At 35.5% G+C, this 57,671-nt stretch carries 58 protein-coding genes and 1 other annotated feature (1 of these 59 running past the window's edge); of the genes, 48 read left to right on the forward strand and 10 right to left on the reverse strand.

Features of this window, described 5'->3' with window-relative positions; genetic code table 11:
* Positions 1 to 569: 569 nt before the first annotated feature.
* On the forward strand, positions 570 to 863 hold the full coding sequence (locus tag IEV09_RS08080; protein WP_188367785.1) for a nucleotide pyrophosphohydrolase: 294 nt from the start codon (positions 570 to 572) through the stop codon (positions 861 to 863).
* A 125-nt stretch (positions 864 to 988) separates the two neighbouring features.
* Here the strand turns inward: IEV09_RS08080 and IEV09_RS08085 are convergent, their stop codons facing one another.
* Positions 989 to 1,138 carry a hypothetical protein gene (locus IEV09_RS08085; RefSeq protein ID WP_188367786.1) on the reverse strand — a complete coding sequence of 50 codons (150 nt, stop codon included), beginning with the start codon at positions 1,136 to 1,138 and terminating at the stop codon, positions 989 to 991.
* 343 nt (positions 1,139 to 1,481) lie between these two features.
* Here IEV09_RS08085 and IEV09_RS08090 point away from each other — a divergent pair, with 343 nt between their 5' ends.
* The 4 genes from IEV09_RS08090 to rpmG all read left to right on the forward strand — a co-directional run bounded on the left by IEV09_RS08090 (position 1,482) and on the right by rpmG (position 3,754).
* Complete coding sequence (locus IEV09_RS08090) at positions 1,482 to 2,087, forward strand: DUF5052 family protein (RefSeq protein WP_373281476.1); 606 nt, start codon at positions 1,482 to 1,484, stop codon at positions 2,085 to 2,087.
* Between the two features lie 404 nt (positions 2,088 to 2,491).
* On the forward strand, positions 2,492 to 3,286 hold the full coding sequence (locus IEV09_RS08095) for an SPFH domain-containing protein (protein ID WP_188367912.1): 795 nt from the start codon (positions 2,492 to 2,494) through the stop codon (positions 3,284 to 3,286).
* A 2-nt stretch (positions 3,287 to 3,288) separates the two neighbouring features.
* On the forward strand, positions 3,289 to 3,432 hold the full coding sequence (locus IEV09_RS08100) for a hypothetical protein (protein ID WP_188367787.1): 144 nt from the start codon (positions 3,289 to 3,291) through the stop codon (positions 3,430 to 3,432).
* Positions 3,433 to 3,589: 157 nt separating this feature from the next.
* The gene (gene rpmG, locus IEV09_RS08105; protein ID WP_373281477.1) at positions 3,590 to 3,754 is read left to right on the forward strand and encodes a 50S ribosomal protein L33; all 165 of its coding nucleotides are present in this window, start codon (positions 3,590 to 3,592) and stop codon (positions 3,752 to 3,754) included.
* A 388-nt stretch (positions 3,755 to 4,142) separates the two neighbouring features.
* Here the strand turns inward: rpmG and IEV09_RS08110 are convergent, their stop codons facing one another.
* Together IEV09_RS08110 and IEV09_RS08115 are read right to left on the reverse strand one after the other, a co-directional pair.
* Positions 4,143 to 4,772 (reverse strand): TM2 domain-containing protein, encoded by a 630-nt coding sequence (locus IEV09_RS08110; RefSeq protein ID WP_229731688.1) that lies wholly within the window; start codon positions 4,770 to 4,772, stop codon positions 4,143 to 4,145.
* 185 nt (positions 4,773 to 4,957) lie between these two features.
* On the reverse strand, positions 4,958 to 5,341 hold the full coding sequence (locus tag IEV09_RS08115; RefSeq protein WP_188367789.1) for a TIGR02328 family protein: 384 nt from the start codon (positions 5,339 to 5,341) through the stop codon (positions 4,958 to 4,960).
* A 202-nt stretch (positions 5,342 to 5,543) separates the two neighbouring features.
* On the opposite strand from IEV09_RS08115, the gene IEV09_RS08120 reads away from it, so the two are divergent.
* The 5 genes from IEV09_RS08120 to IEV09_RS08140 all read left to right on the forward strand — a co-directional run bounded on the left by IEV09_RS08120 (position 5,544) and on the right by IEV09_RS08140 (position 8,550).
* Entirely contained in the window at positions 5,544 to 6,110 is a 567-nt protein-coding gene (locus tag IEV09_RS08120) for a 5-formyltetrahydrofolate cyclo-ligase (RefSeq protein WP_188367790.1), read from the forward strand.
* Complete coding sequence (locus IEV09_RS08125; protein WP_188367791.1) at positions 6,107 to 6,787, forward strand: rhomboid family intramembrane serine protease; 681 nt, start codon at positions 6,107 to 6,109, stop codon at positions 6,785 to 6,787. Before IEV09_RS08120 ends, IEV09_RS08125 begins: the two co-directional genes overlap by 4 nt.
* A gap of 161 nt (positions 6,788 to 6,948) precedes the next feature.
* Entirely contained in the window at positions 6,949 to 7,155 is a 207-nt protein-coding gene (locus IEV09_RS08130; RefSeq protein WP_188367914.1) for a YqgQ family protein, read from the forward strand.
* Positions 7,155 to 8,123 (forward strand): ROK family glucokinase, encoded by a 969-nt coding sequence (locus tag IEV09_RS08135; RefSeq protein ID WP_188367792.1) that lies wholly within the window; start codon positions 7,155 to 7,157, stop codon positions 8,121 to 8,123. Before IEV09_RS08130 ends, IEV09_RS08135 begins: the two co-directional genes overlap by 1 nt.
* A gap of 16 nt (positions 8,124 to 8,139) precedes the next feature.
* On the forward strand, positions 8,140 to 8,550 hold the full coding sequence (locus IEV09_RS08140) for a rhodanese-like domain-containing protein (protein ID WP_188367793.1): 411 nt from the start codon (positions 8,140 to 8,142) through the stop codon (positions 8,548 to 8,550).
* Between the two features lie 52 nt (positions 8,551 to 8,602).
* On the opposite strand, the gene IEV09_RS08145 is transcribed toward IEV09_RS08140, so the two are convergent.
* Positions 8,603 to 8,770, reverse strand: a complete 168-nt coding sequence (locus tag IEV09_RS08145; protein WP_188367794.1) for a DUF3042 family protein — start codon at positions 8,768 to 8,770, stop codon at positions 8,603 to 8,605.
* Between the two features lie 158 nt (positions 8,771 to 8,928).
* On the opposite strand from IEV09_RS08145, the gene IEV09_RS08150 reads away from it, so the two are divergent.
* From IEV09_RS08150 to IEV09_RS08165, 4 genes are read left to right on the forward strand one after another with little or no spacing between them, the layout of a single operon-like run.
* On the forward strand, positions 8,929 to 10,089 hold the full coding sequence (locus tag IEV09_RS08150) for a galactokinase (RefSeq protein ID WP_188367795.1): 1,161 nt from the start codon (positions 8,929 to 8,931) through the stop codon (positions 10,087 to 10,089).
* Positions 10,090 to 10,116: 27 nt separating this feature from the next.
* Positions 10,117 to 11,106 carry a UDP-glucose 4-epimerase GalE gene (galE, locus tag IEV09_RS08155; protein WP_188367796.1) on the forward strand — a complete coding sequence of 330 codons (990 nt, stop codon included), beginning with the start codon at positions 10,117 to 10,119 and terminating at the stop codon, positions 11,104 to 11,106.
* A gap of 11 nt (positions 11,107 to 11,117) precedes the next feature.
* Entirely contained in the window at positions 11,118 to 12,599 is a 1,482-nt protein-coding gene (gene galT, locus IEV09_RS08160; protein WP_188367797.1) for a UDP-glucose--hexose-1-phosphate uridylyltransferase, read from the forward strand.
* Between the two features lie 20 nt (positions 12,600 to 12,619).
* Positions 12,620 to 13,612: a LacI family DNA-binding transcriptional regulator gene (locus IEV09_RS08165; RefSeq protein WP_188367798.1), complete on the forward strand. Its 993-nt coding sequence runs from the start codon at positions 12,620 to 12,622 to the stop codon at positions 13,610 to 13,612.
* 58 nt (positions 13,613 to 13,670) lie between these two features.
* Here the strand turns inward: IEV09_RS08165 and IEV09_RS08170 are convergent, their stop codons facing one another.
* The gene (locus IEV09_RS08170; RefSeq protein WP_188367799.1) at positions 13,671 to 13,919 is read right to left on the reverse strand and encodes a GlsB/YeaQ/YmgE family stress response membrane protein; all 249 of its coding nucleotides are present in this window, start codon (positions 13,917 to 13,919) and stop codon (positions 13,671 to 13,673) included.
* 462 nt (positions 13,920 to 14,381) lie between these two features.
* Here IEV09_RS08170 and tsaB point away from each other — a divergent pair, with 462 nt between their 5' ends.
* From tsaB to IEV09_RS08200, 6 genes are all read left to right on the forward strand, one after another.
* Positions 14,382 to 15,104 carry a tRNA (adenosine(37)-N6)-threonylcarbamoyltransferase complex dimerization subunit type 1 TsaB gene (gene tsaB / locus IEV09_RS08175; protein ID WP_188367800.1) on the forward strand — a complete coding sequence of 241 codons (723 nt, stop codon included), beginning with the start codon at positions 14,382 to 14,384 and terminating at the stop codon, positions 15,102 to 15,104.
* On the forward strand, positions 15,088 to 15,624 hold the full coding sequence (gene rimI / locus IEV09_RS08180; RefSeq protein ID WP_188367801.1) for a ribosomal protein S18-alanine N-acetyltransferase: 537 nt from the start codon (positions 15,088 to 15,090) through the stop codon (positions 15,622 to 15,624). Before tsaB ends, rimI (IEV09_RS08180) begins: the two co-directional genes overlap by 17 nt.
* Positions 15,621 to 16,073: a ribosomal protein S18-alanine N-acetyltransferase gene (gene rimI / locus IEV09_RS08185; protein WP_188367802.1), complete on the forward strand. Its 453-nt coding sequence runs from the start codon at positions 15,621 to 15,623 to the stop codon at positions 16,071 to 16,073. Before rimI (IEV09_RS08180) ends, rimI (IEV09_RS08185) begins: the two co-directional genes overlap by 4 nt.
* A 12-nt stretch (positions 16,074 to 16,085) precedes the next feature.
* Entirely contained in the window at positions 16,086 to 17,105 is a 1,020-nt protein-coding gene (gene tsaD, locus IEV09_RS08190; RefSeq protein ID WP_188367803.1) for a tRNA (adenosine(37)-N6)-threonylcarbamoyltransferase complex transferase subunit TsaD, read from the forward strand.
* A gap of 61 nt (positions 17,106 to 17,166) precedes the next feature.
* Positions 17,167 to 17,360, forward strand: a binding site (T-box leader).
* A 106-nt stretch (positions 17,361 to 17,466) separates the two neighbouring features.
* Positions 17,467 to 19,158, forward strand: a complete 1,692-nt coding sequence (gene argS, locus IEV09_RS08195; RefSeq protein ID WP_188367804.1) for an arginine--tRNA ligase — start codon at positions 17,467 to 17,469, stop codon at positions 19,156 to 19,158.
* A 156-nt stretch (positions 19,159 to 19,314) separates the two neighbouring features.
* Entirely contained in the window at positions 19,315 to 19,473 is a 159-nt protein-coding gene (locus IEV09_RS08200) for a hypothetical protein (protein ID WP_188367805.1), read from the forward strand.
* Between the two features lie 53 nt (positions 19,474 to 19,526).
* Here IEV09_RS08200 and IEV09_RS08205 read toward each other — a convergent pair whose 3' ends face one another.
* The gene (locus IEV09_RS08205; protein ID WP_188367806.1) at positions 19,527 to 19,985 is read right to left on the reverse strand and encodes an arginine repressor; all 459 of its coding nucleotides are present in this window, start codon (positions 19,983 to 19,985) and stop codon (positions 19,527 to 19,529) included.
* Positions 19,986 to 20,125: 140 nt separating this feature from the next.
* Between IEV09_RS08205 and IEV09_RS08210 the strand changes: the two genes are divergently transcribed.
* Together IEV09_RS08210 and IEV09_RS08215 are read left to right on the forward strand one after the other, a co-directional pair.
* On the forward strand, positions 20,126 to 21,067 hold the full coding sequence (locus IEV09_RS08210) for an AEC family transporter (RefSeq protein WP_188367807.1): 942 nt from the start codon (positions 20,126 to 20,128) through the stop codon (positions 21,065 to 21,067).
* A gap of 125 nt (positions 21,068 to 21,192) precedes the next feature.
* Entirely contained in the window at positions 21,193 to 21,417 is a 225-nt protein-coding gene (locus tag IEV09_RS08215) for a hexameric tyrosine-coordinated heme protein (protein WP_188367808.1), read from the forward strand.
* Between the two features lie 116 nt (positions 21,418 to 21,533).
* Here IEV09_RS08215 and IEV09_RS08220 read toward each other — a convergent pair whose 3' ends face one another.
* Positions 21,534 to 21,890, reverse strand: coding sequence for a hypothetical protein (locus IEV09_RS08220; protein ID WP_229731689.1), 357 nt, complete (start codon positions 21,888 to 21,890; stop codon positions 21,534 to 21,536).
* 390 nt (positions 21,891 to 22,280) lie between these two features.
* Here IEV09_RS08220 and IEV09_RS08225 point away from each other — a divergent pair, with 390 nt between their 5' ends.
* The 22 genes from IEV09_RS08225 to IEV09_RS08330 all read left to right on the forward strand — a co-directional run bounded on the left by IEV09_RS08225 (position 22,281) and on the right by IEV09_RS08330 (position 51,300).
* The gene (locus tag IEV09_RS08225) at positions 22,281 to 22,667 is read left to right on the forward strand and encodes a hypothetical protein (protein WP_188367810.1); all 387 of its coding nucleotides are present in this window, start codon (positions 22,281 to 22,283) and stop codon (positions 22,665 to 22,667) included.
* A 124-nt stretch (positions 22,668 to 22,791) separates the two neighbouring features.
* Positions 22,792 to 23,079, forward strand: a complete 288-nt coding sequence (locus IEV09_RS08230; RefSeq protein ID WP_188367811.1) for a hypothetical protein — start codon at positions 22,792 to 22,794, stop codon at positions 23,077 to 23,079.
* 298 nt (positions 23,080 to 23,377) lie between these two features.
* Positions 23,378 to 24,502: a tyrosine-type recombinase/integrase gene (locus IEV09_RS08235; RefSeq protein WP_188367812.1), complete on the forward strand. Its 1,125-nt coding sequence runs from the start codon at positions 23,378 to 23,380 to the stop codon at positions 24,500 to 24,502.
* Between the two features lie 240 nt (positions 24,503 to 24,742).
* Complete coding sequence (locus IEV09_RS08240; protein ID WP_188367813.1) at positions 24,743 to 25,069, forward strand: hypothetical protein; 327 nt, start codon at positions 24,743 to 24,745, stop codon at positions 25,067 to 25,069.
* 51 nt (positions 25,070 to 25,120) lie between these two features.
* A complete protein-coding gene (locus tag IEV09_RS08245) occupies positions 25,121 to 25,951 on the forward strand; it encodes a hypothetical protein (RefSeq protein ID WP_188367814.1) in 831 nt (276 codons plus the stop codon).
* A 740-nt stretch (positions 25,952 to 26,691) separates the two neighbouring features.
* Positions 26,692 to 28,191: a TOTE conflict system archaeo-eukaryotic primase domain-containing protein gene (locus IEV09_RS08250; protein WP_188367815.1), complete on the forward strand. Its 1,500-nt coding sequence runs from the start codon at positions 26,692 to 26,694 to the stop codon at positions 28,189 to 28,191.
* A gap of 502 nt (positions 28,192 to 28,693) precedes the next feature.
* The gene (locus IEV09_RS08255) at positions 28,694 to 29,176 is read left to right on the forward strand and encodes a hypothetical protein (protein ID WP_188367816.1); all 483 of its coding nucleotides are present in this window, start codon (positions 28,694 to 28,696) and stop codon (positions 29,174 to 29,176) included.
* Between the two features lie 196 nt (positions 29,177 to 29,372).
* The gene (locus IEV09_RS08260) at positions 29,373 to 29,996 is read left to right on the forward strand and encodes a recombinase family protein (RefSeq protein ID WP_188367817.1); all 624 of its coding nucleotides are present in this window, start codon (positions 29,373 to 29,375) and stop codon (positions 29,994 to 29,996) included.
* Positions 29,989 to 30,840, forward strand: a complete 852-nt coding sequence (locus IEV09_RS08265) for an HNH endonuclease (RefSeq protein ID WP_188367818.1) — start codon at positions 29,989 to 29,991, stop codon at positions 30,838 to 30,840. Before IEV09_RS08260 ends, IEV09_RS08265 begins: the two co-directional genes overlap by 8 nt.
* Positions 30,841 to 30,980: 140 nt before the next feature.
* A complete protein-coding gene (locus IEV09_RS08270) occupies positions 30,981 to 33,092 on the forward strand; it encodes a DEAD/DEAH box helicase (protein ID WP_188367819.1) in 2,112 nt (703 codons plus the stop codon).
* Positions 33,089 to 33,793 (forward strand): DUF2290 domain-containing protein, encoded by a 705-nt coding sequence (locus IEV09_RS08275; RefSeq protein ID WP_188367820.1) that lies wholly within the window; start codon positions 33,089 to 33,091, stop codon positions 33,791 to 33,793. Before IEV09_RS08270 ends, IEV09_RS08275 begins: the two co-directional genes overlap by 4 nt.
* 353 nt (positions 33,794 to 34,146) lie before the next feature.
* Complete coding sequence (locus tag IEV09_RS08280) at positions 34,147 to 35,520, forward strand: hypothetical protein (protein WP_188367821.1); 1,374 nt, start codon at positions 34,147 to 34,149, stop codon at positions 35,518 to 35,520.
* A gap of 587 nt (positions 35,521 to 36,107) precedes the next feature.
* Positions 36,108 to 36,890: a 30S ribosomal protein S2 gene (gene rpsB, locus IEV09_RS08285; protein ID WP_188367822.1), complete on the forward strand. Its 783-nt coding sequence runs from the start codon at positions 36,108 to 36,110 to the stop codon at positions 36,888 to 36,890.
* Positions 36,891 to 37,007: 117 nt separating this feature from the next.
* The gene (gene tsf, locus IEV09_RS08290; protein ID WP_188367823.1) at positions 37,008 to 37,889 is read left to right on the forward strand and encodes a translation elongation factor Ts; all 882 of its coding nucleotides are present in this window, start codon (positions 37,008 to 37,010) and stop codon (positions 37,887 to 37,889) included.
* A gap of 132 nt (positions 37,890 to 38,021) precedes the next feature.
* On the forward strand, positions 38,022 to 38,744 hold the full coding sequence (gene pyrH, locus IEV09_RS08295; RefSeq protein WP_188367824.1) for a UMP kinase: 723 nt from the start codon (positions 38,022 to 38,024) through the stop codon (positions 38,742 to 38,744).
* 2 nt (positions 38,745 to 38,746) lie between these two features.
* Positions 38,747 to 39,304 (forward strand): ribosome recycling factor, encoded by a 558-nt coding sequence (gene frr / locus IEV09_RS08300; RefSeq protein WP_188367825.1) that lies wholly within the window; start codon positions 38,747 to 38,749, stop codon positions 39,302 to 39,304.
* A 584-nt stretch (positions 39,305 to 39,888) separates the two neighbouring features.
* Positions 39,889 to 40,689, forward strand: a complete 801-nt coding sequence (gene uppS, locus IEV09_RS08305) for an undecaprenyl pyrophosphate synthase (RefSeq protein WP_188367826.1) — start codon at positions 39,889 to 39,891, stop codon at positions 40,687 to 40,689.
* The gene (locus tag IEV09_RS08310) at positions 40,686 to 41,492 is read left to right on the forward strand and encodes a phosphatidate cytidylyltransferase (RefSeq protein WP_188367827.1); all 807 of its coding nucleotides are present in this window, start codon (positions 40,686 to 40,688) and stop codon (positions 41,490 to 41,492) included. The genes uppS and IEV09_RS08310 overlap by 4 nt, the downstream gene beginning before the upstream one ends.
* Positions 41,493 to 41,828: 336 nt before the next feature.
* Positions 41,829 to 43,094 carry an RIP metalloprotease RseP gene (rseP, locus tag IEV09_RS08315; protein WP_188367828.1) on the forward strand — a complete coding sequence of 422 codons (1,266 nt, stop codon included), beginning with the start codon at positions 41,829 to 41,831 and terminating at the stop codon, positions 43,092 to 43,094.
* A 27-nt stretch (positions 43,095 to 43,121) separates the two neighbouring features.
* Positions 43,122 to 44,690 (forward strand): His/Gly/Thr/Pro-type tRNA ligase C-terminal domain-containing protein, encoded by a 1,569-nt coding sequence (locus tag IEV09_RS08320; protein WP_188367829.1) that lies wholly within the window; start codon positions 43,122 to 43,124, stop codon positions 44,688 to 44,690.
* Between the two features lie 97 nt (positions 44,691 to 44,787).
* A complete protein-coding gene (locus IEV09_RS08325) occupies positions 44,788 to 49,125 on the forward strand; it encodes a PolC-type DNA polymerase III (RefSeq protein WP_188367830.1) in 4,338 nt (1,445 codons plus the stop codon).
* 114 nt (positions 49,126 to 49,239) lie between these two features.
* A complete protein-coding gene (locus tag IEV09_RS08330) occupies positions 49,240 to 51,300 on the forward strand; it encodes a methyl-accepting chemotaxis protein (RefSeq protein ID WP_229731686.1) in 2,061 nt (686 codons plus the stop codon).
* 364 nt (positions 51,301 to 51,664) lie between these two features.
* On the opposite strand, the gene IEV09_RS08335 is transcribed toward IEV09_RS08330, so the two are convergent.
* The gene (locus tag IEV09_RS08335) at positions 51,665 to 52,036 is read right to left on the reverse strand and encodes a histidine phosphatase family protein (protein ID WP_209651430.1); all 372 of its coding nucleotides are present in this window, start codon (positions 52,034 to 52,036) and stop codon (positions 51,665 to 51,667) included.
* Between the two features lie 24 nt (positions 52,037 to 52,060).
* On the reverse strand, positions 52,061 to 53,437 hold the full coding sequence (gene rlmD / locus IEV09_RS08340; RefSeq protein ID WP_188367831.1) for a 23S rRNA (uracil(1939)-C(5))-methyltransferase RlmD: 1,377 nt from the start codon (positions 53,435 to 53,437) through the stop codon (positions 52,061 to 52,063).
* Between the two features lie 122 nt (positions 53,438 to 53,559).
* Here rlmD and recX point away from each other — a divergent pair, with 122 nt between their 5' ends.
* The 3 genes from recX to ntdP all read left to right on the forward strand — a co-directional run bounded on the left by recX (position 53,560) and on the right by ntdP (position 56,128).
* Positions 53,560 to 54,354: a recombination regulator RecX gene (recX, locus tag IEV09_RS08345; protein ID WP_188367832.1), complete on the forward strand. Its 795-nt coding sequence runs from the start codon at positions 53,560 to 53,562 to the stop codon at positions 54,352 to 54,354.
* Positions 54,347 to 55,504, forward strand: coding sequence for an A/G-specific adenine glycosylase (gene mutY / locus IEV09_RS08350; protein ID WP_188367833.1), 1,158 nt, complete (start codon positions 54,347 to 54,349; stop codon positions 55,502 to 55,504). The genes recX and mutY overlap by 8 nt, the downstream gene beginning before the upstream one ends.
* A gap of 90 nt (positions 55,505 to 55,594) precedes the next feature.
* On the forward strand, positions 55,595 to 56,128 hold the full coding sequence (gene ntdP, locus IEV09_RS08355) for a nucleoside tri-diphosphate phosphatase (RefSeq protein WP_188367834.1): 534 nt from the start codon (positions 55,595 to 55,597) through the stop codon (positions 56,126 to 56,128).
* Between the two features lie 31 nt (positions 56,129 to 56,159).
* Here ntdP and IEV09_RS08360 read toward each other — a convergent pair whose 3' ends face one another.
* The gene (locus IEV09_RS08360) at positions 56,160 to 56,597 is read right to left on the reverse strand and encodes a GNAT family N-acetyltransferase (RefSeq protein WP_188367835.1); all 438 of its coding nucleotides are present in this window, start codon (positions 56,595 to 56,597) and stop codon (positions 56,160 to 56,162) included.
* Between the two features lie 187 nt (positions 56,598 to 56,784).
* Between IEV09_RS08360 and IEV09_RS08365 the strand changes: the two genes are divergently transcribed.
* Positions 56,785 to 57,671 carry the 5' portion of a hemolysin family protein gene (locus IEV09_RS08365; protein ID WP_188367836.1) on the forward strand. It continues 496 nt past the right edge of the window, so only the first 887 of its 1,383 coding nucleotides appear in the window; the start codon lies at positions 56,785 to 56,787; its stop codon lies off the right edge, out of view.

Below are 57,671 nucleotides of genomic sequence, written 5' to 3' on the forward strand. Positions count from 1 at the left end.
TCGCTATATCCGCTACTACAATAACTATCGTTACGTCGAATCATTAAACAATTACTCTCCAAATGAATACTGAAAATTAACAGCATAAAAAACGCAATCTCACGATAAGAGATTGCGTAATCTAAAATATTAGTTTTTGTTTTTAACACTGTCTACTTGACAGGGAGCACTTCAACCACTCTTGTTTGGTTCTTTTTTTGTTAATATGTTTAAAATTATTATGTCATTGTGATACAATTATTATATTCAAGTTATATTTAGATATGATATAAGCAAGTGATATTTTATATGAAAGGACAGACGAAAGGAATTATAAAAGTGATGTGTTAAATCTTATTTATCAGTCAAAAAGCATGTTAATTATGCGTTAAAATTATTGAATCAGGAAGGTTACACGTTTCACTTTAGCGAAAGGATTCGTTGTTTTAAGAGCCATTTTATGCTGTTTGTGTGATGAATACAAATGGTAAGATAGACTGAAAGATGGTAAAAGGTCAATCATTGAATAATTTAGAGAAGGAACAACTAATTTAGCATGACAAAAATAACAAAACAAAGGAAGTTATCTAATGGAAAAAATTACTCAAGCAATTAATAAATTTCGTGATGATCGCAATTGGCGTCCCGCTCACAATGAAAAAGATTTAGCGCTATCCATTTCTTTAGAGGCAGCAGAGTTATTGGAACTCTTTCAATGGGTACAACCAGAAGAAGTGATTCATGCAAAACGTGAACGCATAGAAGAAGAATTAGCCGATGTTTTAATTTATTCGTTGATGATGGCAGATAATCTGGATTTCAATATTGAAGATATTATTAATAAAAAGTTAGCTAAAAATGCTGAGAAGTATCCAGTTGATTAGAATAAAAGGCAATTAATTATTGGAGTTTAAACTAAAAAAACATACAAAAATAGCACCTACTGTTTGATTTCAGTAGATGCTATTTTTTCGTACTCGAATGTTCGTCCATGGAAGACTCGCTCTCCTTATACTTGTTTTGATAATTCTTGTACTGCTTCTTCAATGGTTTTACCTGTGGCAAAGTGATTTTCGTCACGTTTGTCAAAAACAATGAATAAGTTTAATTCAGTGTTTAGTGTCACACGGTACTCCATTTGATTGTTATAGAATGTCATAATGCATTCTCCTTTCTGATAGTTGATGAAAGGCAACTTAACGTTAATAACGAAATTCCGTAATCTAAATATACCATACCTATTTTAAAACCGTCAATATTTTAGTTTAATTTAAGAGGTTTTTAGTTTTGATACCTTCGAAATGGCTTTAAAACAATGATTAAAGGGTTTTCAAATGATTAAGAAAACATTAAGGGGACTATTTTAAAGCGATAAAATTTATCACTAAAACTCTTTGTTATTTAACGATAAAAGCAAAATATCCGTCTTAAGTACGTGTTTTTTGTACAAAAAAACTGTTATGATTTTCTTAGTCAAACAAGCTTTGAAAGGAATGAGTAAAATGAAGAAACACATGAAAAAAATACTTTTTGGCGTAACATTAAGTATTTTTGCCGTCAGTTTAGCCGGTTGTCAAGATATTCGAATGTGGTTTAAGGGGTTCGAAGAAAGTTTTAAGGGCTTAGAAATGACAATCCAAACGTACGATGAAAGCAGCCAAGTAATTGATAAAATTACGGGGAAATCGATATTAATTGAACGCGATGCAACGTTTGATACAAACGAGGAAAGTAAAGATTCTTCCGTCATCAAAATTAGTGTTGGTAGTAAGGAGATGCACCACGTCGGTTCTTCAATGATTATTGCTGAGACGGGGTTAGAAAATATTTTTGATGACTACACGAAAACAGTCGATACAACAAACATGCAGCGAGGAATTCCAATATTGAATTCGATGATTAATGAGAAACGTAATGCTTTTGATGGAAAAAAGAAAGTTGTTCTGATCCGCAGTCAAAACGGTACACCACTCGCAACATATGCCGGTGATCATGTTTCGTTGTACAAAACCGATGTACCAAAAAGTACTGGATTGCTAATTGATGGCGAGTATTTGTTTATTTATCGCTGTGATTATACAATCTATGATTTAGCATTAATTGAATAGTCGATAAAATGAACGATAGCCCTCTCTTTTTGACAAAGAGAAGGCTATCTAACGCATAATATTAATGTTTTAAAGTTGGATCATGACTATTACGAATGTTTAATTCTTTCTCATTTAAACGATGTATTCCCTAACCACTAATACACCCTTGCAACCCTATAGTTGCGCCAGTTTTGAATAAATTTCCTTAAAAGATATTAAAAATGTTGCTTAAAAATATCTGTCGTATTGATTCAACTATAACACGTTTTCTGAAAATATACAGAATTCAGTCTGAAATTTTAAAGAAAATTAAGAAATACATTTGGAATCAAATCAAAAGAACCGTATAATAGAATGGTATGAACGCATACAAGAAAGTAGGATAAGTAATGAAAAGTACAGGAAAAAAGAACACAGGAACAATGATTAAATCAAGTATTATTGGCGTTTTAGTAATCGGACTGGTGATTGCAGGCGCATTTGTCTTTTTTGAAAAAATTGAAAACGGCTATGTCGGCGTACGTTATTCAATTAACGGCGGCGTTCGTGACGAAACCCTAGGACAAGGGATTAAATTTGTCGGATTAGATAAAGTGACACAGTACCCGATTCGTTTACAAACGATTCAAGCTGAAAATGTTTCAATTGCGACTGCAGATGGGAAGAAAACATCGGTTAATATTAAATATGACTATAAAATTGATCCAACAAAAACCGCTGCGATGTATAAAGAATTCGGTAATATTACTTCGGGTGATATCGAAGAAGGTTGGTTAAAATCAAAATTACAAAAAGAAGCACGTGATGTTTATTCACAATATACAATTCTAGATATCTTATCAGGTAAATCATCTGAAGCAGAAGGTCAATTACTTGCAAATTTCTTAAAAGCAGTTGAGATTAAAGGATTTGTTGTTGAAGATGTAACTGTTGGTGTACCTGAAATTGATGCAGAAACGCAAAAATCAATTGATGCCATTGTTTTATCTGGACAAGAAAATGAAAAAGCAAAACTAGATGCCGAAACGAAGAAAACACAAGCGGATGCCAAAGCGTATGAAACGACTAAACAAGCCGAAGCCGAAGCGGAAGCAAATAAAAAAATTGCGGATTCTGTTACAGAGAATTTGATCAAATATGAAGAAGCTCAAGCCCGTAAAGAACATGGATGGGTGACGGTCAACGGAGCAAATGCAATTGTTAAAGAAGGTGAATAATAATGGCCTTTTTTATCGTTAGAATTTTATTAATTATCGGGTTTGTTTATGGCGTCTATTATTTTTTAGCCGCTAAAAACAAAGAAAAAAAAGAGACGAAAAATGAAGAAACACCCCCGAAAAAAGATAGTTGGTCAGATTTTTAACAATAAAAACGAAAAAGGCGTCTTCATTGAAAGCGTGAAGAACACCTTTTTCGTCAAGTAAAAATACTTAACAAAAATCAGAAAAAGACTAGCAATTACTGTCGAAACATGATATTATAATCAAGTCTGAGAAATGACTTAGAGAATTCTGTAATGTATGGGAGGGAAAATCATGCGCGTAAACATCACTTTAGAATGTACTTCTTGTAAAGAACGTAACTACCTAACAAGCAAAAGTAAACGTAACACTCCGGATCGTTTAGAAAAACAAAAATTCTGCCCACGTGAAAGAAAAGTTACTTTACACCGTGAAACTAAATAATCAACATTTAGTCGTAGTCATAAACCTTGTATATCAAGGTTTATGGCTCTTTTTTTGTTTTGGGGGAAGTTTTTGACCCCGTAATTGACCCCGGGTTCAAAAACCAAAGTGTTCGATTAATGTTGAAATTGCCTTCTTTTATACGCTGTCAGTGATATGAGTATAGATGTCCATTGTTATGGGGATATCGCAATGTCCTATGCGGTGTTGTGGCGACATCCCATGTAACAGAGGTGATTAGCTGACAAGGTAGGTGAGCTTATTCGATGGAACAATTTTATTTGAAAGTATCTTTCTTGAAGCTTCACTAAAAAGTTTGAGTGATTTTTGAAACTCATCTTGAATAAGGTTGTTAGACTGATTCCTATCTTGAGTTTTGGACGTTTTTCTATACTTCGATCAAATAACTATTATCTGTTTTCATCAGTAAGGCCTTGATGCCTTGGTACCATCCTAGAAACATTGGCAATGTTGTCCAACATAGTAAGAGATACCACAATCCTTTGCTATATTGTTTTGCATAGAACCATTGCGCGCCAAAAGATCCGAAGAAAATGGCTAAAAAGCAGAAGATGAATTTGTTTACCTGTGTTTTATAATAATAGGGATTACGGTCTTTTTCTTCGAAGTTTTCATAATTGTGCTCTTCGAATAACTCTTCTTCTGTGTGATTAAACTCTTCATCAATAAAGTCAGAAACATCAACTTTTACTTCGATATTTTTGAAGCCTTCTTTGATAATTGCGTTGACTAATGTCCGCTCGATGATCGTGACACCGGCGTTTGGTGGTAAGAAGCCAATCAGACCACTTCTTTTAATTTTGGCACCTTTAGGCGTTGGGTATTCAGAGTAAACGGCAATCACATGTGGATTGTCTGGGTCTGGTATCAAAGCCACCTCGATATTGTGGTAATGATAGCCATTATTATTCCAATTCGCGGGACCATCTCGATCAACGACCGCATTTCTTAGGATATTGTATGCATTCGTTTGAGCCATTTCGACTACCTCGATCATATTTTCCACTTCTGTTGACCTCCATTCATTCGTATTCAATATTGTTCGTATCGAGTACTAGATTCTTCTTTGATTATACCAAAGAAGAAATATTTATCTAGAATTGATAGAAAATAATTTGAAAACTCTCTTATGGTATTCAGCTAGCCTTTTTTGTCGCATGAAAATCGTCTATCTAGCAAGAGCTATCCGTTGGCATCGGATGATGATAGATCAATTCCTTTTTCTCTCAAATTATCTAAACACTCTGCAAGGTACTGTGCGTTGTGTTCTGGATAGATTGGTTGCGTCAATGGTACGGTAGCGAGTGAATGATAATTTTGGCACTTTAGTCCACGGTATCGTGGCTCTTTCCATACATCTGAGGGTTTATAACCCCGAGAATGCATTTCTTCCATGATTAATTGATGGTATTGAAAGAGTTTGTAAGGTGAATAATTAAAGACATAGTTCACGGTTGAATGGTTTTTTTGCCAACCGTTTCCACGCAATGCGCAACATTCTCGATGTTGACCGAGTAATTGTTGTCGCGGTAAGGAAGGGATAATTTTTTCGTGCCAAAGCCTCATCGTTTTTCTCCTTTGAATTTTTTATCTAAATAAATCGTAGCGAAACTAGACGGATTTGTCTATTGATAACTTTACTAGGGTGTTTTTATTTTGTAGGAAATTTGAGTCGTTTCAACTAAATAGCTTCACACGTTCTTCACAATAATTCCGTTTGCTATTCTCTCGTTTTTTCGGTACTATTTCTTGTAGGAGTGTGAGTGCGATGAATAAAGAATTGATCCGTCAGACGGCAATTAAACGCTTAAAGAAATTGGCGAATCACCCAGAGAAAAAAGCGGAAAAAGAAGCAATCATATTGTCTTTATTTTTTGCATCAAAGGAATGGAAAGAAGCGCAAACGATTGCGATCATTAAGGCAACCGATTTTGAATTTGATACGAGTAAAATTGCTGAAAAAGCGTATCAAGAAGGTAAGAAAGTCGTTGTACCGAAATCATTGTCACACCGGAAATTGGCTTTTTATGAAGTCGATGCTGCCAGTCAATATGTTCTTACCAAATTTGGAGTAGAAGAGCCTGTTAGTGAGTTGCTCGTTGAAAAAACAGCGATTGATTTAATTGTCGTACCTGGTCTAGTCTTTTCGAAAAAAGGTTACCGTGTCGGATTTGGCGGTGGGTTCTACGATCGCTACCTTGCAGATTATCAAGGATCGACGTGTGCGATGGTTTTTTCGGAACAGATCAACAACGATTGGACAGTGGATAATTTTGATATTCCAGTCCAACGAATTTATACCGATTCGGTTAAAGAAGTGGAGGGAGCAGAATGAACTTAAGAAATTGGAAGACGCAGCCATTTATTACGATTGGCTTTTTATCGATTCAAACAGCTGTTTTTGCGCTAGCTTATTTACTTCCTGGTTTAATGATTGAATTTCGAGGATCAATGTTTGGGCCCGCAGTTGTCATGAATCATGAATATTGGCGTTTTATTACGCCATTGTTTATTCATTATGGTTTGATGCACTTTGCGGTGAACTCAGTAATTCTCTATTATATGGGGCAGCAAGTTGAAGCAGTTTATGGGCATTGGCGTTTCTTTGCCATTTATTTAATGAGTGGGGTCGCCGGGAATTTATTGAGTTTTGCTTTTAATGATTTACGTGTACAATCAGCAGGTGCGAGTACTGGATTATTCGGAATGTTTGGTGCTTTTATTGTACTTGGTTTTCATTTTAAAGATAATCCGATGATTCAAGCGATGGTACGACAATTTGCGTTATTTATTGGGTTGAATTTCCTATTTGGGATATTTGATCAAACAATTGATTTCTATGGGCATTTAGGTGGGTTAATCGGTGGTATTTTAATGGGAAATATCGTGGCCTTACCGTTGAAGTCTGTTAAAACGTACTCCATTCATCTTCGAATTATTTCAGGGATGATTTTAGTCTTTTTTATTGGTTTTTGTATCTTTTATGGGTTACAGAAATATAATTTTCTTTAAGCAATAGTGAATTTCAATCGATAAATGTTTAGAATACGCGATTTATATGACAGTTTGTGTACGAGTCTTAAAATTTTTGAACGATAATGTTATACTGATTTAGGATACACGGTTTCAAAAAGGAACGAATACGAGTATAATGTAGGAAGTGTTTTTAAATGATGGAAAGTTTATACGATGTCCAACAGCTATTAAAACGTTTTGGCGTGATTATTTATTTAGGAAAGCGTATTTATGATATTGAGTTGATGTCGCAAGAGGTCAAACAATTATTTGATAATCATCTCATTGATCAACCAACTTACTTAAAAGCATGGGCTATACTAAAAAGAGAACATAGAGTGGAACGGATGAGGGAGGATTTATGATGTCGGCAAAGAAAATTATTGGAATTGATTTAGGTGGTACAACAGCAAAGTTTGCGATCTTAACACAAGAAGGGGACATTCAGCAAAAATGGAGTATTCAAACGAACATTTTAGATGAAGGTTCACATATTGTTCCAGATATTATTGCGTCAATTAATCACCATTTAGACTTATATAACTTGAGTGCAGCAGACTTTATCGGGATTGGTATGGGAACACCAGGTAGTGTCGATCGTGAAAAAGGGACTGTTGTCGGTGCGTATAATTTAAACTGGAAAACGGTTCAACCGATTCGTCAACAAATCGAAGAAGGTACAGGGATTCCTTTTGTGCTTGATAACGATGCAAACGTTGCAGCTTTAGGTGAGCGTTGGAAAGGTGCCGGTGATAATAACCCGGATGTCATTTTTATTACGCTTGGTACCGGTGTTGGTGGCGGTATTATTATGGAAAATACGTTACTTCATGGTGTGGCTGGCTGTGCTGGTGAAATTGGTCATATTACGGTCGATCCATTTGGTTTTGAGTGTACGTGTGGTAAAGTAGGTTGTTTAGAAACGGTTTCAAGCGCAACAGGTGTGGTTCGTGTCGCTCGACAGTTAGCAGAAGAGTATGCGGGAGATTCAGAACTGAAGAAACGTCTAGATGATGGTCAAGATGTATCAAGTAAAGATATTTTTGAATTAGCACAAGCAGACGATGCGTTAGCGTTATTAGTCATTGATAGAGTTTGTTTCTATTTAGGTCTTGCTTGCGGGAACTTAGGGAACACGTTGAATCCATCAAGTATTGTTCTAGGTGGTGGCGTGAGTGCAGCAGGAGAGTTTTTACGTAGCCGTGTTGAGAAGTATTTCTTCCAGTTTACATTCCCACAAGTGAATGAAAGCACGGTCATTAAATTAGCACAATTAGGTAATGAAGCAGGGGTCATTGGCGCAGCGTCATTGGCATTGCAACTTTTAGATTAGGAAGGTCGATTTTTTAATGGGTATTAGTCAAATTTTATTATGGTTAAATTTAGTTTTAGTTTCAGTTTTATTATTTTTTGGAGCAAACTGGTTATTCTACTATTTCATGGGGAAAAAATCAGCTACGATTATTACGGAAGAAGAATTCAAAGCAGGCATGCGTCGAGCGCAAATCATTGATGTGCGTGAGAAAAATGAATTCGATGCGGGCCACATTTTAGGTGCGCGTAATGTCCCTTATACACTGTTCGCTGATTCAATGGGTGGTATCCGCAAAGACATACCGATTTATTTATACGATAACACGAAAACATTGAGTGTTCGTGCCGCGAATAAATTGCGTAAACAAGGTTACACAAATATCTTTATTTTGAAAACAGGTTACAGTGAGTGGTCTGGTAAAACAAAGAAAAAGAAAATGCTTTAAAAATAATAAAAACGTTGGAATATTCTCGTTATGAGAACATTCCAACGTTTTTTTAACGTGCATAGCTTTTACGGTGTGCTTTTCGACGCGCTTCATCTTGAATGGCTTCTTTTTCTTCGATTGGATCAATAACTGTTTTTTTAACGGCAGCAATTAAGCTGACAGTTGCTGCGGTTGTAATTAAAGAACCAACAACAAAACCAGAGAGAAATTTTTTCATTGTTCTTTCACCTCACTTTTTAACTCGTATCTTTATTATGAAGCATTTGATTGATTTTGCAAAGTGAAAACGGTTAAAAATATCAGGTAAATTCTATTGTAAACATTTACTAAATGTTTTATAATAAGTTTACTAATAAGAATAAAGGAGCGTTTACGATGGAAAAAGACTTGCAAGCAATTTTTAAAGAGAAATTTGGCGAAGAGGCAACAGGTAGCTATTTTGCCCCTGGGCGAATTAATTTAATTGGAGAACATACCGATTATAATGGTGGTTACGTGTTTCCAGCGAGTATTACAATTGGGACATTCGGTTTAGCTAAAAAACGCGAAGACAAGCAAATTCGTTTGTATTCAGAGAATTTCCCTGAAAAGGGAATCATTGAATTTTCAGTCGATGACTTGGATTATGATAAAGCCCACGATTGGACAAACTATCCTAAAGGCATGGTGCGTTACTTAAAAGAAGCCGGTTTTATCATCGATTCAGGTTTTGAAGTTGTTTTTTATGGTAATATTCCAAATGGCGCAGGTCTTTCGTCATCGGCTTCGATTGAAATGTTAACAGGTGTTATTTTGAAAGATTTATTTAATCTAGATGTTGAAATGCTAGAGATTGTGAAGACGGGTAAAAAAGTAGAAAATGCCTTTATTGGCGTTAATTCAGGAATCATGGATCAATTCGCAATTGGTATGGGGAAAAAAGATCACGCTTTATTATTAGATACAAATACTTTAGAATATGAAGTGGTACCTGCAGAGTTTGGTGAGTATGTGGTGGCAATTATGAATACGAACAAGCGTCGTGAACTAGCCGATTCTAAATACAACGAGCGTCGAAGTGAATGCGAAGAGGCACTACGCCGACTCCAGACAAAACTGTCAATTGATTCATTAGGTGCTTTGGACGAAGAAACGTTCTTTGCAAATACCAATTTCATTGAAGATGAGACGTTGATTCGTCGTGCAAAACATGCAGTAACCGAAAACCAACGTACATTAAAAGCGAAAAAAGCGCTACAAGCCGGTGATTTAGCTGAATTTGGTTTATTATTAAATGCTTCTCACACGTCGCTAAAAGACGACTATGAAGTGACTGGAATCGAATTAGATACACTAGTTGCGGCAGCACAAGCACATCTGAGTGTCTTAGGTGCACGAATGACGGGTGCTGGTTTTGGTGGTTGTGCGATTGCTTTAGTCAAAGCGGCTGACTGGCAAGATTTTGTTGAGACGGTTTCAAAAGAATATTTAGAAAAAATTGGCTATGCAACCGATATTTATCAGGCGAGCATTGATGATGGTGCACGTAAATTATAAAAAATCGAAAGAATAAGGGTGAATAAGATGTCAATTTTAGTTTTAGGTGGTGCGGGTTATATAGGTTCTCACGCTGTAGATCAATTGATTCGTAAGGGATATAAAGTTGTTGTGATTGATAATTTATTAACTGGACATCGCGCATCCGTTCATAAGGACGCTATTTTTTATGAAGGCGATATTCGAGATAAAGCTTTTGTCACAAGTGTCTTTGAAAAAGAAAAAATTGAAGGGGTGATCCACTTTGCGGCTAGTTCGCTTGTGGGAGAATCTGTTGAACAACCGTTAAAATATTTCAATAATAATGTTTATGGTATGCAAATTGTTTTAGAAGTGATGGAAGCTTTTGATGTGAAAAACATTGTCTTCTCATCAACAGCTGCAACTTATGGTGAGCCAGAAGTCAGTCCAATTGTTGAGACGACACCAACCAATCCGAAAAATCCATACGGTGAAAGTAAATTAATGATGGAAAAAATGATGAAATGGTGTGACGGTGCTTACGGCATGAAATATGTGGCATTGCGTTACTTTAACGTTGCAGGAGCAAAATCAGATGCTGCAATCGGTGAAGATCACACACCTGAAACGCATTTAGTTCCGATTATTTTACAAGTAGCGCTTGGTCAAAGAGAAGCATTATCTATTTTCGGAGATGATTATGACACGCCAGATGGCACTTGTATCCGTGATTATGTCCATGTCGAAGATTTAATTGCGGCACATATTTTAGCGCTCGAATACTTAAAGGCAGGTAATGAAAGTAATGTCTTTAATTTAGGTAGTAACAACGGCTATTCCGTGAAAGAAATGCTTGATGCAGCCCGTGAAGTCACAGGTAAGGATATCCCAGCGATTGTTGCACCAAGACGTGCAGGCGATCCAGCATCGCTTGTGGCATCAAGTGCCAAGGCGAGTGAAATCTTAGGTTGGAAACCAGAATACACTGATGTGAAAAAAATTATTGAAACTGCGTGGAATTGGCATGTGAGTCATCCGAATGGTTATCAAGATTAGGAGTTTTAAAGATGAGTATTAGTCAAGTTATTGCTGATTTTATTACTTGTGGTATTGAATCAGGTGGGTGGATGGAGATGGATCGAATCTATCTTCAAAATCGCGTATTAGGGATGATTGGTGAAGTCGCACTCGATACTTATGTCGTTCAGCCAGTTGATGTTTTACCGATTGATTTGATGGACGTTTTGATTGCTAAAGCGAAAGAAAATGGTGTGATTGGGAACACCTTAGCAGAAACCGAAATCTTAGAAGGGGAACTGATGGATCTATTAACGCCACCACCTTCTGTTGTGAATGCGTTCTTTGCTCAACATTACGAAAAATCACCAACTGAAGCAACGGACTATTTCTTTGAATTATGTCAACGAAATGATTACATCAAAACCCGTGCGATTGCTAAAAATATTGTTTTCCCAATTGAAACGGCTTATGGTGAACTCGATATTACGATCAATTTATCGAAACCAGAAAAAGATCCGAAAGAAATTGCAGCACAAAAAAATATGACGGTTGTTGATTACCCAAAATGTATGCTATGTATGGAAAATGAAGGCTATAAAGGTCGGATGAATTATCCAGCACGTACGAATCATCGTTTGATTCGCATGAACCTAGATGGTGAGGCATGGGGTTTCCAATATTCACCATACGCTTATTACAATGAGCATTCGATTATTTTGTCTGAAGAACACCGTCCAATGAAAATTGCGCGCCAAACATTTGAACGTTTAACGACGATTGTGGAAGTTTTACCTCATTATTTTGTCGGATCAAATGCCGATTTACCGATTGTTGGAGGATCGATTTTATCACACGATCATTATCAAGCTGGACGCTACGAATTTGCGATGGAACGCGCACCGATCGAGAAAATTTTTGCGATTCCAGGGTTTGATAAGGTGACGGCTGGAATTGTCAAATGGCCAATGTCAGTGATTCGTCTACAAAGTGTCGACAAAAAAGCGATTGTTGATGCATCGGAGTATATTTTAGCGAAATGGCAGCAGTACTCAGCACCAGAATTGTCGATTGTTGCATTTAGTGAAGATGGTACGCCAAATCACACTGTTACGCCGATTGCGCGACGTCAGGGTAAATTGTTTGAAATGGACCTTGTTTTACGTGACAATAACGTGTCAGAGGAACACCCAGATGGGATTTTCCATCCACATAAAGACGTGCAACACATTAAAAAAGAAAATATTGGTTTGATTGAAGTCATGGGCTTAGCCGTTTTACCACCTCGATTGGAAAAAGAATTAGTTGAAGTGGAAAAGTATGTGCTAAATGAGGCCAATGCAATAGCCGAATACCATCTTCCATGGGCAGATAAAATGAAAGAAAATCATGACTTTACAGTGGAGAATGTCAAGGGCATTGTCCAACAAGAAGTCGGTTTAATCTTTACAAGAGTCTTAGAAGATGCCGGTGTCTTTAAGCGAGATGCATCTGGTCAAGCCGGATTTAATGCCTTTATCAAGAGTTTGTAATGAACTGAAAGGAGAAACGCATGGCAACCATTAAAGATATTGCGCAAAAAGCCGGAGTTTCTCCGGCAACGGTCTCTCGCGTGTTGAATTACGATCCAGAACTATCGGTTAGTAAAGAAACCGAGAAGAAAGTTTTCGAAATTGCTGAAGCGTTGAATTATACGAAGCATAAAAACAAACGTCGGGAATCTGCCGTTTTACGTTTGGTCCAATGGTACGATAGCGAGGAAGAACTGGCTGATTTGTATTACTTGGCGATTCGTTTAGGGATTGAAAAAAAAGCGGAAGAACTAAATATTCGCTTATTAAAAGAACAGATGACGGAACTTTCAGAAGTGGAAACTCAAGGGACAATTGCTCTAGGAAAGTTTGATCAACGTGAAATTAAACAGTTGACTAGACTAACAGGAGAGTTGTTATTCGTCGATTTTGATGGCTTGTCGCTTGGTCAAAACTCTTTAGTTGTAGATTTCACACAAGGCGTCCAACTTGTAATTGATCAGTTGATTAAAGAAAAACATCAAACAATTGGGATTTTATCTGGTGTGGAGTATACGAAGGAAAGTCACTATGAGATTGAAGATCCGCGCTATTTAGCTTTTCGAGAATCATTGATGCGTTTAAAAATGTACGATGAAGCCTATCATTTAAAAGGTACTTTTACAATCGATGACGGCTTTTTGCAAATGAAGCACTTTTTAGAAAACAATCCAACGTATCCGACAGCATTTTTTGCTTCAAGTGATGCACTAGCCATTGGAGCAATGCGCGCGATTCAAGCACACGGTCTAAGCGTACCGACAGATATTTCAGTCATCGGTTTTAACGATGTCAGTGTTGCAAAGTACGTCACACCGGCTCTATCTACCGTAAAAGTTTATACAGAATGGATGGGGGAGTTGGCTGTTTCAACAATGCTTGAATTGATTCAAGAAGAAGCTCCAGTTGCTCGAAAAATCACCGTTGGTACAGAGCTCATTTTAAGAGAATCGACACAGTTGAATTTGGATTAAAAAAAAACCGTTTCTTCAAACTGCTTAGCAGTGAAAGAAACGGTTTTTTTAGTAAGAATTAGGCGTCTTTACGTCCGAAGAAGAAAGAAACCACTGCGACTAAGATAACAGCACCGAGGATTGAAGGGAAAACAGCCATTCCAGCTACTTTCCAACCCCAACTACCAAATAGGGATTGTCCGAGAGAGGAACCAATTAATCCAGCTGCTACATTTGCGATGATACCCATCGAACCACCTTTTTTCGTGATGGATCCAGCAATTGCACCAATCACGCCTCCGACAATTAACGACCATAATAATCCCATTTTCTTCATCTCCTTTAAATTTTTTATGTTGAAAAAATAATAATGACAACACAAGGAAAATTTAGAAATCCTTGATAGATTAAGCTTAGCACTCCTCGTATGCGCTGTAAAAAGATATGGTAAGCATACACTTTTTTTAAAAGGAAGTCCGACAATTTTTGTTATTGAAAAAAGAGCGGTTTCATTGATTTTGCTCGTGAAATTCGTTCGAAAAACAAGTAAATAATCAATCCAATCGATTGAAAAGGTGCATCTAGTGCTCATAATATAAGGAATTGAATCACAAAATATGACAGAACACTCAGAGGTAACGCATCAATTTTAACGTAACAAGCATTTTTTAGTTATTTAAAAACTTTAATTTTTCCTTAAGAAGCTTCCTTAATTTAAGGAGCGCAGAAGCTGTTTTTGCCTTTCTTTTTATGGTAAAATGAACAGGAATCTGTAAAGGTAGGGAAAAAAATGAAAATTTTATCAATCGATACATCGAATCAAACACTAGCTATCGGCGTTATGGATGATCAGAGAGTGCTTGGTCAAATTCAAACGACTATTAATAAAAACCATAGTGTTACTTTAATGCCAGCCGTTGAATTACTTGTGCAAAAAGTCGGGCTAAAACCAAAAGACTTTGATCGGATTGTTGTCGCTCAAGGTCCAGGTTCTTATACTGGTCTGCGGATTGGTGTGACAGCCGCGAAGACGTTAGCTGACACGTTGAAAATAGAGTTGGTTGGAATTTCTAGTTTAAAAACGATTGCGGCTAATTGCATTGGACGTTCAGAGTGGATTGTGCCAATTTTTAATGCGCGCCGTCAAAATGTTTACGCAGGGGCGTATGAATGGCAAGCCGGTGTTTTAGTTAATGTTTTACCCGATCAACACCTTTCTTTAGAAAATTTATTGGAAAAATTAGCAGGTCGAGCAGTTTATTTTGTCGGCGAAGATGTCGAAGTCTTTCGTGAAGCCATTTTAGTTGATTTCCCAGAAACGGCGATTAATCAAAACCCTGCATGGAATTATCCTAATGGCATCACATTGGCAGCTTTAGGAGCAAAGGAGCAGCCAGTTGATAACATTCATGATTTTTTACCAGAGTACTTGAAATTGGTCGAGGCTGAAGAGAATTGGTTAGCGACTCAGACTCAACAAGCAGGAGTTGAAAGTTATGTGGAGAAGGTTTAATCCTTTTCAATCAGCGCTATTTAGAAATTTTCGTAAGCAATACACGACCAAAAGAATTCGGATAAACGAGCGAGAGTTTGAAATCCGTCAACTAAATGCAGGCGACATTAAAAATTTACTTGATGTGCAACGTAAAGTGTACGAAGGCGAGACACCTTGGGTCCGGAGTGCATTTTTATCGGAGCTTTATTCACGTCATGCGCATCTTTATTTAGGGGTGTTAGAAGAAAATCAAATGATTGGTTTCATGGGCGTGCGTGTATCGCTATCAGACGGGCATATTACGAATATTGCAGTGTTGCCACAATTTCAGGGGTTAGGCATCGGAACGATTTTGTTGGAGGAATCTGAAAAGTTTTCTCGATCACTTGATTGTGCCACGATGTCATTAGAAGTGCGCCGCAGCAATCAGGATGCTCAGCGACTGTATCGCCGCTTCGGTTATGTCTCACGTAAAGTGTTACCGCAATATTATGATGAGAATCAAGAGGATGCGATTGATATGGTGAAGTATTTATGATTAAAACGAAAGAAGCATTTACCAACGAGGAGTTAGCGCATCTAGTTTTTGATTTGGCGGATGCGAGTTATCCGCACGGCTCTCCTTGGACGAGAGAACAGTGGCAGACTGATTTAGCGTTGCCACATAGTCGGTATTTTTTATGGGAGCAAGAGGGTCAGCTACTTGGATTTTTAGCTTGTCATCTCATTTTATCGGAAATGGAAATTATGCAAGTCGCGGTTCATCCTGCGCATCAAAAAAAAGGACTTGCTCAACAACTGATTCAAGCGCTCATAAATTTAGCGCAAAAAGCTGAGGTTGATTCGATATTTCTAGAAGTACGAGCATCAAACCATGCAGCGAAGCAAGTATATGAAAAAAATGGATTTGAAGCCATTGGCATCCGTAAAAACTATTATTATTACCCAACGGAAGACGCCGTAATTATGTTAAAAAAAGTAAGGTAGGCTAGAAAAGAAATGAGAGAATTAATTTTAGCAATCGAAAGTAGCTGTGATGAGACGAGTGTCGCAGTGGTTGAAGATGGTGCGAAAATATTAAGCAATGTGATTGCTTCCCAAATCAAGAGTCATCAGCGCTTTGGTGGTATTGTTCCAGAAGTAGCTAGTCGACACCATGTGGAAGAAATAACAATTTGTATCGAAGAAGCATTGGAAGAAGCTCAAGTGAAAGTTGCAGATTTAACCGCAGTGGCCGTAACACAAGGCCCGGGTCTTGTCGGTGCTTTACTAATTGGGATTGCAGCTGCAAAATCATTTGCTTGGGCACATGATTTACCATTGATTCCAGTCAATCATATGGCAGGACACATTTATGCCGCACGCTTTGTTGAGCCATTAGTCTTTCCTTTAATGGCATTACTTGTTAGTGGTGGTCATACGGAATTGGTTTATATGGCAGAAGACGGATCGTTTGAAATTATTGGTGAAACACGCGACGATGCTGCTGGTGAAGCCTATGACAAAGTCGGTCGAGTACTTGGTTTGTCCTATCCAAGTGGTAAAGAAATAGATGAACTGGCGCATTTGGGGCAAGATACCTACAATTTTCCACGGGCGATGATTCACGAACCCCATTTTGATTTTAGTTTTAGTGGATTAAAGAGTTCTTTTATTAATTTCGTTCATAATGCAGAGCAACGTGGAGAAACCTTGATAAAAGAAGATTTAGCCGCAAGTTTTCAAGCGAGTGTGATTGATGTTCTAGTCAACAAAACAATTCGTGCGTGTCAAACTTATCCTATCAAGCAACTTGTTGTGGCAGGCGGCGTGGCGGCAAACAAAGGATTGCGTACAGCGTTAACTCAAGCCGTTTCAAGTGAATTACCAGACGTTCAACTGATTTTCCCACCATTGAAATTATGTGGTGATAATGCTGCGATGATTGGTGCTGCAGCACATGTTGAATTACAAAAACAGCATTTGGCGCAGATGGATTTAAATGCCAATCCAAGCTTAGTTTTTCCAAACAAAGATTAATCGTGAAATTAACTAGCTTATTTTCTGAAATTTTGTTATAATTCATGTGATTAAATTGAATATTCGATTGTTGATCAAGAAGAGTAACTTTTTTGTTTTTTTTAAGCGAGTTCGGAGTTGGTGGAAGCCGAATAAAAAGGAAAAGTGAAACGCCCTTGAGAAATTTGCATAGCAAACGGCATCTACCGTTATTAGATAAAGTGGGTTCGTTAATCGAACAAACAGAGTGGTACCGCGGGAAATCTCGTCTCTAGTGTAAATCAACACTAGGGACTTTTTTTGTTTTTTTAAGAGCATTCAAAGCTCTTTGATGTAATTGCAAGATGAAAAAGATAGATGATAATTTAGGAGGATGATATAAATGAATAACAAAAATATTGTAGCCAAAGCCATTTATGACGTAGTTAAAGAGGATTTAACATTAGAGCAAGTGACACAATTTTTAGAGAAACCAAAAACAGCAGCTCATGGAGACGTGGCCTTTCCGGCGTTTGGTTTAGCCAAAGCATACCGTAAAGCACCACAACAAATCGCTCAGGAATTAGCTGAGAAAATTGATGGTAGTCATTTTGAAAAAATCCAAGTGGTTGGTCCATACTTAAACTTCTTTATGGATAAAGGAGTTGTTACGCAAGCCGTTTTAGCACAAGTGATTAAAGAAAAAAACCATTACGGTGACCAATCAATCGGTAATGGACAAAATGTACCAATTGATATGTCTTCACCAAATATTGCTAAGCCAATTTCAATGGGGCATTTACGTTCAACCGTTATCGGAAATTCGATTGCCTTTATTTTAGAAAAAATTGGTTACCAACCAATCCGTATCAACCACTTAGGTGACTGGGGTACACAATTTGGTAAACTGATTGTTGCTTATAAAAAATGGGGCAGTGAAGAAGCGGTTAAAGCAGAGCCAATTAATGAATTACTAAGATTATATGTCGGTTTCCACGAAGAAGCAGAAAAAGATGCAACGTTAGAAGACGAAGCTCGTGCTTGGTTTAAGAAATTAGAAGAAGGCGATGAAGAGGCTTTTCATCTATGGCAATGGTTCCGCGACGAATCAATGAAAGAATTTAACAAAATTTATGATATGTTAGAAGTGTCTTTTGATTCATTAAACGGCGAAGCTTTCTATAATGATAAAATGGATGAAGTCGTTGAAATGTTAGAAGAAAAGCATTTATTAGCATCGGATCAAGGGGCAGAAATTGTTGACTTATCAAACTATGATTTAAACCCAGCGTTAATCCGTAAATCAGATGGTGCGACGTTATATATTACACGTGACATGGCAGCAGCCTTATACCGTAAACGTAAATATAACTTTGCCAAATCATTATACGTTGTAGGTAATGAGCAAAGCTATCACTTCAAACAACTGAAAGCCGTTTTAAAAGAAATGGACTTCGCTTGGTCGGATGAAATGCACCATATTCCATTTGGTTTAATTACAAAAGATGGTAAGAAATTATCAACTCGTAAAGGGAAGATTGTTTTATTAGAAGAAGTCTTAAACGAAGCGATTGCATTAGCAAATGAACAGATCAGTGCAAAAAATCCAACACTTGAAAACAAAGACGAAGTGGCTCGCCAAGTAGGTGTCGGTGCGGTTGTTTTCCACGATTTAAAAAATGATCGTTTGAACAGTTTTGACTTTACCCTTGAAGAAGTGGTAAGATTTGAAGGAGAGACTGGTCCATATGTTCAATACGCGCATGCACGTGCGATGAGTATTTTACAAAAAGCCGAATTTACTGTCGACGAAGCAGCTACGTATCAACTAAATGATGAAGCGAGCTGGGAAGTAATGAAGTATATTCAAAGTTATCCAGAAGTTGTCTTACAAGCGGCTGAGAAATATGAGCCTTCAATTATTGCTAAACATGCGATTAAATTAGCACAAGCTTTTAATAAGTATTATGCGAATACAAAAATCTTAGTTGATGATTCAGAAAAAGAAGCACGCTTAGCGCTTGTTTATGCTGTAACCATTTTACTAAAAGAAGACCTGCGCTTACTAGGATTACACACACCAGATAAAATGTAAGCTATTGACCGATGAATCATTTCTAATCCTCTTGAAAAAGAGGATTAGGGATGTTTTTATTTGCTCTGAAAACAAGTTAATTTATTCACGATTTCAGTCGATAGAGAAAGTAAGACAACGGTACCAGTCTTATAATGATGAAAAGGGGAGTATTCAATGAATTATTCAGTTGTTGCTGTCACATATGACAAGGAAAAGAAGGAAAAACAGTTTAAAACGTACAGAGAAGCACTTTCTTACGCTACAAACTACCATGTTGTTCATCAAAGTCAAGTTCTGAAAGATGAAGTCGTTATCGCTGATTTTTCATTTTAAAATAAAAAGGTTTTTCGTAAAGCAAATTACTTTACGAAAAACCTTTTTTTATTTTAATGAGGTTGCTTAAAACGATTTTCTAACGTAATTGCAGCATCTTCGTTAGGTGAAATAATCACTACAATATCAAAACCGGCAAGCGAACAAACTTTTTCTGTCATTTCAATTTCATCAATGGCAGCTGCTAAGATCGGAGCATTGTTGGGAATTGTATGAAGAATCGTCATGAACTGGACACGGTCCACTTTTGTCACAACGTCTTGGACAAGCTGGTTTAAATGATTCTTTTCTGTCGTATCCTCATGTACTTTTTCTTCAAATTGTTGGAAATAAGCAATTCCGGAAGCATCTACTGCTTTTACAATTTTCAAATCTCGGATATCTCGTGAAATAGTGGCTTGTGTCGCTACAACACCATTTTCCATTAATAAATGACGTAATTCATCTTGTGTGCGGATGGTGTTTTTTTGAATGAGATTTTCAATAATCGCATGTCGTTCACTTTTTTTCAAGTATTTTCCTCCTTGTATAATATTCAGACCTATCATAACAAAAATGTATAAAATTTCATAGTAATAAAGAAGGAGATAAGCTAGAAAGAATGATAGAATACAAAGGAGAGTAAAGAATGAGAGATTAGGAGTGTTTTTGTGTGTTAGAAGCTTATTTAAATATCCTCGTTGTTTTTGGAGTGATGATCGTTGGTTACATTTTGACTTGGAGAAAGTGGTTTGATAATCACATTGCGGATGTTTTTTCCAAGTTAGTCTTAAACATCGCTTTACCGTTAAATATGTTTTTGAATATGACGGAACGATTTACGAAGGCGGAGTTTTTAGGGTTAGCAAAAGGTATTTTACTTCCGGCCTTGTCGATTGTGATTACCTATTTCATTAGTGTCCTCTATGCGAAATTAGCCAAAGTACCTTTAGGAAGAATCGGTATGTTTAAAACGATGTTTACGGCATCCAATACAATTTTCATGGGATTGCCAATTAACATTGCCGTATTCGGTGAAAAAGCAGTGCCCTATGCGTTGCTTTACTATATTTGTAATACAACTTTCTTTTTCACATGGGGAATCTATTTAATTCAAAGTGATAATTTAGAACGCCAGCAAGTCAGAGAAATGTTTGATGTTCGCTTTTTATTAAAAAAGCTGTTATCTCCTGCCTTACTAGGTTTCTTTGTTGGATTATGTTGGATGTTGCTTGAGATTCCATTAGTGACACCATTGCGTGATTTTTCACGCTATCTAAGTCATTTAACGACGCCATTATCTCTATTTGTCATTGGAATTATCATTTACCAGACTGGAATTAAAAATTTAAAGCTCGATAAAGAGACCATCGGCGTATTAATTGGTCGTTATCTGATCAGTCCGTTAGTGATTGTGACGTTGTCCAAGTTTATTGAAGTACCGACCTTAATGTTGAATGTCTTCATCTTACAATCTGCGATGCCAGTACAAAACTCAATGCCAATCCTAGCGAAAGGTTATGGAGCGGATGAGGGGTTTGCAACAAGTAGCCTCGTTTATTCGATTATTGCGTATTTATTTGTCATTATTGTCTTACTCCAATTCATTTATTAATCTTTTTATATAATAAATTATATAAAAAATGCGAAAAGCACCTGAATTTTTCTTTTAAACATGTTATAATGAAAGAACGTTCACAAGATAAAAAAATGAACGTTAATGATAAGGAGGTTAAAACAATGGATACATGGTTACCAACATTAATCACAGATACACCGCAAGAAGGTTTTGAACTAGCAATTACGCTGGCTCGTAAAGGCGTAGGTTATGTACAGTCAGATCCAGAAGTGAAACAAAAATTGCGTGAGGTTTATGAAAATAACGCAGATAGCTTAACGTTTGCCTCGCAAGTAATTGCTGTGAATTTCCAAACAGTTGCAGCGGCCAATAATTACTGGCGCTAATTCTTTTTTATAAATAACGGTATCAGCTGTGACATAAGTAACAAAAAACAAAGAAAATGGGTGATTCGTCCATTTTCTTTGTTTTTTTGATTCGTTTCTTGAATCCTTTGGAAATCTTAGCTGTACTTGTTTAATAATCGAGCGAGCTCTTCCTGTTGTGGCTTGTAACCAATCATTATTTTATTGACATGAAATGGTGGTACATCGTAAGTTACACTATCAACAATTAGTTTATACGAAAGAATACCTTTTTTAAATCTCACTGAGCGAATTTCATGATGTTCTGTGATGAGGATACTGCCTTCAATTTTACCGCTAGGGGTAATCGGTAAAGTTAGTAGCCCTGTCTGATTAAAGATAAGTACAACAAATGCCCTTCTAGTATTTTTAACATTTCCCCAAAGGATAATTTCAGAACCATCATAATATTTTCTATCTTTAATAAAAGTAATCAAATCATCTCTCTTTAGCATGAATCCCACGAATCTATCCCTCCCGCTGTGTTAATTTGTTGAAACTTCAAGTTAAGAATCGCTCAATCAGCATAAAATAAAAAACTTGTTTTTAGTCTAGCATAAGAAGCAATTCTGGGTGCTCTCTTTTTCTTTTGACAAACAAGAGATTTAGGCAGTTATTATTTTGGGATAAGGCGACTATAGGAAACATTGGGATGAAAAATCTGTGCGAATCAATAGCCAGCTTTGTTAAACAAATCTAAAGATTGTTAAGGGGAGAAGAGATGTCTAAAAAAGGGGGTCTACCAAAGGAAGTTTTGGGCATCCTGTGACGTTCGAACTATGGTAGACTCAATCGATACTGATTAATTTGAAGTTAATTGAGAACGTTACGATAGGAGAAGAAAAATGATTGTTTATAATCGAAAAGGATTTATGGTGGCTATCGCGGTATTTACCGCCTTTTTATTAGCGACACCACTTAGTTTAGAAATTGCTTTAGCCGATCGGTTTTTTGCGACACTCATGCTATTGATTTCAGCACTACTCAATTTTTTGTTGACAATAGTATGGGTTCGAAATGAAGAAGGATTATCCGATGAAATGTTTAATCAAATTGTAGAAACGGAACAAACTAGATTCAAACGAAAATTTAGTCGTTTAACGATTAAACTCATGCGGATTTCTTGGGATCCACGGAGTTCATTATTTTTTATCCGTAATCAAGTTTGGACGTTTGTTTTCCTTTTTGGGGCATTAATAGCGTTTGTTCTAGAAACCATATTTAAGCAATGATTTTGTTTAGTACTCTGTGACTAGGTGGATTTAAGAAAATGTTGAAGCGAGCTTTTAGAGATTGTTAGTGAATGTATCTAAAAAGATGGATACAAACGTACGGAGTTTACTGAGGTGAAGAAAGATGAAGAAAAGAAACATTCAACAAAAAAATTTAGAGAACATTATTGAAAGATTCAATCATTCAAATAAGCAAATAGAACTTCTGTTGGATTTGAAAAATGAGATGATTTTTAGTCATGAAAATATTAATAGAGGATGGATAACATATAAAGAAGAGGAATTCGTAACACTTTATACCAAAGGAATAAATAAACAGACAGATATAGTTGAAATAACAGTTGATGAAGTTGTCATTAAGACCACTGCATTGATAGAAGCGTATCAAATAATGAGGAATATTATTGACTAAATGATGTTATTTGATACACAGTTTCGATTGTGCGTGTATTCTGTCGAGATAAATAGATTTGAAGAGCATGTTCGAACATTGACCGATAAAATCCTAACTAACAGTCAAATAAATAAACAAAACACTTGAAATATCTCTGGAATTATATTATACTATTTGAGGTTATGCTTGTTCTAAAGAGCAAATACAAACCAAATACCACATCTCAAAAGATGCGTGGAGTGGTGCTTGCATGCAAGTCCTTCACACAGTTGACTTTGAGAGAGGAAAAATAAAAACCAATTGGAGGAAACACAAAATGGCAGTAATCTCAATGATTGCTGAAGCCATTAAAACCTCTTTAAACGTTGATATAAAGGTATTTACAATATTAAATATGGCAGTAATACAAATAATGGACGTAATATACGAAACACCAATCTTGTCGCAAATAAATGTGAAAGGTTGGTGTTTTTTTGTGCATTTTGATGAAGAACTTGATATTGAAATTGTTATTAATTGGTATTCCTCTCTCAAGGAATTGATATTAGTAAAAACATCAGAAGGATTTAAACAGGAAACAATAAAAAATTATAAATGTGGTATTAATCACTTTAGTGAATACTGCATTAGTAAAGGAGCAGAGATACCTTCAAGAGTGACAAAGAGTTTACTACGCACATATCTAACAGAATTAAAAGAAGGTCATACAGCGACGTATTGCAACAGTAGATTAAGTCAGATACGAGTATATTATGATTTTTTAATTCAAGAAGATTATTTAACGGAATATCAAGATCCTACACGAAGGGTTAAATTCATGCCTAAACAACAAAAATTACTAGTTATTTTTAATGATAGAGAAGTTGAGCAAATGATTGCTGAAGCAGGGAAACAAAAGAATAAGTTTCATGCTGAACGTGATAAATTAATGATAATGATTATGGCAGATTGCGGTTTAAGAGTAAATGAATTAACTAATTTAAAAGATGAGAACGTATCAACAGAATCAATATTTGTAGATAAAGCTAAAAGAGGGAAACAAAGGATGCTTTACGTAACGCCACCAGTAGCTCAACAAATAATAAAATATAGAAGAGTCAGAGATGCATATTTTAAATCTAAACATATACCAAAGAATCAAATGTTTTTCCGTAATTTTAGGGGGGAAAACATGAAGAATGATGGGGTTCAAAAAGTTGTAAAGAGGATAGGACTAAAATGTGAGATTAGAGCAACGGTTCGAGTAAGTCCGCATACGTTTAGACATTGGTTTGCACAATCACAGTTAAAGAATGGAATATCTATCTTCACGCTCTCTAAACTTCTAGGACATGAAAGTATAAGTACTACACAAGGGTATTTAGTAGGGTTAGCAGACGATTCATTGATTCAGAGTGCTATTGCTACCAGTCCGCTTCTAAACATCAAGAACAAAGGATAGGAGCACTTTAGGTACCTGCTGACAATAACAGTAATAGTTTATAATCTTACAGCATCACTAATTCGTTCGTTTTAGACACAGTCTAAAAAATAGTGTTAGTAATAGTGAAATTATGAATCGAAAGGGGTTAATTTAATTATTAAGGGCGTGTCTTATTACCAAAAGACGGACGTTTGATTTGTGGGAATGTTAGTACCTCATTGAACTCTCGACTATTTAAAAAATTGGAGGATGTTAAAGATGATTCAAAAAGATTATGGTTTAAATGGAGTGAAATTTTTAAAAATATTAGGAATTGTGTTGCCAGTTTGTATATGCATATTTTATCTATATCTTTATTCAACGGTTCTAAATGTTGAAGATATTTATGGGTATGAATATTCAGAAAGTAATCCTACTGTTTTGTGGACAGGGATTGTATATTCAATAATATTTTATGTGTTTTATCAAGTTATCTTAAGAATATACATAAATTTAGCTATTATTGCTAAGAACATTGATAAAAAGAATATTGAAGAGTTATTACCAACTTTAACAAGTAGTATAGAAAATCAAAAGAAAGACTAAAACTAAAAATATTGTGGCATCTTTTATATCTTAAATTTGGGAGTGTACATAATGAAAAAAATTTGGAGCAGTATCCCATTATTATTGATAATTACGATAATGAGTGGATGTGGAATGAACGAAAAAGAAACAAGTGAAATTAATGAAGCTCAGAAAAGCACAGTACAAAGCACAGTGAGAAGTATTAAATTGGATGTTCCCGAAATAATAGAAGCTAAAGAGAATGGAATGTTTTCAATTACAGGGAAAACTGAACCAAACACAGATGTAGATATTAGTTATGGTGTAAATGATAATATTATTACATCAGATGAAAATGGTAACTTTAAATACGATGGATATTCTCTTTCTGATGAAGATAATAGCTACTCTGTATATGTGTCTGTGGATACAAGTACTGAAACTGAGGTTAGAGAAGAAATAATAGTTAAACGTAGCGATGAATCAATAAAAAAGATTGCAGATGAAAAAGAGGCTATAGAAAAAGAACAAGTAAAAGTTCAATCTGAGGAAGATAAAAGTAATTTGAAACAAATATATCTTGAATTTCTAAGGAATACATTCTCTCCAAGTCTAGAGGTTAGCTTAATAGAAGAATTGACTTTATACCAATTGGCACCTAAAGAAGGTGATGACCAATTAGCCAGTGACCTTGCTTGGATATTGGCTGGGGAAGATTCAAGTTCATGGTACAAATTAAGGGATACATTAGTTAATTTATCATTAGATTTATCGGGAAAAATTGGTGATGAAGTAACGTTTTACTTGGGGCATGATGGTAGTCATGGTGGTACTATGAAAGGTAACGTGCTACGGATTACAAATGGAATAGTTATATATGATGGAATAGAAGAGAGATTAATTGAAAAAGGTTATAAGTAAAATAAAAATACGTTAAAATAATATTCTATGTGTTTTTAATATCTCTCATCTCTAGAACAAACATAAACCATGCACACTGAATGGTTTATACCTTTCTTCTCTCAACTATACAAGGAAATACAAACGCGAGTATATACGGTATAAAGTGCCTTAAATGTTTTAGCACGTGTATACTCGTCATTTTGTTACAAATAAGTATCAATTTTATAAGAACCGTCCTATTAACACTTCAAAGTAATATTTGAGGTGTTTTGAATATCTCTAATTTCTAGAACGAACATAAATCATCTAATAATTTATGAAATCGCAGAAATAAGTAATCAACTAAATTTTTTGAAGATAATTTCAGATAAATACCCAACTTGTATCACCCTAAATTGATTTATTGAATAAAAGGTGATATAATACTTGTATAACCTAAAAAGATGTGCTAAAATGCATGTCATTAATAACACAACATAAAATTAAATTTAAACTAAAACATTAAAGCAACACAAACGTAAGTTTTAGCTCGAGGACATCAAACATTTTATCGAGCGCTTATTTTGTGTTGTTTTTTATTGTTTAGAAAGGGGGAAGTGTATTGAGGGTGAAGAAGGTAATTTAATACGTTTGATATTTAGATTTTGTAATGAATAATAATAAAAAAGAAGAACTATGAAAAAACATGAAAATAAAACATAAAACTTAACATTATGTAGTTCTCTTTTCAGATATTTTGAAAAGGGGAACTGAGTATAATGGAAAAAAATAAAGGGAAAATCACTAAAACTAAACGTGAGGAACAATTACTTGAACAAATAAAAAATCTATATATAGGTTTTCGAAAAAATTATATAAAAATGTACTATAACAAAGGAATGGCAAAAGCTAAATACCATAGACCAACATGGGCTCTGCACGATAATCAAATTTTGGCTCATATTAGACAAAAAGAAACGATTGGAATTTTTGCTGGGCAAATTTTTAGTAAATTTATCTGTTTTGATGTTGATTCTCCTGAATTGAAATTATCAAAACATACAACTAAAGCCTTGGTTGTATTGTTGAATCATGATTACAATATTTCTTTAGACGATATACATGTAAGTTTTAGTGGGAAAAAAGGGTACCATGTAGAAATTTTTCTTGATGAGTTTATTGAATCAAATAAAATGGAACATTTTTATTTTGATGTTCTTAATAACTTAGGTAAATTGTCAGAGAAGGTTGAAATTGAACTTAGACCTTTACATACAGTAGGATTGAAGTTACCTCTATCTATTCATAAGCAAACTAACAAATATTGTCATTTTGTAGACAACCAAACATTGAGAAAAAAAACAGATTCTGAAAATTACTTTTTATCAATTGAACCAATGAGTAAATATTATTTCGAAATTGAGGTATTACCAGACTCTAAAAAGATAAATCAAGTTCAATTTTTGAATGATGATGAAAAAATTGAATCTAAGAAGATTATTAATAACATTAACTATAAAATCGATATTGAAAGTGAAACAAAAGCTATTTTATTAGTTTTGAAAAATAAACATTTGTTGTATCCTAACAGTAGACATAATTTTTGCTTCAAGGCATCCATATTTTTAAAAGAACAAGGACACGACATTGCTGGGACAATAGGAATTATGACAGATGTATTAGAGAATACCTTTAAACATCATAGAGAGATGATAGATAAATCAACAACACAAGAATTTGCTCTAAGCGAGTTAGCGAGAATTGTAAAAAACACTTATGATAAAAATTATATATGGGGTCAAACATCAAAAGAAATAAAAATTTATAAAGATGAGTTAAAAGAGGTATTAAATATTAATACAAATGGAAAAAGCTTACACTTGAAAAAACTAGCATTAAGTACACTAATTCAATCCAAAAGATATGCTAGTCAAAATGGGATATTTTATATGCCATATAGTACAATGACAAAAATGGGAAATACTGGAAGTAGAGGAAGATTACTCCAATACTTGCTGTATTTAGAAGAAATAGGATTTTTAGAAGTTGTTAGTCGAAATGAACAAACAGAAGGAACGTATAAAAAGAAAGCAAATAGATACAAAGTTAATATATCTCAAGAGGATGGCGATGAATTTATTGTACTGGATTTGAATAGCTTAGAAAAATACGATTTTAAAGATTACATTGTTGCATTGTTTACAATCGATGAAGCAAAAGAAATTTTGACAAAAAGTCAATTCTATGATTTGGGATTGGCGAAATTATATAAATTATAAACTGAAAAATAATATCTTTAATCATAAGCGACATTAAAATAAATTAGGTTTAGTAACTTATTAGTCATAAGTTGTAGTAGCTCGCAAAAGATTCTACGACTTATGATTAATAATAATAAGATATTATGTTACGTTTAGCGGAAAAATTAATGACTGGGCATAAAATATTATATTTAGGAAAACTGTGACAATGATAAGATTAAGAACAGTCGTAATGAAGTGAAAAATTCATTACAAAAACTAGAACAATTATTTTAAATTTTAAATAATCGAAATTGAATTATTCAGAATTATTTGGAAATGTGAAATTGGCTCATTACACATTGTATATCGGTATCTTTAGCAATTGTTTGATGAATTTGTACTATGTCTTTAATTCGAGTAAGACTCTCATAAAGAGTATAGTAATAATAATAAGATATTATGTTACATTTAGCGGAAAAATTATGAAAAAATAACTTTTTAAGATAAAATGAAATAAGATGTTTTTAAGGAGGAAAAGATGTATATAAAAAGAGAAAATGATGAATTTAAGTTATTGGTTTTCGAGTCTTCTTTTCTAGCAGAAAATACTAAAGAATTAAACTTCTCTCAAGGATTTCCACCTGAATTATCTGGAATTATTGGAGCAATAGGCACATCTGCTTTAGGAGTAGGGGCAGTTTTTACAATTTTTTCAGGTATGAGTGGAGCAAGTATCATGACTACATTGGCAACATTTGGATTGGGAGGTGCTGTTGGAGGCATAGTGAGTGTTGCATCATTAGTAGCATTCCCAGTTGTGTTAGTTGGTGGTAGTATGTATGGTATTGCTAACCAAAGAAAACTAAAGAAAGAACTAGTTGATTTAATAAAACTATCTTATAAAATGGAAGCTGTACTATCCAGTGACGAAAGAAAAAATGTACAAGGACTTTTAATTACAGTCAGAGAGTATCGTGATAGATTGATTGCTAAGCATAAATTACAAAATAAAGTCACTTAAAATATCCATACAATTGAATATGAATTAAAGAATCCTATGAAACTAATTTTTAATTGAGTTCATAGGTATTTATTTATTTGGAATTGTTCTTTTTGAGTACACCTAAACTATACAATAAGTAGTTGTTGATATATAATGATTTCAAAGTGTTCAATATACATGTTCATTATATATAAATCATAATAGGAGGTTTACCATGACAAAAATTGGGTATGCGAGAGTTTCTTCAAGAGAACAAAACTTAGAAAGACAATTTGAGTTATTAGAACGTTCAGAGGTTAAAAAGATTTTTTCAGATAAATTAAGTGGTAAAGATAATAATCGTCCACAATTAAAAGAGATGCTTAACTATATTAGAGAAGATGATATAATAGTTGTGTCGGAATTAGACAGATTAGGACGAAATAATAAAGAAATTACTAGTATCATGAATCAGATACAAGACAAAGGAGCGACACTTGAAATCCTTAATTTGCCATCTCTGAACGGTATACAAGACGATAACTTGAGAAGGTTACTAAATAATCTAATCATTGAATTATTTAAGTATACGGCTGAAAATGAGCGTAAACAGATACGTGAAAGGCAAAGACAGGGTATTGAGTTAGCGAAAGAAAAAGGTAAATATAAAGGTCGTCCTTTTGCCTATAGTGCTGATTCGGCTGATAAACAGAAGCGTGTGACCTATGAAAAGATAGTCGAGATGTTGGGGAAAGATGTTCCTATAACGCAGATAGCAAAAGAGTTAGATGTTGCGAGGAATACGATTTATAGGATTAAAGAAAACTTAACAAATAAGGAGAAACGAGAAAATGTTTAAAGGATATATAATGAATGATAAAACAAAATTTTTTATTATTGATACTCATGGAGGTAAAGATATTGAAAGTATTTTTGATGATAAAGATTTTGTAAGATATGCTTGGGAGTTATCAAGATTTGGAAAAGTTAGTGAAGGTGATTTGTTTATTTATAGAAGACCAATGAAAGATTCAGAATTTAGAGAGTTTTACTTCTTTGGTGCGGGGGTATTTGGCGCAGTCGATTTAATAAATGATGAAAAAAATAAACCAGTAGTTTCTTATATAAGAGAATTTGTAAAGTTTGACAAGCTAATTTTAGCATCCAATAACGATTTGCTACAGTATAAATGGAAATTTAAAGAAAGAACCAAAAATAATTGGGAGCATTTTTTTAATCAGTATGGTATGACGGAAATAAAAAAAGAAGATTTTATGTTTTTAACTGATATCGGTGTTGCAACTGATTTGCCTATAAAAGATACTAAATATTATGCTTTAGAAAAAGAAGAAATTATTGATGAATTACAAAGCGTTTATATTGATAAAGAAGGAAAGAAAAAATTAATTTTTGGATATAAATATGAACGAAATCCTAGACTTAGGAAAGAAGCATTAAAGATACATGGTTTTGAATGTAAGGCTTGTAATTTTAATTTTGAAAGTATGTATGGTGAGATAGGAAAAGAGTTTATTGAAGTACATCATATAAAACCACTGTCTGAGATTGGTCGAGAAACAGTAATTAACCCCAAATATGACTTGATTCCTCTATGTCCCAATTGTCATAGAATGATACATAGAAAGAGAAATAATATGATGAGTGTCGATGAATTAAAAGAAATTGTAAAAAAAAATAAGTAAGTTGTCTTTTATTCGTTCAATTAGAATGATGTTCCTATAACTAGGATCTCATAGGAATTGTATTTATAAGATAAAAGAAAGAAGAAATAAAGAGAAATATGATATTCAAGTATTAGGAATATAAAAGGAGAAATGTTTGAATGATTAACCATAAAAATATTTTATCAGAAAAGTATTATGAGGATAGATTAGCACAACAATTAATAGAAAAAATAAGTAACATTTTAAGTGGGAATGAGGAAGATGAAGTAACTATTTATTATGATTATATGTTGAATGGGAGTTTTGAGGAGAATATCGAATTTCCCAAAATTTTGATTGTAAGTAAGTATATGGGAGTCTATCTTTTTGATATCACCGAAACTAATAATGAAAGAGATAACGAAATAACCAATACTCTGGATAAGATATTTAGGAAAGAAGAAATTTTATTTGCAAACTTCCTGAAAAATGGAGGTACATGCATTAAAAATAGAAGAGGAAGAGATGTAATATTTAATCTGGAATCGTATCTTTATGCTCCACAATTACATAAAGATTTTAAAGATGAAAGCATAATACAAGATGATTTAAGCCTTAATAATATTTTTACTGAGAGTGCTGCACCAATGTCTGATGAACAATTAGAAGCTATTTTTTCAGTAATTGATTATTCCGGCGGAATGTTTAAGCCTAAGCAAAGAAGTATTTCACAAGATGAAGAGAATACCAAAGGAGGAATGTTAAATCAGTTAGAAAAAGAGATTGCAATCTTTGATAATGAGCAAAAATATGCTTCTTTATCAGATTTAAACGGACCTCAAAGAATTAGAGGGTTGGCAGGTTCTGGAAAAACTGTGATTTTATGCATGAAAGCAGCAGCGTTACATTTGAGATATCCTGAAAAAAAAATCATGTACACTTTTATGACTAAAAGTTTATATGATTATATAGAGTTGTTGATAACAAGATTTTATAAATTAATGGGTGATGGTTCATTGCCTGATTTTAAAGAATCTATATTAATTCGTCATTCTTGGGGAGGGAAAAATTTAGCAGGTGTTTATTATGAAGCATGTCAAGATAATAGTCTTCAACCCTTAAACTTTACAGAAGCAAGCAGAAAAGCCAATGGAAACGATGTGTTCGACTATATATGTCAAGATTTATTAAACCGAACAAAAGGAAAACTGAAATCGAAATATGATTATGTTTTAATTGATGAAGCACAAGATTTTAGGCCTTCTTTTTACCAAGTATGCCGAGAACTTACTCAAAATGATAATTTAGTTTGGGGATATGATAATTTACAAAATATTTTTGATGTTGAAATTCAAAATACTATGGAAACATTTAGTAATGAGTATGGCGCCGAGGGAATTGATTTAAGAATCTTAAGAGAAAATCATCCAGAAATGAATAATGATGTAGTTCTACCTAAATCATATCGAAATGCTCGAGAAATATTAATAACTGCACATGCGTTAGGATTTGGAATTTATAATAATCAATTGATTCAAATGTTTGAGAACAATCAACATTGGCAAGATTTAGGTTATAAAGTAGAATGTGGAGATAGTAAAATTGGAGATAGTATGGTAATTAGTAGACCACAGGAAAACAGTCCATTAACTATATCAAGTAAACAGAGTTTTGAGCAGTTAATAAATCTACATAGTGCTGAAGACTTTCATTCTGAAATTGATTGGGTAGTAAATGAAATTTATAGAGAGATAAACGAAGAAAAATTAAGACCAGAAGATATTGTGGTTATTTCTTTAGATGATAGAAATGCTAAGCTTTATTTAAACGAAATTGAAAAGTCTCTAGCTAAAAAAAATATATTTTCTTTTAATTTATCTGATACTTTTTACAGTAAAGGATTTACACGTGAAGATGCTGTAACACTTTCAACTGTCTATAAGGCAAAAGGTAATGAGGCGGGGTTAGTTTTTATTGTTGGATGCGATGTGTTTGAAAATGCTATAGATGATATTAGGATGAGAAACAGAGTTTTTACTGCTTTTACACGTTCAAAAGGATGGTTAAGAATAAGTGGAATTGATATTAAAAATAGTCAATTGTTTAAAGAAATAAATATGGTAAAGGATAATGAATTGAAGCTAATTTTTGAATATGAAGATGCTAAAGTGATTAAAAGAGATAGGGTAGATAAAAAGAGTGTGGATATACAACTAGAAAAGATTATGGAAGAAATGCTGAGCAGGGGTGTTACCCCAGAGCAATATAAGAGAAGATATGAAAAAAAATGAAAATAAGTAAGATAGCTACTTCATACAATGAAATTGTTTCTTTTATGAAAAAAATAAATTTATTAAAGAAGGAAAATTATTCTCGAAATATTTCTTTTGAGTTTTCTAAATTTTCTGCTGAATTTGTACAAGTTTTTCAAAAAAATGATTATATTACTACTTATATGACAGCAATGGAGAATAGTGACTACGATATTCTTTTAAAGGATGATTCTTTTTTTCAGTTTACTTATGATGACAGGGATAATAAAATCATAAGATACGCTTATTATGAAAACCCTTTTAAATATGAAACGTATGAAGAATTTTTAATGAAAGAATTAGATTCTTCAATTGAAGATGTAGGTGATTTATTTGTGCAAGAGTATGAACAATACATGTCAGAAGCTTCTATAAAACCATCTGTAAATCCGATGAGATTTGATTATGATGAAAATGAGAAACACTATAAAGAAATGTTACATACAGGTTCTCACATACATATAGGACATGACAATGAAATAAGATTACCAACAAAGTATTTACTAACTCCATTTGGTTTTGTTATTTTTGTTATTAGGAATCAATATCTAGCATATTATAAAGAGCTTTTAAAAGATGAGAAACTAAAAAACATTATAACAAAAGAAAAAAATGCTTTTAGTAAATGTTCTGATAAATTGTTTAGAGAAGGGGACGAATGTCATCTATATTTTGTTTAAATAAAATTCTGATTTTATAGAAAATATCTATGAAGGGGTATAGTCTAATACATCAGTTGCCTATATTTGATAAAAAATCATGAAATTGTTGATTAAATCTGATATTCATTTTGTTCTGTGCGCATTTAATAATAAATATATTTACACAAAAGATGATCCTCATGGTCAAGAGATACAGTTACCTGATAAAGAATCCATCACTCGAAGTAATTTTTACACGAAAAATACTAGATACTTTATTCCTAGTGAGATAAGGTCTTTAGAAGTTTAGCGAGAGATGAGAAGATGAGATGTATTGTATGGCATAATATAAAAAAAAATCGTAATAAAAGTCAGTTTAAGGGGAAGTTAATATGAAGAACAAAATTGCTGGGGTGTCACTAAATTTTTCTCATATGAATTTTAAGAATATTGATTTAATATCATTTGATTCTTATAATTCTTTGTTGGATTATGATATAGTAATTATTGATTTGACAGGTATCTCCTCAGAATATGATTATGATAAGGATTATAATGGGAGAGAACGATTATATTCTGGTAAGAAACGTTTATCAAACGATGATTCCTTTAAATTTTTATCTGATTTTAAAAGAAGAAAAGAAGAAATTAAATATTTACTAGCTCTTGGAAAAACACTATACATAATGCTCCCAGTCGAGTCTAGCTTCTATATTTATTCAGGAAAAAATGAATACTCAGGTACAGGTAAAAATCGACAAAAGACCCATCTTGTAAATGAGGTTAACGTTTTAGATATTTTACCTATAAAATTAAATGTGACAACAGGTTTTGGTAGCAAATGGGCGCATTCAACTGACTCTCCATATAGAATTTTGTTTGAAGTCAAAGGTATGGAATACTATTATAATGCCTATTTTAGCTCTGAGGATAAAGGGATCCCTGTTGCTTACATTGCGAATACAGAAAAAAATATTTCTAAAGTATTTCCAATAAATGATGGACGCCTTGTAGTTTTCCCATCTATATTTGATGAAGAATACTATTCGAGTGAAAAAGAATATCGAAAAGTAATAAATAATTTTTTGCATACCATAGATGATTTAGAGGAGGAAATAAAAGTAAGTCTGGATGATTACTCTCTTCCAGAATGGGCTGATAAATATAATATTTTAACCGAAAAAAATGAAAAAGAAAAAATTGAAGAACTGAACAAAGAAATAGAAAAATTAAAAATTGAAAAAGAAAAAGCAGAAGATAAATTAAGTAGTATTCAAAAATATAAACTTGCATTCACTACATCTGGCAAGGAGTTAGAAACGATTATATATGAGATTTTTTCAGAATTAGGCTTTAAAAGTATGCCAATTGAGCATAATCGAGCAGATGGGATTTTTGAATATAATGACTTAAAAATTGTAACTGAAATTAAAGGAGTCAATGGAAGCTCTGCTGAAAAACATGGTGCTCAATTAGAAAAATGGGTATCGGAGTTTGTTGAAAAAGAAGGGATAATTCCTAAAGCTATATTGATTGTCAATGGTTTTAGAAAGAAAGATTTATCATCTAGAAATGAAGCTGTTTTTCCCAATCAAATGATTGAATATTCTACAAAAAGAGAACATTGTCTAATTTCGACAGTTCAATTACTCGGAATTTTTATTGACGTGAAGAATAACCCTTCGAAAAAAGAAGAAATTATTACAACGTTTTTGAATACAGTTGGTGTTTATTCTGAATATATGAATTTCAAAAAATTCCTATAAATTTAATTTAGTGACAAGATAATTTATGTATTAAATACGTGCTAGTTAATTCAAAAGTATAGGTACTGGACCTTTAAAATTGAAGATTCTATAATCTCTGATATCGTCAAATCAAAATATGTTCTCTGTCACGCACTGGCTCGATTTTCTGCAATCTGATCGCAATACTCAACGTGCTAAACTTGATTTAAAATATTAGTCAATTTGCTATAGAGAAACCAGGAAATAGATTTCTGTTTTTTTGTTATTTTAAATTTAATATCGGCAACTTATTATTTAGTATAAAAATCATAGCAATTACCGTTAATATATCAGAAAACGAGTGAAAATGGCGGTAATATCCTTAAAATACTTGTATTATAGATGGTTTTTAAGTATAATATTTGGAGCATAAGGTTCGGTGTAATTGCTTAAATTATTTTAATTTGCAATCCATCATTTCTTATTGTATAATACTTTAGGTTGCGCTAATACGTAACCAGAATCCACATTATCTGTGATTTCAATAGTGGTGCTGAATTTTTCAGTTCTATTGAGAGTTGAAACAGCTAAGAGGAAAAATAAAAACCAATTGGAGGAAACACAAAATGGCAGTAATCTCAATGAAACAGCTTCTAGAAGCTGGTGTACACTTTGGTCACCAAACTCGTCGCTGGAACCCAAAAATGAAGAAATACATCTTCACAGAAAGAAACGGTATCTACATTATCGACTTACAAAAAACAGTTAAGTTAGTAGATGCAGCTTACGAGTACATGAAGAACGTAGCAGACGAAGGCGGAATCGCTTTATTCGTTGGTACGAAAAAACAAGCACAAGAAGCGATCAAAGACGAAGCAATTCGTTCAGGTCAATACTATGTAAATCACCGTTGGTTAGGTGGAACGTTAACAAACTGGGAAACAATCCAAAAACGTATCACTCGCCTAAAAAACATTAACAAAATGGAAGAAGACGGTACATTCGACTTACTTCCTAAAAAAGAAGTTTCAGGTTTAAACAAAGAGCGTGAGCGCTTAGAGAAATTCTTAGGCGGAATCGCTGACATGCCAAGAATTCCAGACGTAATGTACGTAGTAGATCCTCGTAAAGAGCGTATTGCAATTCAAGAAGCGCATAAATTAAATATTCCAATCGTTGCTATGGTTGATACAAACTGTGATCCAGATGAGATCGATGTAGTTATCCCATCAAACGACGATGCAATCCGCGCAGTTAAATTAATCACTGCAAAAATGGCTGATGCATTTATCGAAGCTAACCAAGGTCAAGACGAAGTGGCAGCTGAAGATTTTGTAACTGAAGCAACTGTTGAAACAGCAACTTCAATCGAAGAGATTGTTGATGTTGTTGAAGGAAACAACGCTTAAGCTAAATAAGTCGTAACGAACGAGCTGTTTCAAGGGCTAGGCGCGAAGCCTTAACACTCTTTGGAACAGCTTTTTTTAAAAATAAAGAAATGATAATCATTCAGGAGGAATAGGAACATGGTTCAAATTTCAGCTAAATTAGTTAAAGAATTACGCGATATGACAGGCGTAGGTATGATGGATGCGAAAAGAGCATTAGTCGAAGTAGAAGGCGACATGGAAAAAGCAGTAGACTTCTTACGTGAAAAAGGAATGGCAAAAGCGGCTAAGAAAAATGACCGTATTGCTGCTGAAGGTTTAGCGGCAGTTGCAGTTGTAGGTAACACTGCAGCAATCGTTGAAGTAAACTCAGAAACAGACTTCGTAGCGAAAAACGAAATGTTCCAAGGGCTAGTTCAAGAATTAGCGACATTGGTAGCAACAAACAAACCAGCTGACATGGACGCTGCAATGGAAATGGCTGCTTCAAAAGGAACAGTTGCTGAAACATTAATCGAAGCAAACCAAGTAATTGGTGAAAAAATTAGCTTCCGTCGTTTCGAAATTGTTGAAAAAGAAGATAACGCTGCATTCGGCGGATACTTACACATGGGTGGACGTATTGCGGTATTAGCACTAGTTGAGGGGACAACAGACGAAACAGTTGCGAAAGACGTTGCAATGCACGTAGCAGCCATCAATCCTCGTTACGTTGATGAATCTCAAATTCCAGCTGAAGAGTTAGAGCGTGAAAAAGCTGTTTTAGTTGAACAAGCATTAAATGAAGGCAAACCTGCAAACATTGTTGATAAAATGGTTATTGGCCGTTTAAACAAATTCAAAGCAGAAATCTCATTAGTAGATCAACCATTCGTTAAAGATCCAGATATGACAGTGGCTAAATATGTTGCAACTAAAGGCGCAACAGTGAAATCATTTGTTCGTTTTGAAGTCGGCGAAGGTATCGAAAAACGTGAAGAAAACTTCGCAGAAGAAGTAATGAGCCAAATCAAAAAATAATTCTATTTCAAATAGAAATAGAAGGGAACGCATGTCTATGCGCTCCCTTTTTTTAGGAAAAAAATAGAAATCAACTGCTAAAAATAGGGGATTATGCTACAATAGAAATAGAGAATTTACGGAGGAATCATCATGACAAAACCAAAATATCAACGCGTTATTTTAAAATTAAGCGGTGAAGCACTAGCTGGAAACGAAGGCTTTGGTATTAACCCACCAACGATTCAAGAATTTGTGACTGAATTAAAAGCAGTTCACGATTTAGGTGTGGAATTAGCAATTGTTGTCGGTGGCGGAAATATCTGGCGTGGCCAAATTGGTGCGCAAATGGGTATGGAACGTGCGCAAGCAGACTATATGGGCATGTTAGCAACAGTCATGAACGCTCTAGCATTACAAGACACATTAGAAAATGCGGGTGTACCGACTCGTGTACAAACGTCAATCGAAATGCGTCAAATTGCAGAACCTTACATTCGTCGTCGTGCAGAACGTCACCTTGAAAAAGGTCGTGTTGTCATCTTTGCAGGTGGTACAGGAAATCCTTACTTCTCAACAGACACAACAGCAGCTTTACGTGCGGCAGAAATCAATGCAGATGTCATTTTAATGGCGAAAAACAATGTGGATGGCGTTTACTCTGCTGATCCAAAATTAGATGCAAATGCTATTAAATTTGAGGAGCTAACTCATTTAGACGTTATTTCTAAAGGTTTGCAAGTAATGGATTCAACCGCAAGTTCTTTAAGTATGGACAATGATATTCCATTAGTTGTCTTTAATCTAAATGAACCTGGTAACATTCAACGAGCAATTTTAGGTGAAAACATCGGAACAACCGTAAGGGGGAAATAAACATGGCAGGTCAAATCTATACAGATGCAAGAGAAAAAATGCAAAAAGCAGCAGATGGTTTACAACGTGAATTAGGACAAATCCGTGCTGGACGTGCAAACGCAAGTCTATTAGATCGTATTTCAATTATTTATTATGGGGCACCAACACCATTGAACCAAATGGCATCAATCACTATTCCAGAGGCACGTGTGTTAATGATTACACCATTTGATAAATCAATCATTGGTGACGTTGAAAAAGCATTACAATCTTCAGATATCGGAATTACTCCATCAAATGACGGTTCAGTGATTCGTTTAGTTATTCCTCAATTAACAGAAGAACGTCGTAAAGAGTTAGCTAAAGAAGTGAAAAAATTAGCTGAAAATTCAAAAGTTGGTGTACGCAGCGCTCGTCGCGATGCAATTGATGCTTTCAAGAAGCAAGAAAAAGCCAGCGAAATTAGTGAAGATGAATTGAAAGTTTCTGAAAAAGAAATTCAAGCATTAACAGATGAATTCGTTAAGAAATTAGACGAAATTGCAGCTGAAAAAGAAAAAGAATTATTAGAAATTTAAATAAAAGAGACTCTAAATCCCAATTAAATGGAGTTTAGAGTCTTTTTATATGTATAATTTGAAAGATAATGCCTTAATATTTTGATTAATTGCTTCAAAATTACGATAGTTTAAATCGTTGGTTCAATACAATGATTAATATATATATAGCTTTGTTTATCGACATAGAAGTCAACGATTTATCTTTAGAAAGGTCATTAATATATTTTGTGATTTCATACGTACTTAGTATAAATTTGTATGTATTTCATGTATTTCATTTATTTTATGATGTTGATAATTTTAAATTACGATGAGGTTATCAATGAAATATGTCGTTAAAAACAAACAATAGCAACTATTGTTAAGAATACTTGAGAAAAATTCTTGGTTAATATTTTTTTGGTTAAAGGTGTTTTGAGAGTAAAAAAGATTATTACAACATATCAGGGAATCAAAAAATAATAATTATATCATTTTAACGAGGTTTATCCTTAGAAATCTAAATTAACTGTTAAAAGTCTTCTTTTCCATAGGAAATCAAGGCTATTATTGTTATAATATTCTAGATAACTTTTGAGAAGAGAAAAAGAGGAGGGAAACTGATGCTGCGTTTTTTGCCGCAAAAAAATAAATACGTTCCAGAGACGAGTGATTTTACGTTTTCTAAGGAACGACCAATTCCTCAGCATGTAGCAATTATTATGGACGGTAATGGACGCTGGGCGCAAAATCGTCGCTTACCACGCGTTGCAGGACACAAAGAAGGAATGGAAACAGTCAAAAAAATAACGAAACATGCATCAAAATTAGGTGTTAAAGTATTGACGTTATATGCGTTTTCTACTGAAAATTGGAAGCGACCGTCGGCTGAAGTCGACTTTTTAATGCAATTACCAGTCGATTTTTTTGATACATTTGTTCCAGAATTAATGAAAGAAAATGTCCGTGTTGAAGTGATGGGGTATAAAGAATTCTTACCCGAACATACACAAAAAGCAGTTGAAAATGCCATTGATCAAACACGTGACAATACGGGATTGATTTTGAATTTTGCTTTAAATTACGGAAGTCGTGCAGAAATCTTATCGGCAATCAAAGGCTTATATGAAGAAATGGAACAAGAAAACTTGTCCATTGATGCATTAGAGGAATCAATGTTCGAAAAGCATTTGATGACAGGCTTTTTACCGAAAGAATTGCGTGACCCAGAATTGTTAATTCGAACAAGTGGGGAAGAACGTATCAGCAATTTCTTGCTTTGGCAATTAGCCTATAGTGAATTGTTTTTTACAAAAGCGCTATGGCCTGATTTTGATGAGCAAGCATTAGAAGCGGCAATTGCTAGTTTTCAACATCGAGATCGCCGTTTTGGCGGCATTAATCAAAAGGAGAATAAAGAATGAGACAACGTGTTATCACAGCAGTTGCAGCATTGGCTTTGTTTTTACCGATCATTTATTTTGATTTTAAAGGTATTTCAGTCGCCTTATTAGCTGCAGCATTAGCAGGGGTTGGGGTTTATGAATTGTTCCGAATGAAAGGTTTGACCGTTTTAAGTTTTGAAGGGGTCTTAGCGATTATTGGAGCAGTTATATTAGCACTACCAAGAGACCCATGGTTTACTTTTTTACCGGAAGGAACCGATAAGTTTGCACTTTTTTATTTTATCGTTCTATTATTTTTAGGAATTTCGGTTGTTTCAAAAAATATGTATACAATTGACGAAGCAGCATTCCCAGTTATTACAAGTCTCTATGTTGGGATGGGGTTTGGGGCATTTGCCAACGCGCGAGCAGAGAGTTTAGTCGTCTTATGTTTTGGGTTATTTATTGTTTGGGCAACCGATATTGGGGCCTATATGGTTGGTCGTGAGTATGGGAAAAATAAATTGTGGCCAGAAATTTCACCCAATAAAACGATTGAAGGAGCACTAGGTGGGATTTTAAGTGCGATTGTTGTAGCGATTATCTATTTAATTGCTTTTCCTGCCAAAGAGTATTTTGGTTATGAGACGCTCCCATTATTAGCAATGACGGCAGTCTTTTCAGTTGTTGGACAATTTGGGGATTTAGTAGAATCCGCGTTTAAGCGTCATTACGGCGTAAAAGATTCAGGCATCATTTTACCAGGACATGGTGGAATTTTAGATCGTTTTGACAGTCTATTGTTTGTCTTTCCTGTGATGCATTTATTCGGTATTTTTTAAAAATAATAGCTGTTAGAAATATAAACATTTCTGACAGCTATTATTTGTTGTAGACGATTATTAGGAATTTGTAGGACTACCTTTAAATGAGGGCTGTGCAAAGGTCCGTATGTGTCTGTGTATCTATCGGCATTGAATGAAAGGCTAAAAATGTAAGAAGGTTGATTTAACAGCTTATGTTGTCCTAAAAAGATTTGTTAAATTCTTTGAACGTTACGTTCTCGTTACAAAGGCCTAGATTAATTGTGATATTTGTCAGTTATGATAAAATAATGAGGGTAGTGACATATAAAAAGATATAAAATCAGATGTTATTAGTGAAAGTGAGGAAAATATATGAAGACGATCTTAACGTTTTTAATTGTCTTCTCGGTCGTTGTTGTCGTTCATGAACTGGGACATTTTTATTTCGCCAAACGTGCAGGTATTTTAGTAAGAGAGTTTGCGATTGGAATGGGTCCGAAACTGTTCAGTCACCAAGGAAAAGATGGGACAGCTTACACCATTCGGATGTTGCCAATGGGCGGCTATGTTCGAATGGCCGGTTACGAAGACGATGAAGAGATGAAACCCGGGACACCGATTAGTCTACTATTGAATGAGCAAGGTGTCGTCACAAAAATCAATACGAGTAAAAAAGTCCAACTCGTTAACGCCATACCGATGGAAATTGTTCGTTACGATTTAGTCGATGCCTTAACGATTAGTGGTTTTATAAATGGGGATGAAAGTCAAACGATTACTTATGCTGTCGACCATGATGCCTTTATTATTGAAGAAGATGGGACAGAAGTTCGCATTGCACCAAGGGATGTTCAATTTCAATCCGCAAAACTTTGGCAAAGAGCGTTAACGAATTTTGCCGGTCCGCTAAATAACTTTATTTTAGCGTTTGTCCTATTTGGCGTTCTAGTATTTGCTCGAGGCGGTGTGGTTGATTTGAATTCAACCGTGATTAGTGGCGTCGCACCAGACGGCCCAGCTGCCGTTGCAGGATTAAAAGCAGGCGATCAAATTACCGCAATTGATGGGATAACGGTCAATAATTGGCCAGAAATGCAAAAATTGATTCAAGAAAAACCGGATCAAGAATTAACGCTTGATTTTTTACGTGAGAAGGACAAACAAAGTCTTGTTGTTAAGACTGATGCCGTTGAATCTCAAGGAGAGAAATTTGGCCAATTAGGTGTACAAGCGCCGATGAAAACGGGCTTTTTCGACAAACTTAAAGGGGCATTCATCGAAAGTATCGCAAGTTTCACGCAAATTATTGATGCGTTACGTGGGATTGTGTTTAATTTTGATGTCGATCAATTAGGTGGACCAGTTGCTATTTGGCAGATGTCTTCCCAAGCTGCAAGTCAAGGCGTTACGACAGTCATTTATTTAATGGCTATGATTTCAATGAACTTAGGGATTTTTAATCTATTACCAATTCCAGGTTTAGACGGCGGAAAACTCCTTTTAAATGCATTTGAAGGTGTGCGTGGTAAGCCGTTGAGTCAAGAAAAAGAAGGACTTATTACCATTGTTGGCTTTGGTTTGTTGATGTTATTGATGATCATTGTTACTTGGAATGATATTCAACGCTTCTTTTTCTAGAAGTGTTCGTTGGTAAAGGAGAAAAAAATGAAACAGTCAAGTCTGTTAATTCCAGATACCCATGTACAGCTAGGAACCAAAGGGGAGGATCCTAGCCAGTCGTTGCTTGTGAATGCCGGATTTTTAGGTGCTTTTCAAGAGCAACAATATGTTTTCCTACCGTTAGCGATGCGAGTGATTGATAATATCAAATCGATTGTTAACGAAGAATTAGAACAATTATCAGCGGTTGAATTTCAGTTGCCCGTACAGTCTTCTCTTCTAGGTGAAGAGTATTTAACCAATTTTTTATTAAAAGAGCAAATGGCTTCATCCATTGAAATTCCGATTCATTTATATCAAATTCAAACAGTACTAGATGTGAAAACAACCAATAAAACGGCTTTCTTACCGAATTTAGAATCAACTTTCCTAGACGTTTTTTCTTTTCATGAATCACAAATGAGTCTACAAGAAAATTATTATCGTTTTGAAAAGATGTTTGAACGAATATTAATGCGTTGTGAACTGGCATTTCAAAATGTGATTGCCTTTAGTGAAAGTATCGAGGAAAAGCAAACAAAAGAGTTAATCGCGTTAAGCCCGTTAGGTGACACGGTTTTTGTAACATCAACTGTTGGCGAGTATCGTGCAAAATTAGATGTTGCGACACGTTTTGTGACAGCTAAAAAATCACATGCGACTTATTTACCACTTGTTCACGAAAAATTATCGGAAGACATTGATCAAGAGTCGGGCGATTGGTTAACGTATCGCTTACTACGAATGGGAAAACAGCCAATCATGGTCTTTTATCAATCAAATGATGAAATCAATTTAACGAAGTTGCGCCATTTTCTAGGTGGTAAAGTCGTAGAGGTTAAAAAGTCTGAAACTGAAAAATATTTTGGGCAAGCACTGGAGGCCTTCGATTTTCAAAAATTACCAGAACACGTGATGTTTTTGGGAGACACTGAAGTTGAGAACCTCACGAATGTTAAGTTACACTCGCCTGTTAAAGGGATGTATTATAAGAATGTCAATCCATTACGTGAATTTCCTACAGCACAATATACCGATTTCCTCTACGTAAAAGAAGGCGATTTGGCTCCAGATGAAACGGGAACCCTAGTCTTTCAAAAAGGGATTAAAATTGGGGAAATGCATCAAAAAAATTTGTCTGAAGTGAGTGATTCAATCGATGGCAAGCATTTGAGTATCGGTCATTATCAGTTAGATTTGAGTCGTTTATTCTTAATGATTGCCCATCAACATAGTCATGAGTCGGGTATTTTGTGGCCGATGGAAGTCTCGCCGTTTGATGTTCATCTCATTCCAGAAGACTTAGCCGATGCTTATCAAAGCCAATTAGTCGAGGAAGTAGAGGCAGTGCTAGTTAATCAAGAATATCAAGTCTTACTAGATGACCGTGAGCTATCGATGGTCGAAAAAGTGCGAGAAGCCTCTTTAATTGGTTGTCCAATTGTTATTCTAATCGGGAAAAAAGCAGTTGAAGGGATCGTGGAACTAAAAATATCTGCCAGCGATGCCAGCATCGAAGTCAGAAAAGAAGAATTAATGGATACATTGGCGATTCTTTTGCAAACGACAGAATAAGTATGAAGTCTGGGTTTCCTTTTTGACGGGATTCCTAGACTTTTTAGTATGAAAAATCGTATACTAAGAGTATTGAATAGAAAAGGGTGAAGGACAATTGTCGACGAATAAAGAAAAATTCGATATATTATTAGATCAAATGAATCTAAGTGCGGAATTACGGAATCATCCTCTAATCCAAACCGGAGAAATTCTCCAAGTGTTAGTTCATAAGCAATCAAAAATTTGGGAGTTTACATTCAAGTTTTCTGAAATCTTACCTGCTGTACTGTTTCAAACATTTTATCAGCATTTGATTTTAGCGTTTAAAGAAATAGCGACGACAAAGATGGTTGTTCAACCAGTCAGCAATCAGTTTAATCAACAGTTGCTACAAGATTATTGGTTATTGTCCATGGCAGATGAGTCCTTTGATACGCCATTTGTTAAACAAGTATTAAAAACTCAAGTACCGACAATCAATGAAGAAAAAATCTACTTACCTGTTTCGAATGAGGCAGTGATTGGCAACTTACAGCAACAGTATTTTCCTGTAATTGAAGAAAATTATCAGAAATTTGGTTTTAAACGTTTCCGGATTTTACCAAGAATAAATCAAGAACAAGTTGAAGAAGATTTAAAGGCATTAGCTCAAAGACAGCAGGAGCAACAAGAAATGTATATGCAACAAGCGGCTGAAGCGATTGCCTCAAATGAAAAACGCAAGAAAAATAATTCAGATCTTGCGCCATTAAATGGTCCGATTCAATTAGGACGCAATATTCCTGCCGATGAACTCATTATGCCAATGAGCAATATTTTGGAAGAAGAGCGCCGAGCAACGATTCAAGGCTATGTGTTTGATGTCGAAGTCCGTGAATTACGCTCAAAACGAAAAATTATTATTATTAAAATGACCGACTACACCTCTTCTTTTATCGTTAAAAAGTTTTCGAATAATGAAAAAGATGAACAAGTCTTTGACGCAATCAAAAAAGGCATGTGGTTAAAGGTTCGTGGAAGTGTCCAAGAAGATACGTTTATGCGTGATTTAGTCATGAATGGACAAGATATTATTGAAGTGGCACACGAGAGTCGCAAAGACTATGGTCCCGAAGGAAAAAAACGGGTTGAACTTCATTTGCATTCGAATATGAGTACGATGGATGCGACGAACAGTATCAGTGACCTCGTGGCTCAAGCCGGAAAATGGGGACATAAAGCGATTGCCATTACCGATCATGGGGGCGCGCAATCTTATCCAGATGCCCATCAGGCAGGGAAAAAAGCCGGTGTGAAGATTCTTTATGGTCTAGAAGCTAATATTGTTGATGATGGGGTTGAAGTAGCTTATAATGCGCAACCGATTCCTTTAACCGATGCCAATTACGTTGTTTTTGACGTTGAGACAACAGGTCTATCAGCTGTTTATGACACAATCATTGAATTAGCTGCAGTTAAAATGAATAAAGGCAATATCGAGCAGACGTTTGAAGAATTTATTGATCCAGGACATCCATTATCGAAAACAACCATTGAGTTAACAGGGATAACCGATGAGATGGTTCGTGGCTCTAAAAGCGAAGAGACCGTCATTCGTGCCTTTCATGAATTTACCAAAGATTGTATTTTAGTGGCCCATAATGCATCCTTTGATATGGGATTCTTAAATATGACGTATAAAAAATATGGACTACCTGAAGCCGATAACCCCGTGATTGACACCTTAGAATTGGCACGCTACTTGTATCCTGAATACAAACGTTTTGGTTTAGGTGTGTTATCTAAGCGATTTGGTGTCGATCTAACACAACATCACCGAGCGATTTATGATGCGGAAGCAACCGCACAACTGGCTTGGATTTTTATCAAAGAAGCGATGGAAAAACACGAGATGTTATTGCACGAGGATTTGAACCGTCATGTGGGTGGAGCCAATTCGATCAAAGCGGCGCGACCGTTTCATGCCATAATTATGGCGCAAACGCAAGCCGGGCTTAAAAATCTTTTTAAACTAATTTCGTTATCGAATATTCAGTATTTCCACAATAAGCAGCCGCGCATTCCACGGTCAGAGTTAAATAAGTTACGTGAAGGCTTACTTGTTGGAACTGCGTGTGATAAAGGTGAAGTTTTTGTGGCAATGATGCAAAAAGGTTACGAAGCAGCGAAAGAAAAAGCGGCTTTCTATGACTATATCGAAGTCATGCCTAAAGAAGTTTATGCCCATTTAATTGAGCAAGAATTAGTCAAAAATGAAAAAGACTTAGAAGATATTATTGCCAAACTCGTTCAAATTGGTAAAGAGTTAAATAAACCGGTCGTAGCTACGGGGAATGTCCACTATTTAAACGAGGAAGACGCGATTTATCGTAAAATTCTAGTCAATTCAATGGGACATGCGAATCCGTTGAATCGCCATTCCTTACCAAAAGTGCATTTCCGGACGACCGATGAGATGCTAACGGCTTTTCAATTTTTAGGAAATGATGTGGCGGAAGAAATCGTCATTACGAATCCGAATAAAATTGTCGATCTCTGCGATGAAGTCTCACCCGTCAAAACCGATTTGTATACACCGAAGATTCCAGGTTCAGAAGATGAAATCAGAAAACTCAGTTACGATCGAGCGGAAGAACTTTATGGGAGTCCTTTACCTGAAATTGTCGAGAAACGTTTAGAAAAAGAACTGAAATCGATTATCGGAAATGGATTTGCGGTTATTTATTTAATTTCACAAAAACTCGTTTTGAAGAGTAATGAGGATGGTTATCTCGTTGGTTCTCGTGGTTCGGTTGGTTCGAGTTTCGTTGCGACGATGACAGGTATTACGGAAGTGAATCCTTTAGCTCCCCATTATCATTGTCCGAAATGTCAATATTCGGAGTTCTACGAAGACGGTTCTTACGGTTCCGGTTTTGATATGCCCGAAAAAGACTGTCCGAACTGTCAAGCAGCCTTGAAGAAAGATGGACACGATATCCCGTTTGAAACCTTTTTAGGTTTCCACGGAGACAAAGTTCCTGATATCGATTTGAACTTCTCAGGAGAGTATCAACCGGTTGCCCATAATTATACGAAAGAATTGTTTGGTGAAGAGTATGTTTACCGTGCCGGGACCATCGGAACGGTGGCGGATAAAACCGCCTTTGGTTACGTGAAAGGCTATGAACGTGACAATAATTTACACTTAAGAAGTGCCGAAATCGATCGCTTAGCGAAAGGTTCAACCGGTGTTCGTCGGACAACTGGACAACACCCGGGTGGGATTATTGTTATTCCAGAGTATATGGATGTTTATGATTTTACACCGATTCAATTTCCAGCCGATGATTTAGAATCTGAGTGGAAAACGACGCACTTTGATTTCCATTCGATTCATGACAATATTTTAAAACTCGATATCCTCGGTCACGATGATCCAACAGTCATTCGGATGTTGCAAGATTTATCAGGCATTGATCCGGTTACAATCCCAACACATGATCCAGAAGTCATGCGGATTTTTGAAGGAACCGAAGTCTTAGGTGTGACGCCAGAACAAATCTATTCGAAGACTGGAACGCTGGGTATCCCCGAATTCGGGACCCGTTTTGTTCGAGGGATGTTAGAGCAGACTCATCCTTCAACATTTGCTGAATTGGTCCAAATTTCAGGATTATCTCACGGAACCGACGTTTGGTTAGGCAACGCCGAAGAATTAATTCGTAACGGAACAGCTGACTTAGCGAACGTAATTGGTTGTCGTGATGATATTATGGTCTACTTAATGCATGCCGGTCTTGACGACGGGATTGCCTTCAATATTATGGAGGGTGTACGTAAAGGAAAAGGGATTCCAGACGACTGGCAAGCAGAGATGCGTAAACAAAATGTGCCAGAATGGTATATTGAATCGTGTCTTAAAATCAAATACATGTTCCCGAAAGCCCATGCGGCAGCCTATGTATTAATGGCTCTACGTGTTGCTTATTTCAAAGTTCATTTCCCAATTCTTTATTATTGTGCCTACTTCTCTGTTCGTGCGAATGATTTTGATTTAGTCGCAATGTCTAAAGGGAAAGATGCCGTCAAAGAGGCAATTGATGAGATTAATCATAAAGGTTTAGATGCTTCAACAAAAGAAAAGAACTTGTTGACGGTTCTTGAAATCGCCAATGAAATGCTTGAGCGTGGTTATGAATTTGGCATGATTGATTTATATAAATCGGATGCAGAAAACTTCATTATTGAAGGCAATAAATTAATTGCACCATTTCGTGCCGTTCCAAGTTTGGGAGCCAACGTCGCCAAACAAATTTGTGAATCACGAAAAGACGGACCGTACTTGTCGAAAGAAGATTTAGCCAATCGAGGAAAAGTTTCGAAAACCTTGATTGAATATATGACGGAAAATGGCGTCTTAAAAGATTTACCAGATGAAAACCAATTATCATTATTTGATGATATGTTCTAAAATAAGGTTGTCCTACGAAGAAATTCTTTGTAGGGCAATTTTTTTGCCTACAATTATATTTTCTTTAACCGATAACTACAGTAGATAGGCTGTTTTCGAAAGGACGGACATAAAATGATGAAATTTTTTAAAAAAGAACGTGAGCGAAGCTTTGCAAAAGCTGTCGGCGGGATTTTAATTGCAATTGCTCTGATTCCGATTATTACACTGCTGCTGACGTCACTGCGATCTTCCACGAATTTATTAGTTGAACGCAATCAAACAACTCAATTGACGGTTTCACGCTCGGTGACCGAAGTGCAACAATCGATTTTTGATGCCGGTAACGCGAAAATTAATGATTTTTTAGCTTTACCAGAGTTTCAGTCATCGTTTGACTTGAGAAAGATTGAGCAAGTGATTAAGTACGCTAGTATTGGGGATACGAATACGATTCAAGTGGTTTTTGCAACGGAAAAAGATCAATATACTTCGTTGAATGAAGTCCCGGCGGATTATGTTCCTTCTAGCAGAGGGTGGTATCAGACTGCTATGGATAAAAAAGGTGAAATCATTCGAACCGAACCTTATTTAGCCGCAAATGGATCCGGTTACGTCAACACGTTAGCTAAAGCCTTTCAAAACAAAAAAGGTGAGTGGGGCGTGTTAATGATTGATGTTTCTTATCAAAATCTTTCGAACATGTTGCGTCATTTATCGGTCGGTCGTACAGGCGAGGTCTATCTCGTTTCGAGTACTGGTATTATTATTAGTTCATCCGACACATCTGTTGTTGGAGAAGAAGTCTCAACGATTTACCCAAGTTTTACTAAAGTTCAAGAGAGTAATGCTGTTAGCGGTCATATCGAGGTTGACGATGGCAAATTAATGCGATTATTCTATGATAAATCCAGTCTAGACAGTGATTTGTGGGTGTTAATCAATATTAATTCGGACGAATATCAACAAGAACGAAATGCTTTAATCTTCTCCTCGTTAATTGTCTTAGTGATTATGACGATTCTCGTTCTTATAGCAGCATTCGCTTTTACAACGCTTGTAAAAGAAATTATTAACCGTTTGATTGAACAATTCCATAAAATTAGTACCGGAAAACTCGAGACGATTCAAGGTCGTGACAAAAAAGAAGCGATTCGTTGGGCGCCTAAACAATTGGCGCAATTATATATTTATCCAGATCCAAAGGGTTCAGAGATTCATCGCTTAATTGATCAATACAACAAAATGATTGAATCAGTTGGTTCGTTAATCACGAGAGTAAAAGAGGAAAGCCAACATGTTGCCACGATGTCTGATTCTTTATTAGACTTATCAAAACAAACCAATACGGCAACGGAAGAAGTCGCTGAAACAATCAATGGCATTGCTGAAGTGACAAGTTCCCAAGCAACTGAAACGCAAAATAGCGTGGTGCAAGTTCAAGAATTGTCGACAGTTGTGAGTCATTTAATGAGCAATGTAACGACGATGTCAACAAAATCAGAGGAATCGTTGAGTATTAACCAACAAAGCCTGTCGGTCATGGATGAAGTGAATAATAATTGGCAACGTGAACTAAACCAAATGATGCAACTTGTCAAAAATATGGAGGGAATGAATACGAATATTCAAGACATTAATAAGATTATTAATGTAATCAACGATATTTCGTATCAAACCAACTTATTGGCGCTGAACGCATCGATTGAGGCAGCGCGTGCAGGAGAGTCAGGTAGAGGTTTTGCAGTTGTTGCAACTGAGATTCGCCAACTTGCAGAACAAAGTAAAACGTCAACTGAAGAAATTGAAACAATTATCGCTCGAATTCAAGCGCAATCGATAGAGATGGTACATCAGACTTCGGATTCATTGACTGGTGGCGAAAAGCAATCACATCTGATTCAACAAGCGATTACGTCATCTAATGAAGTTTTCCAACGTAGTAATGAATTGATTGATGGCGTAACAACGATACAAGAAGCCACAAATGAAATTGTGACAATTGAACAAGTCGTTCTAGAAAATTTAGAATCGATATCAGCTTCAACCGAAGAAAATGCGGCAGGAACAGAAGAAGTTTCAGCCAATGCGGAAGAAGTGTTAGCGACGATGGAAGAATTTATTGGACATGTCGCAGAGCTTCGGACAATTTCTGAGGACTTACGTGAATTGACGGATGCTTTTGAGGTCGAGTAATAAAAAGATTATTGCGCAAATCAAAATATTTTGATTTGCGCTTTTTTTAGGTTATTCATCAAGTATCAAGTAGTCAGGGTCGGTCCGTCACTTTTAAATTTTTCTGATTGAACGTATGCTAAAAAGCCTCTTGCACGAGCATTTTAAATGTTCATGTAAGAGGCTTTTGGGTTGAAGGAGGATCATTATAAAGCGATATTTTTAAAAGTTAGAAGTTCCTCTTGTTTAAAAGTTAAATGGTAAAGATCGGGCATCTTCATTTTTTGAAAATCACTGTAACCGAAAGAACCAGCTGTTAGCGTATGGAACAAAACGGAAAGAGCAGTTCCATGCCCACAAATAATGATGGGGTGTTCAATCTCTTTTAAAACACCTTTAAAAGCCGGATAGACACGGTTTTTGACGTCATTGAGTGAGATTCCCCATTCAAATGTTTATAATCGAAATCAAGCCATTGTGATTGGGAAAAAGAGTCGAAATCAGCAACCCATTCTCCGACGCGACGTTCGCTAAAGGAATCAACGGTTTGGATAGCTAACGCCAATTGATCCGCGGTCGGCTTGACCGTATCTATTGTTCGCTGAAAAGGGCTCGAATAAATTTGCTTAATTTGTTTATCGATAAAAAATTTACTCAATTGACGAGCTAATTGTTGCCCTTCAATGGTTAGTGGTGCATGTTCGTGATGGACGGATGAATCACGAATGGAATGACGTAAAAAATAAATTTGTTTCATGCGAAGGCTACACTCCTAGGCGTTTTATTTTTTTGTTAATTTGACAACGACTTCACAACGCGCAGTTTGAGGGAACATGTCGACGGATTGTAAATAATCAACGTGGTATTTTTTCGTTAAGACTTGTAAATCACGAGCTAAGGTTGAAACATTACAAGAGACGTAGACGAGTTTTTTGGCAGGATAAGTAATCAAGGCGTTAAGTAGCTCTTCACCTAAGCCTGTTCGAGGTGGGTCAACGACAATCGCATCGGGTTTAAAACCTGAGCGTAACCATTGAGGCAATAACTCTTCAGCAGTCCCGACCTCATAACGTGTGTTTTTAAAGCCTTTGCGTACAGCATTCGCTTTCGCGTCATCAATCGCTTGTGGGACGATATCCATGCCACGAACCTCTTTGGCTAAATGAGCGAGACTCAGTCCAATCGTACCGACACCACAGTAGGCATCAACGAGTGATTCGTTCTCGTTTAATGAGAGGGCTTTGCGTGCTTCGTCATACAAGACTTTTGTTTGCTTTGGATTTAATTGGAAAAAGGCTCTTGGTGACAAATCAAACGTCAGGTCATTAATTTTTTCCTCAATGGCTTCTTGTCCCCAAAGGTGGATGGTCTCATCGCCCATCACAAGTGATGTTTTTTTGTTCTGTACGTTTTGCATAATTGAAACGACTTCGGGTAGTTTTTCGTTGATCTCTCGAATTAAATGATTTTTCTTTGGTAATTTAGGCGTTGACGTAATAAAGACAAGTTGAACTTGTCCCGTTTCAATGCCAATACGGACCATCAACGTTCTTAAAATACCGCTATTTTTATGTTCGTTATAAATGGGTAGCTGATAGTGATTAATCAGTTCTAGCACGGTATTTAACACTTTTTGGGTAGTTTCTTCTTGAACGAGACAATCATCAATTGCAACTAGGCGATGGGAGTTCATTTCATATAGACCGGCTTCTGCTTGTTGGGTCTCTTCATTGAATTGCAATTGGAACTGTGCTTTGTTTCGATAATGCCAAGGCTCATCCATACCGATGGTGTCTTTTAATTGATAGTTATGGTAATCGGTCGGTTTGAATTTTTCTAGAGATTGTTTGAGTAAATCCTTTTTAAAGTCTAATTGCTTCTTGTAGGTTAAATGCTGTAATTGACAACCACCGCAACGATCGTAAAATTCGCAAGGAGGCTCAATTCGATCCGGGCTGACTTTGATCATTTTAATCAGTTCGGCTTCAGCAAATTTTGGCGAGGCCTTTGTGACACGAACTTGGACTTCTTCACCGGGTAATACTCGAGGAACAAAAACGATAAGTCGTTTATAGTAACCGATGCCTTCGCCGTTAATTCCTAGACGTTTAATTTTAATTTGTAATGTTTGGTTGGGTGTTACTTGTACTTGATTCATAAAAATGCCTCATTTTCTGGTTTAATTTTCTCGCGTCTCTTTTTTATATTTTAGCATAGTTTCCCGCCGAAATGGGAAAAGTATGATAGACTAGAAAGTGGTTATTTAAGAGGTGAAATATAATGGAAATTAAACAAATTCGATTAGAAAAAAATGGATTTTATACGATTGTTTTTACAGAAGGGCAAGAAGTCCAAGTTTCAGAGGATTTACTCGTGAAATATCGTTTACTAAAAGGCAGTGAAATTACAGCTGAACTGTTTGAAACATTAAAAGCAAGCGCAGGTTATCAAATTGGTTTACAGATGGCATACAACTACGTGAGCTACCAATTACGTAGCGAAAAAGAAATGTATCAGTATTTAAAAAAGAAAGAAGTCACAACGAAGGATGCGAAAGAAATCATCGAACGCTTAAAAGAGTTAAACTTAGTCGACGATCAAGTTTATGCCGAGAGTTATATTCGGACGCAAATTCGGATGGGGGACAAAGGACCTTATGTTTTGAGCCAAAACTTGAAACAAAAAGGAATTGATCCGTTAATCATTGAGCAGGCGTTGTATTTGTATACAATCGATGATCAGCAAGCAATTGCAATTAAAGTCACTGAAAAATCATGGCGTAAAAATCAAAATAAAAGCTATCAAGAAAATCTACAAAAAATACGTGCGACATTAATGCAAAAAGGTTTTGGTAGTGAAGTGATTCAATTGGCTTTAGATGAACTTTCTTTTGAAAAAGATGAAGAAGCGGAAGAAAATGCGCTATTTATCGAAGGGGCTAAATTATTGCGCCGCCACCAACGGTTAGATCGAAGTAAAAGAATCCAAAAAATCAAGAATCAATTGTATCAAAAAGGTTTTTCGTTAGATCAAATTCAACATTTTATTGATGAGGAAGTTATAGAAGATGAGTAGTTCGTTAAAAAAATGGGAAGCCGCAGAAATTACGGCTTTTCAAGAACAATTTTTATTTTGGTATTATCAGCACAAACGTACCTTACCTTGGCGTGGAACCAATAATCCCTACTTTATCTGGATATCGGAAATCATGTTACAACAGACGAGAGTCGATACGGTGATGGGTTATTATTATCGTTTTATTGAGAAATATCCGACCATCCAAGCGTTAGCGGAAGCAGAAGAGGAAAGTCTTTTAAAAGTCTGGGAAGGCTTAGGCTATTATTCTCGTGCTCGAAATTTAAAAGTTGCTGCGCAGCAAGTCGTCAACGAATTTGGTGGTCAATTTCCTGAAACATTTGAAGAAATCCAGACCCTTAAAGGAATTGGACCTTATACGGCAGGGGCCATTAGTAGTATTGCCTTTGAGCTACCCGAACCTGCAATTGATGGGAACTTGATGCGTGTCGGTAGTCGTTTATTTGGCATTGATGCGGATATTGCTAAAGCGAGTAGTCGGAAATTCTTTGACGAGGCCTTTCGAGAAGTGATTTCTCACGAGGCACCAGGAGACATGAACCAAGCCTTTATGGACCTGGGATCGAGTATTTGTACACCGACGAATCCTGATTGTAGTAACTGTCCTTTAAAAGACTTTTGTCATGCCTATCAAACAAAGACACAAAGTAACTATCCGGTTAAATCAAAAAAAGTGCCACCAAAAGATGTTTACTATATTGCAGGTGTAATCGAAAATAATCAAAAAGAATTTTTGATTGTTCAACGACCTGAAAAAGGTTTGTTGGCAAAGCTATGGCATTACCCGTTAGAAGAGGTTTCAGCGGAGACTTTTAAGTCTTATCAAACAAATTACGTAAAGCAAGAACAACAATTGGCACTTGATTTAATTGCAGAAGACGAACCGTTGGATATTTTCACAGAGTTACCAATCATTTGGCAAACGAGACACTTAGGTGAAGTGAAACATGTCTTTAGTCATTTACGTTGGCATGTGTTAGTTTTTTATGGCCGTACCAATGGTAAATTTGATTTAGAAGGCGGTCATTGGTTTGCGGAAAAAGATTTTGAATCAATCACATTTCCGACAATTCAACAAAAATTAGTCGCACAATATTCAGAAAATCAGAAAGTTCGTAAAGTTTTGTAGGCAAATCGCTTTTTTATTGCTATAATGTTTACGATGTTGGTGTTAAATACACCCAAACAAATGCGGTTATTCGCTGAGGGAAGGTTGACTATGCGCGTTCCAAAAGAAGGAGAGTTTGTCAGCATTCAAAGCTACAAACATGATGGCAAATTGCATCGTACGTGGCGTGACACCATGGTGTTGAAGACCAGTGAATATTCCATGATTGGCGTTAATGATCATACATTAGTTACAGAGTCAGATGGAAGGCGATGGGTAACACGAGAACCAGCGATTGTTTATTTTCATAAGAAATACTGGTTTAATGTGATCGCTATGATTCGCGAAAAAGGTGTCTCTTATTATTGTAATCTTGCTTCACCCTACTTACTAGACGAGGAAGCGCTAAAATACATTGATTATGATTTAGATATCAAAGTTTTTCCTGATGGAGAGAAACGATTATTAGATGTGGATGAATATGAATTGCATAGTAAAATCATGGGCTATCCAGATGATATCGATTATATTTTAAAGGAAAATGTCAAAATTTTAGTAGATTGGATTAATAACGAGAAGGGTCCTTTTTCTCAAGGGTACATCGATATATGGTACGATCGCTACAAGCAGTTGTCGCAAAAATAACAAAAAAACTGGATGAGCTTATCCAGTTTTTTTATGTCAATTTTTTTGTTAGTGTAAAATGAGGAATCCCAGCATCCATGAAACGTTCCCCTTCGACTTGATAACCAAGTTTTTGATAAAAAGCGATTGCCGATTCTTGACCACCAAGGGTGATGCTCGTAACGTGTTGCTCGCGGCAAAAATCTTCAGCAAACTGAATGAGTTGTTGTCCTAAGTGTTTGTGACGCGCTTCTTTGATGACTGCCATACGTTGTAGTTTCATTTGGTCATTTTCCAACGGCAATAAGCGAAGGGTCGCTAGCGCATGATCGTGTTCATCATATAGCACAAAATGGACGGTCAATGCTTCGTATTCATCAATTTCCAATTCTAAGGGAACTTGTTGCTCGTGCACAAAGACTTCATTGCGGATGTGTAGTGCATCGAGATAGATTTGACTCATTGTATCTCTCGTGTATTTAATCATCATTTTCTTCACCTCTAAAGTCAGTATAACGAGAAATTGGAGCGATGCAACAATTGTTTTTTTAAATAAGGGAATTAAACGGTAGTTATTGTTTTTTTATTGCAAAGAAACGCACTTTATGATACGATTCTCTCGTGGATAATTCCACGCTTTTTTTTATCATTAATGAACATAAGGAGAGAAAGCAACTATGAATCCTGACCCCGATAGTCAGTCGTTGATCGCGCAATTATTATTATTAGTCTTGTTAACAATGGTAAATGCCTTTCTAGCAGCAGCAGAAATTGCCGTCGTTTCTACTAACCGTAATCGTGTAGAACAAAAGGCAGAAGAGGGCGATAAGTCGTCTCAAAAACTTTTAAAAATTTTAAATGAACCAACCAATTTTTTATCCACTATCCAAGTAGGGATAACGCTCGTCAATATTTTATCTGGTGCATCTTTAGCCGATAGTTTTGCGAACCGTTTAGCACCAGTAATTGGTACGAGTGCTGCAGCACGTAGCATGGCCACTTTTATTGTTCTTGCACTCTTGACGTACGTCTCAATCGTATTTGGTGAATTGTATCCTAAACGAATTGCGATGAACAAGTCAGAAGAAATTGCCCGATACACTTCAGGTGTCATTCAAGTTATTGGTATTGTAACGAAACCATTTGTTTGGTTACTTTCTGCATCAACGAATTTATTGTCTCGGATTACGCCGATGACTTTTGATGATGCGGATACAAAAATGACCCGTGATGAAATGCGTTACATGCTTGCAAGTGAAGGGATTTTAGAGGAAGACGAACTTGAAATGTTACAAGGTATTTTTTCTTTAGATACGAAAGTTGCTCGTGAAGTAATGGTTCCACGAACCGATGCCTTTATGGTTGACATTCAAGGTGATGTCCCAGTTATTTTAAATAAAATTTTATCAGAAAACTTTTCACGTATTCCCGTTTATAATGAGGATAAGGATAAAATAATAGGTGTTTTACATACAAAAACATTACTCAAAGCCGCTTATGAAGTTGGATTTGAAAACTTGAAATTTACAGAAGTCATGCAAGAGCCGTTATTTGTTCCAGAAAC

This window comes from Enterococcus alcedinis, assembly GCF_014635985.1.
GTDB lineage: Bacteria > Bacillota > Bacilli > Lactobacillales > Enterococcaceae > Enterococcus_I > Enterococcus_I alcedinis.

What these genes read in the sequence shown, in the direction of transcription:
- IEV09_RS08080 (WP_188367785.1), top strand. Translation starts at nt 570, where the DNA reads ATGGAAAAAATTACTCAAGCAATTAATAAATTTCGTGATGATCGCAAT.
- IEV09_RS08085 (WP_188367786.1), bottom strand. Translation starts at nt 1,138, where the DNA reads ATGACATTCTATAACAATCAAATGGAGTACCGTGTGACACTAAACACT.
- IEV09_RS08090 (WP_373281476.1), top strand. Translation starts at nt 1,482, where the DNA reads ATGAAGAAACACATGAAAAAAATACTTTTTGGCGTAACATTAAGTATT.
- IEV09_RS08095 (WP_188367912.1), top strand. Translation starts at nt 2,492, where the DNA reads ATGATTAAATCAAGTATTATTGGCGTTTTAGTAATCGGACTGGTGATT.
- IEV09_RS08100 (WP_188367787.1), top strand. Translation starts at nt 3,289, where the DNA reads ATGGCCTTTTTTATCGTTAGAATTTTATTAATTATCGGGTTTGTTTAT.
- rpmG (WP_373281477.1), top strand. Translation starts at nt 3,590, where the DNA reads ATGGGAGGGAAAATCATGCGCGTAAACATCACTTTAGAATGTACTTCT.
- IEV09_RS08110 (WP_229731688.1), bottom strand. Translation starts at nt 4,772, where the DNA reads ATGATCGAGGTAGTCGAAATGGCTCAAACGAATGCATACAATATCCTA.
- IEV09_RS08115 (WP_188367789.1), bottom strand. Translation starts at nt 5,341, where the DNA reads ATGAGGCTTTGGCACGAAAAAATTATCCCTTCCTTACCGCGACAACAA.
- IEV09_RS08120 (WP_188367790.1), top strand. Translation starts at nt 5,544, where the DNA reads ATGAATAAAGAATTGATCCGTCAGACGGCAATTAAACGCTTAAAGAAA.
- IEV09_RS08125 (WP_188367791.1), top strand. Translation starts at nt 6,107, where the DNA reads ATGAACTTAAGAAATTGGAAGACGCAGCCATTTATTACGATTGGCTTT.
- IEV09_RS08130 (WP_188367914.1), top strand. Translation starts at nt 6,949, where the DNA reads ATGGAAAGTTTATACGATGTCCAACAGCTATTAAAACGTTTTGGCGTG.
- IEV09_RS08135 (WP_188367792.1), top strand. Translation starts at nt 7,155, where the DNA reads ATGTCGGCAAAGAAAATTATTGGAATTGATTTAGGTGGTACAACAGCA.
- IEV09_RS08140 (WP_188367793.1), top strand. Translation starts at nt 8,140, where the DNA reads ATGGGTATTAGTCAAATTTTATTATGGTTAAATTTAGTTTTAGTTTCA.
- IEV09_RS08145 (WP_188367794.1), bottom strand. Translation starts at nt 8,770, where the DNA reads ATGAAAAAATTTCTCTCTGGTTTTGTTGTTGGTTCTTTAATTACAACC.
- IEV09_RS08150 (WP_188367795.1), top strand. Translation starts at nt 8,929, where the DNA reads ATGGAAAAAGACTTGCAAGCAATTTTTAAAGAGAAATTTGGCGAAGAG.
- galE (WP_188367796.1), top strand. Translation starts at nt 10,117, where the DNA reads ATGTCAATTTTAGTTTTAGGTGGTGCGGGTTATATAGGTTCTCACGCT.
- galT (WP_188367797.1), top strand. Translation starts at nt 11,118, where the DNA reads ATGAGTATTAGTCAAGTTATTGCTGATTTTATTACTTGTGGTATTGAA.
- IEV09_RS08165 (WP_188367798.1), top strand. Translation starts at nt 12,620, where the DNA reads ATGGCAACCATTAAAGATATTGCGCAAAAAGCCGGAGTTTCTCCGGCA.
- IEV09_RS08170 (WP_188367799.1), bottom strand. Translation starts at nt 13,919, where the DNA reads ATGGGATTATTATGGTCGTTAATTGTCGGAGGCGTGATTGGTGCAATT.
- tsaB (WP_188367800.1), top strand. Translation starts at nt 14,382, where the DNA reads ATGAAAATTTTATCAATCGATACATCGAATCAAACACTAGCTATCGGC.
- rimI (WP_188367801.1), top strand. Translation starts at nt 15,088, where the DNA reads ATGTGGAGAAGGTTTAATCCTTTTCAATCAGCGCTATTTAGAAATTTT.
- rimI (WP_188367802.1), top strand. Translation starts at nt 15,621, where the DNA reads ATGATTAAAACGAAAGAAGCATTTACCAACGAGGAGTTAGCGCATCTA.
- tsaD (WP_188367803.1), top strand. Translation starts at nt 16,086, where the DNA reads ATGAGAGAATTAATTTTAGCAATCGAAAGTAGCTGTGATGAGACGAGT.
- argS (WP_188367804.1), top strand. Translation starts at nt 17,467, where the DNA reads ATGAATAACAAAAATATTGTAGCCAAAGCCATTTATGACGTAGTTAAA.
- IEV09_RS08200 (WP_188367805.1), top strand. Translation starts at nt 19,315, where the DNA reads ATGAATTATTCAGTTGTTGCTGTCACATATGACAAGGAAAAGAAGGAA.
- IEV09_RS08215 (WP_188367808.1), top strand. Translation starts at nt 21,193, where the DNA reads ATGGATACATGGTTACCAACATTAATCACAGATACACCGCAAGAAGGT.
- IEV09_RS08220 (WP_229731689.1), bottom strand. Translation starts at nt 21,890, where the DNA reads ATGCTAAAGAGAGATGATTTGATTACTTTTATTAAAGATAGAAAATAT.
- IEV09_RS08225 (WP_188367810.1), top strand. Translation starts at nt 22,281, where the DNA reads ATGATTGTTTATAATCGAAAAGGATTTATGGTGGCTATCGCGGTATTT.
- IEV09_RS08230 (WP_188367811.1), top strand. Translation starts at nt 22,792, where the DNA reads ATGAAGAAAAGAAACATTCAACAAAAAAATTTAGAGAACATTATTGAA.
- IEV09_RS08235 (WP_188367812.1), top strand. Translation starts at nt 23,378, where the DNA reads ATGGCAGTAATCTCAATGATTGCTGAAGCCATTAAAACCTCTTTAAAC.
- IEV09_RS08240 (WP_188367813.1), top strand. Translation starts at nt 24,743, where the DNA reads ATGATTCAAAAAGATTATGGTTTAAATGGAGTGAAATTTTTAAAAATA.
- IEV09_RS08245 (WP_188367814.1), top strand. Translation starts at nt 25,121, where the DNA reads ATGAAAAAAATTTGGAGCAGTATCCCATTATTATTGATAATTACGATA.
- IEV09_RS08250 (WP_188367815.1), top strand. Translation starts at nt 26,692, where the DNA reads ATGGAAAAAAATAAAGGGAAAATCACTAAAACTAAACGTGAGGAACAA.
- IEV09_RS08255 (WP_188367816.1), top strand. Translation starts at nt 28,694, where the DNA reads ATGTATATAAAAAGAGAAAATGATGAATTTAAGTTATTGGTTTTCGAG.
- IEV09_RS08260 (WP_188367817.1), top strand. Translation starts at nt 29,373, where the DNA reads ATGACAAAAATTGGGTATGCGAGAGTTTCTTCAAGAGAACAAAACTTA.
- IEV09_RS08265 (WP_188367818.1), top strand. Translation starts at nt 29,989, where the DNA reads ATGTTTAAAGGATATATAATGAATGATAAAACAAAATTTTTTATTATT.
- IEV09_RS08270 (WP_188367819.1), top strand. Translation starts at nt 30,981, where the DNA reads ATGATTAACCATAAAAATATTTTATCAGAAAAGTATTATGAGGATAGA.
- IEV09_RS08275 (WP_188367820.1), top strand. Translation starts at nt 33,089, where the DNA reads ATGAAAATAAGTAAGATAGCTACTTCATACAATGAAATTGTTTCTTTT.
- IEV09_RS08280 (WP_188367821.1), top strand. Translation starts at nt 34,147, where the DNA reads ATGAAGAACAAAATTGCTGGGGTGTCACTAAATTTTTCTCATATGAAT.
- rpsB (WP_188367822.1), top strand. Translation starts at nt 36,108, where the DNA reads ATGGCAGTAATCTCAATGAAACAGCTTCTAGAAGCTGGTGTACACTTT.
- tsf (WP_188367823.1), top strand. Translation starts at nt 37,008, where the DNA reads ATGGTTCAAATTTCAGCTAAATTAGTTAAAGAATTACGCGATATGACA.
- pyrH (WP_188367824.1), top strand. Translation starts at nt 38,022, where the DNA reads ATGACAAAACCAAAATATCAACGCGTTATTTTAAAATTAAGCGGTGAA.
- frr (WP_188367825.1), top strand. Translation starts at nt 38,747, where the DNA reads ATGGCAGGTCAAATCTATACAGATGCAAGAGAAAAAATGCAAAAAGCA.
- uppS (WP_188367826.1), top strand. Translation starts at nt 39,889, where the DNA reads ATGCTGCGTTTTTTGCCGCAAAAAAATAAATACGTTCCAGAGACGAGT.
- IEV09_RS08310 (WP_188367827.1), top strand. Translation starts at nt 40,686, where the DNA reads ATGAGACAACGTGTTATCACAGCAGTTGCAGCATTGGCTTTGTTTTTA.
- rseP (WP_188367828.1), top strand. Translation starts at nt 41,829, where the DNA reads ATGAAGACGATCTTAACGTTTTTAATTGTCTTCTCGGTCGTTGTTGTC.
- IEV09_RS08320 (WP_188367829.1), top strand. Translation starts at nt 43,122, where the DNA reads ATGAAACAGTCAAGTCTGTTAATTCCAGATACCCATGTACAGCTAGGA.
- IEV09_RS08330 (WP_229731686.1), top strand. Translation starts at nt 49,240, where the DNA reads ATGATGAAATTTTTTAAAAAAGAACGTGAGCGAAGCTTTGCAAAAGCT.
- IEV09_RS08335 (WP_209651430.1), bottom strand. Translation starts at nt 52,036, where the DNA reads ATGAAACAAATTTATTTTTTACGTCATTCCATTCGTGATTCATCCGTC.
- rlmD (WP_188367831.1), bottom strand. Translation starts at nt 53,437, where the DNA reads ATGAATCAAGTACAAGTAACACCCAACCAAACATTACAAATTAAAATT.
- recX (WP_188367832.1), top strand. Translation starts at nt 53,560, where the DNA reads ATGGAAATTAAACAAATTCGATTAGAAAAAAATGGATTTTATACGATT.
- mutY (WP_188367833.1), top strand. Translation starts at nt 54,347, where the DNA reads ATGAGTAGTTCGTTAAAAAAATGGGAAGCCGCAGAAATTACGGCTTTT.
- ntdP (WP_188367834.1), top strand. Translation starts at nt 55,595, where the DNA reads ATGCGCGTTCCAAAAGAAGGAGAGTTTGTCAGCATTCAAAGCTACAAA.
- IEV09_RS08360 (WP_188367835.1), bottom strand. Translation starts at nt 56,597, where the DNA reads ATGATGATTAAATACACGAGAGATACAATGAGTCAAATCTATCTCGAT.